Raw genomic sequence first — 45371 nt, forward strand, 5'->3', positions numbered from 1 at the left:
GTGAGCGCGGAGAGGACGATCACGGCCGTGAGGATCCGCACGCGGACGGTGAGGTGCGCAGCGGTGAGCGGCGCAGGCGCGGGAGCGCTCCCGCGCGCGCTGCGTGGCTCGTCCGGACGCATGGCGGACAGTATGGACCGGGGCACCGACGGCGCGCAGTACCGGATCAGCAGCGTCACGACCACGAGGGACGGCCCGCGGGCGTGCGCCCTCCGACCGTCAGCGGCGCGTCACCCGTGCCGTCCGGGTCGACGTCGGTGGGTGCGGCCGGGCTGCGCGAGCCCGGCCGCGACGGTCACTCGGCCTCGGCCAGCAGACGCTGGATGCGCGACACGCCCTCGACGAGGTCGGCGTCGGCGAGCGCGTACGACAGGCGCAGGAACCCGCTGGGGCCGAACGCCTCGCCCGGCACGACCGCGACCTCGACCTCGTCGAGGATGAGGCTCGCGAGCTCGGCCGACGTGCGCGGCGTGACGCCCCGGATCGTCCGGCCCAGCAGACCCTCGACGGACGGGTACGCGTAGAACGCCCCCTGCGGCGCGGGCACCTCGACGCCGTCGATCGCCCCGAGCATCTCGACGATGGTGCGGCGGCGGCGGTCGAACGCGGAGCGCATCTCCTCGACCGCGGCCAGGTCGCCCGTGAGCGCGGTGATCGCGGCCCGCTGCGACACGTTCGCGACGTTCGACGTGAGGTGCGACTGCAGGTTCGTCGCAGCGGCGATGACGTCGCGCGGGCCGATCATCCAGCCGACGCGCCAGCCGGTCATCGCGTACGTCTTCGCGACGCCGTTGAGCACGACGCACGTGTCCGCGAGCTCCGGCACGACGCGCACGATCGGCGTGAACACGGCGTGGTCGTAGGTGAGGTGCTCGTAGATCTCGTCGGTGACGACCCAGATGCCGTGCTCGAGCGCCCAGCGCCCGATCTCGGCGGTCTGCTCGGGGGAGTACACGGCGCCCGTCGGGTTGGACGGCGAGCAGAACAGCAGGATCTTGGTGCGCGGCGTGCGGGCGGCCTCGAGCTGCTCGACCGTGACGAGGTAGCCCTGGTCGACGCCCGCGAACACCTCGACGGGCACGCCGCCGGCGAGGCGGATCGCCTCGGGGTAGGTGGTCCAGTAGGGCGCGGGGAGGAGCACCTCGTCGCCCGGGTCGAGCAGCGCCGCGAACGTCTGGAAGACGGCCTGCTTGCCGCCGTTGGTGACGAGCACGTCGGCCGGGCTCACCTCGTACCCGGAGTCGCGCAGCGTCTTCGCGGCGATCGCCTCACGGAGCGTGGGGAGCCCAGCGGCGGGCGTGTACCGGTGGTTCGCCGGGTCCTGCGCTGCGGCGACGGCGGCGTCGACGATGTACGCGGGGGTCGGGAAGTCCGGCTCGCCGGCGCCGAACCCGACGACGGGCCGGCCGGCGGCCTTGAGCGCCTTGGCCTTGGCGTCGACCGCGAGGGTCGCGGACTCGGCGATGGCGGCGACCCGGGCGGACACGCGGGCGCGGGGGGTGGTCTTCTCGCTCACGGGCCCCATAGTGGCAGAGGTCACGCGACGGCGGCCCGGCCTTTCGACCCGTGGCGGGCGCCGGGGCCAGGGTGGCGCGGCGTGCTGCGCGAGCCCTCCGCGGACGTGGTTCGACCCATGCGGTCGCGTCGCGTACAGTGGACCCCCGGCGGTTGACCTTCGCCATGATGAGCCGCGCCCTCGCATCTCCGGACGTGAGGGTACGGAGCGTCATGGAGCGGGTGCGGCCGCCGTAGGGCAGTGGCGCAATTGGTAGCGCAGCGGTCTCCAAAACCGCAGGTTGCAGGTTCGAGTCCTGTCTGCCCTGCGCACACGTCCCGGCTCCCGGCCGGGCGTGAGCAGGATCGCCGGACGGTCCGGCGCGTCGCGTCAGCCGTCCCACCGCCGGGCCGCACGGTCCCGGTGGCCACCACGAGACACAGGGGCCAGACGTGAGCGAAACCGCACCGGCCGCGGCGTCCGACGCCGGGGGCCCGGCGACCGCCCGCGAGCCCAAGTCCGTCAAGGGCGAGAAGAAGCGCGGGCTGTTCGCCCGCATCGCGCTCTTCTGGCGCCAGGTGGTCGCCGAGCTCAAGAAGGTCGTCCGGCCGACGCGCTCCGACCTCATCACGTACACGACGGTCGTCCTCGTGTTCGTGGCGGTCGTGATGGCGTTCGTGACGGTGGTCGACCTCGGGATCGGCCGTCTGACGTTCTGGGTGTTCGGGGGCTGAGCCCTCGCGGCCGCACCGGCCGGCCCACGGTGGCGAGGAGTCTCGCCACCCGCACGCACCCCATGCGGGAGAAAGCAGGTTCGCACGTGTCGCAGGAGTCGCAGGAGCCCACCGGCGCCGAGACGGAGCTCGAGGACGCCCTGGCGTCGGTCGAGGCGGTCGAGGGCGCCGCGGGCGACGAGCTCGCTCCGGCCGACGACGCGTCGACCGACGAGGTCGCCGAGGTCGAGGACGAGGGCGCCGAGGTCGAGGAGTCGGCCGAGGACGCCGAGCCCGACCCCGACGAGGACCCCGTCGCCGCCTTCAAGTCGCAGCTGCGCAGCCAGCCCGGCGACTGGTACGTCATCCACTCGTACGCGGGCTACGAGAACCGCGTGAAGGCGAACCTCGAGAACCGCACGCAGAGCCTCAACATGGAGGACTTCATCTACCAGGTGGAGGTCCCCATGGAGGAGGTCGTCGAGATCAAGAACGCGCAGCGCAAGGTCGTCAAGCGCGTCCGGATCCCCGGCTACGTCCTCGTCCGCATGGAGATGACCGACGAGTCGTGGGGCGCCGTGCGGCACACCCCGGGCGTCACCTCGTTCGTGGGCCACACCCACCAGCCGGTGCCGCTGACGCTCGACGAGGTCTTCTCGATGCTCGCGCCGTCGCTCACCCCCAAGGCCCCCGCCACGGCGGCCGCGGCCACCAAGAGCACCTCGCAGATCCAGGTCGACTTCACGGTCGGCGAGTCGGTCACCGTCACGGACGGCCCGTTCGACACGCTGCCGGCGACGATCTCCGAGATCAACGCCGAGAACCAGAAGCTCAAGGTGCTCGTCTCGATCTTCGGCCGGGAGACCCCGGTCGAGCTGTCGTTCAGCCAGGTCGCCAAGATCTGACGCTGACGCTGCCGCCCCGCACCGTGGGGCGGCACTGCAACCGGGTCATCGCCCACGGCGTCGGCCCACGAACCAGAGAGGGACGGCTTCATGCCCCCCAAGAAGAAGGTCACCGGCCTCATCAAGCTCCAGATCAACGCCGGTGCGGCGACGCCCGCCCCGCCGATCGGCCCCGCGCTCGGTCAGCACGGCGTGAACATCATGGAGTTCTGCAAGGCCTACAACGCGGCGACCGAGTCGCAGCGCGGCAACGTCATCCCCGTCGAGATCACGGTGTACGAGGACCGCTCGTTCACCTTCATCACGAAGACGCCGCCGGCCGCCGAGCTCATCAAGAAGGCCGCCGGGGTCGCCAAGGGCTCCCCGACGCCGCACACCGTGAAGGTCGCGACCCTCACGTCGGCCCAGGTCCGCGAGATCGCGAGCACCAAGCTCGAGGACCTCAACGCGAACGACCTCGAGGCCGCCGAGAAGATCATCGCCGGCACGGCCCGCTCGATGGGCATCAAGGTCGAGGGCTGACGTCCTCACCCCGCCGGTCGGCGTCCGCGCCGACCGGCACCACGCGCCACGAGACCTCGTGACGTGACGAAGTTCAGTGGCAGGGCCCTGTGCGGCCCGACGGACCACGACTGCTGAGAAGAGAGAAGCAGATGGCGAAGCACAGCAAGGCGTACCGCAACGCCGCCGAGAAGATCGAGGCCGGCAAGGTCTACAGCCCGCTCGAGGCCGTCCGCCTCGCGCAGGGCACGTCGACCACCAAGTACGACGCGACCGTCGAGGTCGTCTTCCGCCTCGGTGTGGACCCCCGCAAGGCGGACCAGATGGTCCGTGGCACGGTCAACCTCCCGCACGGCACGGGCAAGACGGCGCGCGTCCTGGTCTTCGCGACCGGTGAGCGTGCCGAGCAGGCCCGCGCGGCCGGCGCCGACGAGGTCGGTGGCGACGAGCTGATCGAGAAGGTGGCCGCCGGCTACACCGACTTCGACTCGGCCGTGGCGACCCCGGACCTCATGGGCAAGGTCGGTCGTCTGGGCAAGGTCCTGGGCCCGCGCGGTCTCATGCCGAACCCGAAGACCGGCACCGTGACGATGGACGTGGCCAAGGCCGTGTCCGACATCAAGGGCGGCAAGATCGAGTTCCGCGTGGACCGTCACGCGAACCTGCACTTCATCATCGGCAAGACGTCGTTCTCCGACGTCAACCTGGTGGAGAACTACGCGGCGGCGCTCGAGGAGATCCTGCGTCTCAAGCCGTCCGCCTCGAAGGGTCGCTACATCACGAAGGCGACCATCTCGACGACGAACGGCCCCGGGATCCTGCTCGACCAGAACAAGACCCGGAACCTGACGGTCGAGGACGACGCCGCCTGAGGCTCGTCCCCCGCGCACGAACGGCGAAGGCCCGGTCCCCCCTGCGGATCGGGCCTTCGCCGTTCTCGTCCCCACCGGTCCTGCCCGGCTCTCCCCGTGCGGGTCACCGTCACCGCTGCTCGTCGGACCGTCCTGCGCCGGGTGGACGCGGACGCTCCCCCCGGCGGTGCCGGGCCCCTGCGGCCCGGACGCCCGAGCCCCGACGCGCGGGGCGGGCGTCCCGACGGGCGCGGCTCGCGACCGCGTACGGATCAGGAGCGGCGCGCGGGCACCGACGTCGTGCGGGTGCGTCCGACCAGCTCGAGCGGTCGGGACCACAGTCCTGACAGCCACGCGCGCTCGTCCTCGCTCGGGTCACGGTCGAGCGTGAGCTGGGCCGTCCACTCGACCGCGGAGGCGAGCGTGCGGGCGACGGCCGTCGCGCGGTTCGGCAGCGCGTCGCCGCCGAGCTCGCGGTACTGGCCGGCGAACGTGGCGACGGGGTCGAGCTGCCACGCGGGGTCGAGCGCCGGACCGAGCGCGAGCGCGAGCCAGTCGAGCGCGGTCGCGACGTCCCACCGCGGGTCCCCGCAGCCGCTGCGGCCCGCGCGCGCGGGTGCCAGCGGACCGTCGGGCGTGTCCCGACCGGCACCGAGCAGCACCGCACGCACAGACCCGCGGGTCCGCGTCACGACGACCTCGTCGCCGGTCGGGTCGCCGTGCACCCACTGCACCGGCAACCACGCGCGTCGGGTCTCCTCGACGGCGCGGCGGATCCCCGGGTGCGCGCGGACCGCCCAGACGGGGCCCGTGTCGCCGGGCAGGTCGTCCAGCCAGTCGGGCAGCGGCTCGGTCAGCACCCAGGGGAGCTCGGCGACGGGCGTCGTCGGTGTCAACGGCGTGCGGTGCAGGCGGACCAGCGCCGCCGCCCACGCGGCGAGCAGCTCGCGCAGGTCGACCCGCAGCGACGGCAGGGGTCCGTGCGCGTGCATCTGCTCGGTCAGGTCCTCGAGCTCGCGGACGAGCGATCGGGCGCCGGTGCCGGGCGCGTCGACGGGGAAGGGCGCGATCGCGTGCCGCCCTGTGGTGCCGTGCGGGCTCTCGTCGGGCTCGGGACCGAGTCCCACGACCTCGGGAGACCGCCCAGCGGCGGCGTGCCGGCCCGCGGACGGCCGCAGCGCGATGACGCGTGCCGTCGGCTGACGGTCGACTCCTTCTGCCAGGACGCTCATGTCGGGCGGTCTCCTCGTGGTCTCGGTCGGGTCGTCAGCGGGTGCGGCCGCGGACGATCGCGGTGACGTAGCCCGCCCAGAACGCCTCGCGCTGACGGCGTGCGGCCTCCGCTCGGACGCGGGCGAGCGCCAGCGCGGCGCGCTGCGGGCCGTAGATGCGGGCGTAGGCCTGCGCGAGCGCCTCGGTGAACGGTTCCGTGAACGGCTCCGTGAACGGCTCCGTGAACGGCTCCGTGAAGGGCTCGGTGAACGGTTCGGTGAAGGGCTCGGTGAACGGGTTCGCTCCGAGGGCCTCGGTGAACGGCTCCGTGAAGGGCTCGGTGAACGGCTCCGTGAAGGGCTCGGTGAACGGCTCCGTGAAGGGCTCGGTGAACGGGTTCGCGCCGAGGGCCTCGGTGAACGGCTCCGTGAAGGGCTCGGTGAACGGCTCCGTGAACGGGTTGGCTGCGAGCGCCTCGGTGAAGGGCTCCGTGAACGGCTCGGTGAACGGGTTCGCGGTGAGCGCCTCGGTGAACGGCTCCGTGAAGGGCTCCGTGAACGGCTCGGTGAAGGGCTCGGTGAACGGCTCGGTGAACGGCTCCGTGAACGGCTGGGCGGCCGCACCGAGCCGGTGCTCCCGCACCTCGCCCGCGCTGGTCGACGCCCGCCCGGCCGCGCCGGACGCGTGGCCCGCCGACGCCCCCGCCGACGCGTCGGACGCGGGGCCGCCGAGCGCCCCGGGAGCCGTCCCGTTCGACGCGGGGCGGGTGCCGTCCGGCGACTGCGGACCGACGGCCCGGCGCCGCCGCGGGCGCCGGTAGGCGGCGGACACGGGCGGGAACAGGCCACCCGCTGCGCGCTGCTGCGCGGCGCGCAGCTGGGCGGCCCGACGCGCGAGCGCCGCCTGGCGGGCGCGCGCGGCGCGGACGGACGCGGGCGTCGCGACGTCGACGCCGAGCGTCGAGAGGACCGCGGCGATGGGGTTGGCGACGGAGAACGACCCGTCGCCCTCACCGGCCCACAGCAGCCCGACGACCTTGCCGTCCTCGTCGACGACGACGGACCCGGAGTCGCCGCCCGCGGAGAACGACGGCTGTCCCTCGTCGGGCTCGACGCGGATCTGGTCCCGCAGGGTGCGCCAGCCGATGCCGGGGCCGAAGTCGACGGACGTCGTGAAGTCGGTGGACACGACACGCCCGGTCCGCAGACCGGTCGTGCGGCCGTGCTTGCGGACGACGGAGCCGTCGACGGCGGGGGCGGAGCCGGTGACCGCGCCGATGCCGACGACGCCCGGCACCCACGCCGCACCGGGCGCGATGGCGACGACGGCGGCGTCGATGCGGTCGGTGAGGGTGCCGCGGACGAGCAGGCCGAACTGGTCCCCGCGCGCGGCGCCGTCCGCGAGCGCGGGCTGCACCCAGCGGCTCCCGACGTCCTCGAGCCCGTCGCCGGCGGCGACGTGCCAGTTCGTGAGGGCGAGCGCGCGGCCGGTGTGCCGCTCGACGACGACGACGCCGAGCGTGCCGTTGACGGACCGCAGCTCGGCGGAGGTCGCGCCCTGGATGGTCACGGGGTCGACGGGGCCGATGCTGATGCCGCCGGCGAGCGGTCGCACGCGTCCGCGCATGAGGGTCGTCACGTCGTCGACGGCCGGGGCCTCGTGGTGCAGGACGACGCGGTGCTCGACGACGTCGGTGGGGACGCCGTCGATGGCGGCGGGGATCCGCTGGTCGTCGTCGAGGTCGGCGGCGTCGAGCTTGCGGGTGACGTGGACGACGATGGCCTGCCGTCCGGTGGGCCGGCCGTCGGACCACTTCTCGCCGATGTCGACGCCGACCACGCCCGGGCGGGCGATGAGCGAGTCCTCGTGGGTGCGCTTCGTCGGGCGGATCTGCTCCCGGCTGAGGGGCTCGGGCGCGCTGTCCTGCTCGGTCATGTCGTGCGTCTCCTCGGTTCGAAGTCCACGGTCCCGGCCCGCTCCGGCGCCGTCGCCGCGGGGGCGGACCGGACGGCGTGAGCTCGGGCGGGTGCTGGCGAGGAGCGCCCGCGGCCTGCCCAGATACACGTCCGGGGAAGAAATCTTGGTGCACGTGTATCTGGTGGCGGGAGCCCCGCTCCTGAGGGTCGACCCCGGCACGGGGGGACGGGCGCTCGCAGGCGCGCGGGACGGGAGCGCACCCGGTCCGCGGCGGAGCCGGTCAGCTGTCCGTGTCGTCCTTGTCGGGGTTGTCCGGGCCGCCCTACTGTGTCAGGGGCGCGGCCGCCCGACGAGGCCAGCCTGTGAGGGGTCCATGATGAGTGACGACCTGGTGGAGCCGGTGGACGCCGCGCTCCGCGAGGGAGAAGGGCTGGCCGACCAGGCCGCCCGGGCCGTGGTCGCGTACCGCGACGGCGACAGGGCGCCGCTGGCGGCGCTCGTGCACGTGATGACGCCCCTGCTGTGGCACACGGTCCGCGCTCAGGGCGTGGACGCGGAGCAGGCGCAGGACATCGTGCAGAACGTCTGGCTGACCCTCGTGCGTGACATCGAGTCGATCCGCGACCCGCGGGCGACGCTGCAGTGGATGCTCGTCACCGCGAAGCGGGCGGCGTGGCGTGCGGTGCGGCGAACCCGCGAGGACCTGGTGCGGCACGAGCAGGACGAGCACGTGACCGACTGGCTCTCGGCCCCGGCCGAGGACCGGCCGGACACCGTCGCGGTGCGCTCCGAGCGGGACCGGGTGCTCTGGGAGCACGTCGGCACGCTGCCGGACCGTTGCCGCCGGCTCCTGGGGCTGGTCGCGCTGGTCGACCGGCCCGACTACACGGTGGTGTCCCGGGCGCTCGGGATGCCGGTCGGGAGCATCGGCCCGACCCGCGGCCGCTGTCTCGCGAAGCTCCGCCTCGCCCTCTCCAACGACCCCGCCTGGAGCATGTCATGAGCACCGACGAGAGCACCCTCGCCCTGGTCGCCGCGGGTTCGCTGGACGTGGCCGACGTGGAGATCCTGCAGCAGCTCGCGTCGCTGGTCGGCGCGTCCGACCCGGTCCCGGCGGGCCTGGTCGACCGGATCGGCATGGCCCTGACGATCGAGGCGCTGCACGCCGAGCTCGCGGAGCTGCACCTGGTCGGCGAGCCGGCGCTCGCGGTCCGTGCGGACGAGACGAGCATCGAGGCCGGCACGATCACGTTCACGACGGACGTGCTCACGGTGATGATCTCCGTGCACCCGGAGGCGGACCGCGTGCGGGTCGACGGCTGGGCCGCACCGGCGAGCGAGCTCTCGGTGGAGCTGCACCAGTCCGGTGACGTGACGACGGTGACGTCCGACGCGGACGGCCGCTTCTCGTTCTCCGACGTCGAGCGGGGCCCCGCGCGGCTCGTCCTGCGGCGACCGGAGGAGCCGCAGGTGCCCATCGTGACCCCGCAGATCGAGCTCTAAGGCACCGATGTCGGACCCGGGCGGCCCGGCGGCCGCCGGGCCGCCCACCGTCGACGTCCTCGCCGAGGCGCTGGTGCGCGCCGAGACCGAGAACGCCGAGGGTCGTCCGACGCGTGCCCGCCGACGCCTGCGCCCGCTGCTGCACGACCTGGAGGCCCTGCCGGGGTCGCCGGACGTCGTGCGGCTGCGGGCGCGCGCGCTCGTCGAGCTCGCGAAGGCGGACTTCGAGACGCGCGGCGCCCCGGGTCCGGCGCTCGACGAGCTCGACGCGATGCTCGTCGAGCACGAGCGGGACCCGGCGCGTGGCTGGGCGGGCCTGGTGCCGGCGGTCGCGGGGCTGCGCGGGCTGCTCGCGCTGCGGGCGGGCCGTCAGCACGAGGCGCTGCACTGGCTCGACGAGGCGGTCGCGTCGATCGACGACGCGGACCCGATCGACGCGTGCCGCGTGCTGCTCAACCGCGGGGTCCTGCACTCGGACATGCACCACGTGTCGTTGTCGCGGGCGGACTACGCGGAGTGCGCGCGGCGCTCGCGGCGCGCGGGCTTCGAGCTGCTGACGTTCAAGGCGGAGCACAACCTCGGCTACCTGGACTTCGTCGCCGGGAACCTGCCGGACGCGCTCGCGCGCATGGAGGCGGCGGCGCGGATCCTGCCGGGGCCGCCCCGGCCGACGGCGCTCCTGGACCGCGCGCGCGTGCTCCTCGAGGCGGGGCTGGTCGGCGTGGCGGACCAGGCGCTCGCGGAGGCGGCGGCGTCGTTCGAGCAGCACCACCGGGTGCGCGACGTCGCGGAGTGCGAGCTGGGCCGCGCGGAGTGCGCGCTGCTGCGGGGTGACGTCGCGGCGGCCCGGAGGTTCGCGGCGTCGGCGGAGCGACGGTTCCGTCGCCGGCGCGAGGACGCGTGGGTCGTGCGGGCGGCGCTGCTGGGGCTGCAGGTCGACGCGGTCGCGTACGCGCAGGCGCCGGCGGACGCGGCGACGCGGGCGCTGTGGGCGGGCCTGTCGCGCAGGGCGGGCCGGCTGGAGGCGACGTGCCGGGCGTCGGGCCGCACGGCGTGGGAGGTCGGTGCGGCGTACGTGCGGATCGAGGCGGACCTGGCGCGCGGCGCGCTCGACGACCCGGAGGCGCTGCTCGAGCAGCTCGGCACGGTGCGGGGGAGCGACCCGATCTCGGTCCGGCTGCACGGCCGCTGGATCCGCGCGAAGCTCGCGCAGGCGGCGGGGGACCGGGCGAGGGCGGCGCGCTTCGTGCACGCGGGGCAGCGAGACCTGGCCCTGCACCGGTCCCGGTTCGGGTCGCTGGACCTGCGGACGGCGGGCGCGGTGCACGGGCGGGCCCTCGCGTCGCTCGACGTCGAGCTCGCGCTGTCGACGGGCCGCGCGACGGCGCTGCTGGACGCGGCGGAGCGGATCCGCGCGGTGATCGGCGGGACGCCGCGGGTCAACCCGCCGAGCGACCCGGAGTCGGCCGCGCTCCTGTCGCAGCTCCGACGGCTCATCGACGACAGCCGCGGCGTCATCGGCCGCGCGAGCGCGGACCCGCAGCGGGCGCGCGCGTTCCGGGAGGCGCAGCGCCTCAAGCACGAGATCCTCGCGCGCTCGTGGCACGAGCGGGGCGAGGCGGGTGACGAGCGTCCGGGGCGTGCGTCGGAGGTGCGGCGCCTGCTCGCCGGGCGGCCGGGCAGCACGCTCGTGGACATCGGCGTGCACCGGGGTGAGCTGCTCGCGGTCGCGGTCACCGCGCACCGCACCGAGCTGCACCGCCTCGGGCCGGCCGCGGAGCTGTCCGAGCTGGTGCGCCGCGTGCACGCGGACCTCGAGGTCACCGCGAACCCGCTGGTCCCGGTCGAGCTGCGCGAGGTCGCGCAGCGCGCGCTGCGGCACGGGCTCGCGGCGATGGAGGCTCGGCTGGCGCCGCTGCTGGGCGCCCCCGACGAGCTCGTCGTGGTCGCGACCGGCTGGCTCGCGGCGCTGCCGTGGTCGATGCTCGCGGCGCGCGCCGGCCTGCCGACCGTCGTCGCCCCGTCGGTGCACCACTGGGTCCGGTACACGGGGACGGTCGGCGCGATGCCGGGTCGTGTGACCGCCGCGGCGGGTCCGGGCCTGCGGCACGCCGACGACGAGGTGCGCGAGGTCGCGGCCCTCTGGCCCGACGGCGAGGCGGTGGTCGGCGCCGACGCGACGGTCGCGCGCATGATCGCGCTGCTCGGGTCGCCGGGCGTCGTGCACCTGGCCGCGCACGGCCGGCACGAGCCCGACAACCCGCTGTTCTCGTCGGTCCGCCTCGCCGACGGTCCGCTCTTCGCGCACGAGCTCGACGCGGGTGCGCAGACACCGGACCTCGTGGTGCTGTCGAGCTGCGAGGTCGGCCGCGCGTCGGTGCGGGCGGGCGGTGAGGCGCTCGGCATGGCGAGCGTCCTGCTGCGTCGCGGGGTCGGCTGCGTGGTGGCGGCGATCGCCCCGCTGCCGGACGAGACGGCGATGCGCGTGATGACGCGGACGCACGTGCTGCTGCGCGAGGGGGCTCCCGTGGCGCGCGCGGTCGCGACCGCGGTTGCGGAGGACGCCGACCGCACGGGGACCGTCGCGCCGCTCATGTGCTTCGGTGCACCGGTCTGACCCCGCGTGACGGTGCGACCGGACCCGGCGTCCTGACCGACCCGGCGTCCTGACCGACTCGGCGTCCTGACCGACCCGGCGCCCTGACCGACCCGGCGCCCTGACCGACCGGGCGACCGTGCGGCGCACGCGATTTGGGTGGCGCGGGGGACGTGTCGTAGTCTTATCGGGCCCAAGACCGCCGGTCGTCGGCGTCACGTTCCGTGACCTCGACCGAAGTCCCGCAGCAGCGGAGGCCAGCGCAGGTGAGAGTTCCCCGACGGACCGGCCCCGCCGCGTCCTGACGTCGAGCCCCGCGCCTGCGCGGGGCTCTTTCGTTTGTCGGGGTGCAGACCGGTGGCACCACCATCGGAAGGATTGCCATGGCGAGGCCGGACAAGGCAGCCGCTGTCGCAGAGCTCACGGACCGGTTCCGTGAGTCCAACGCGGCCGTGCTGACCGAGTACCGCGGGCTCACCGTCGCGCAGCTCAAGCGGCTGCGCAAGGCGCTCGGCGGTAACGCAACCTACGCCGTGGTGAAGAACACGCTGACCGCGATCGCGGCCAAGGAAGCCGGCCTGACGGGCCTCGACGACGCGCTCAAGGGCCCGTCGGCGATCGCCTTCGTCACCGGCGACCCGGTCGAGGCCGCGAAGGGTCTGCGTGACTTCGCCAAGGCGAACCCCGCGCTGGTCATCAAGGGCGGTGTCCTCGACGGACGCGCCCTGACCGCCGCGGAGGTCACCAAGCTCGCGGACCTCGAGTCCCGCGAGGTGCTCCTGGCCAAGGCGGCCGGTGCGATGAAGGCCAAGCTCTACCAGGCTGCCTACGTCTTCACCGCGAACACCGCCCAGGCCGCCCGTGTCATCGATGCCCTGCGCCAGAAGCAGGAGTCGGAAGGCGCAGCCGCCTGACCCTCGCGGTCACGCGTCGCGCACACCCCCACATCTGCTTCGGCAGCCGGCACGGCTGACCGGGCACCCGACGAAAGGAACGCCATCATGGCGAAGCTCAGCACCGACGAGCTCATCGAGCAGTTCAAGGGCCTCACGCTGATCGAGCTCTCCGAGTTCGTGAAGGCCTTCGAGGAGGTCTTCGAGGTCACCGCCGCCGCCCCCGTCGCCGTCGCCGCGGCCCCCGCCGCCGGTGGCGCGGGCGCCGAGGCCGAGGCCGAGGAGGAGAAGGACTCGTTCGACGTCGTCCTCGAGGCGGCCGGCGACAAGAAGATCCAGGTCATCAAGGAGGTGCGCGCCCTCACGTCCCTCGGTCTCAAGGAGGCCAAGGACCTGGTGGACGAGGCCCCCAAGGCCGTCCTGGAGGGTGTCAACAAGGAGGCCGCCGAGAAGGCGAAGGCGCAGCTCGAGGGCGCCGGCGCCACGGTCACCCTCAAGTGATCTGACTCCGGCCCGGTCCTGCGACCGGCAGCCGGAGGCGCACTGCACGACGAAGGCCGCACCCCGTCGAGGGGTGCGGCCTTCGTCGTCCCCCGGCGCGGTACGACGGGGAGGCCGGGGGAGCGGCCTCAGGGGTGGCCGGCGTGCCCGCCGAGACCGGGCAGGTCGGGGAGCCCGTGCGAGCCGTGCGGCTGCGCGTGCGCGCCCGCGTCGGTGGCGGCGAGCGCCGGGACCGTGACGACCGCGACGAGCCCCGCGCCGACGACGAGCGCGGCGAGCTGCACGAGCGCGCCCACGGGCGCCCGCCTGCGCGCACCTCCGTCGCGCGCGAGACGCAGCCCGCCCGCGACGAGCAGCGCCGCGCCGACCTGCAGCCCCGCGACCGCGGCGTCGGCGTGCCCGAGCGGCTCGCCCGTCGTCGGCTGGACCACGAGCCAGCCCGCACCGCCGACGAGCAGCACCGCCAGCGCGGCACGCGGCAGCGGCACGGGCCCGCGCAGGGCCGCGCACGCCCAGACGAGCTGCGCGAGGCCGAGCACGACGGCCGCGACCGCGACGACGGGTGCGTGGCCCATGTGCTCGGCGCCCAGCGCGACGAGGACCAGCCCGGCGCCGAGCGTCGCGTCGGCGGCCCCGACGCGCAGCACGACCGCGGCGGGGGACTCGACCGCCACCCGGTCCGGGGCGTGCGCGCCCGCGACGCGCCCCAGCCCCCCGGCAGCGGGCCGGGCGGCGAGGGCGGCGGACGCGGTCGTCATGCGGTCGCCCGCGCCGAGGCGGTGCGGTCGGCGCCGAGACCGACGCCGAGCAGCAGGACCGCGCTCGCGAAGTGCAGCACGTTGTCGGCGCCATTGAGGGCGAGGATGTTCGCGCCGCTGCCGACGAGGAACAGGCCGAGGACGCCGACGAGCAGGTAGACGGCGCCGACGCCGGTGTTGGCGGCGCGGGACGCGGCGACCGAGGAGCGTGCCGCGAAGAACAGCACGGCGCCGATGAGCAGGTGGACGATGTTGTGCAGCGGGTTGACCTCGAAGAGGATCAGCGGCTCGCCCTCGGTCGACGCGAAGCCGACGCCCGACGTCACGAAGAAGCCGGCGACGCCGACGAGCAGGTAGACGGCTCCGAAGACCGTCCCGACGATGCGGTTGGGGGACTGCGACATGGCTGCCTCGTTCCCGGGGCGCGTGGCCCCGCCCGGGCGGTCCCGCGGGACCGCGTGCGATGTGGTGCGAGGGGGGTTCGCAGCCGACGGCGCGCCGGATGGGTCGAGGGATGCCGGGGGCGGGTCGGGTACAGGGCGGGTGGTCGTACGCCCGCTCTCACCTGCTCCGCTTTCGCGGTCAGGGTGACGTGTGCCACCATGTGCCGCGACGACAGCGTGGTCGTCGACGCGGGCGAGTCGCCCGCGTGAGCGAGAAGCCGGGACGGCGTCGACGACGACGCGGAACCCGGCCGACGCCGGGTGGACTTTCCCATGCCGGTTGAGTATGCTAGCGCTTTGCGCTGGCCTGTGCCCGCGATCCCGTATAACCCGAGCAGTGGACGTCGTACGTGCGCGACGGTTCCGCAGCTCGCACGGCCGGGGGATCGCGCCCCGCCTGACCTGCGCAGCGTGCACACGATCCGCAGGGAAGGACCCCTCTTGGCTGCCTCGCGCACCCCTTCTGCACCGACCGCTGACGCCATCGCGAACCGCACCGCATCCCGTCGTATCTCCTTCGCCAAGATCCACGAGCCGCTCGAGGTCCCCGACCTGCTCGGCCTGCAGACCGAGAGCTTCGACTGGCTGCTGGGCAACGAGCGCTGGCAGGCCCGCGTGGCCGCCGCGCTGGAGAACGGTCGTCAGGACGTCCCCGAGACCGCCGGTCTCGAGGAGATCTTCGAGGAGATCTCGCCGATCGAGGACTTCGGCGGCTCCATGTCCCTCTCGTTCCGCGAGCACCGCTTCGAGCCGCCGAAGTACACGGCCGAGGAGTGCAAGGAGAAGGACTTCACGTACGCCGCGCCGCTGTTCGTCACCGCGGAGTTCGTCAACTACACGACCGGTGAGATCAAGAGCCAGACGGTCTTCATGGGCGACTTCCCGCTCATGACCGAGCGCGGCACGTTCATCATCAACGGCACCGAGCGCGTCGTCGTCTCGCAGCTCGTCCGCTCGCCGGGCGTCTACTTCGAGCGCCAGGCGGACAAGACGTCCGACAAGGACATCCTCACCGCCAAGGTCATCCCGAGCCGTGGTGCGTGGCTCGAGTTCGAGATCGACAAGCGCGACAACGTCGGCGTCCGCGTCGACCGCAAGCGCAAGCAGAACGCGACCGTCCTGCTCAAGGCGCTCGGCATGTCCGAGGCGGAGATCCGCGAGGAGTTCGCGGCGTACCCGGCCGTCATCGAGACGCTCGAGAAGGACCACGTCCAGACGCAGGACGAGGCGCTGCTCGACCTCTACCGCAAGATCCGCCCGGGCGAGCCGCCGACCGTCGAGGCCGGCCGCGCGCTCATCGAGAACTTCTACTTCAACCCGAAGCGCTACGACCTCGCGAAGGTCGGCCGCTACAAGCTGAACAAGAAGCTCGGCCAGGACGCGCCCCTCGCGGACTCCGTCCTGTCGCTCGCGGACGTCGTCGCGACGATCAAGTACCTCGCGTCGCTGCACATCGACCTGCAGACGCTGCCCGGCACGCGTGCCGGCGAGGCGATCGACGTGCGCGTCGAGACCGACGACATCGACCACTTCGGCAACCGTCGCATCCGTGCGGTCGGCGAGCTCATCCAGAACCAGGTCCGCACGGGCCTGTCCCGGATGGAGCGCGTCGTGCGCGAGCGCATGACGACGCAGGACGTCGAGGCGATCACGCCGCAGACGCTGATCAACATCCGCCCCGTCGTGGCCTCCATCAAGGAGTTCTTCGGGACGAGCCAGCTGTCGCAGTTCATGGACCAGAACAACCCGCTCGCGGGCCTGACGCACAAGCGTCGTCTGTCGGCCCTCGGCCCGGGTGGTCTGTCGCGCGACCGCGCCGGCATGGAGGTCCGTGACGTCCACCCGTCGCACTACGGCCGCATGTGCCCGATCGAGACCCCTGAGGGTCCGAACATCGGTCTGATCGGCTCGCTCGCGTCGTTCGGGCGGATCAACCCGTTCGGCTTCGTCGAGACGCCGTACCGCAAGGTCGTCGACGGCCGCGTCACGGACGAGGTGCACTACCTCACCGCCGACGACGAGGACCGCCACGTCATCGCGCAGGCCAACGCGCCGCTCGAGGCCGACGGCACGTTCGAGGAGGACCGCGTCCTCGTCCGCGTCAAGGGTGGCGAGATCGAGTACGTCACCGGCGAGAACATCGACTACATGGACGTCTCCCCGCGCCAGATGGTGTCGGTCGCGACGGCCCTGATCCCGTTCCTCGAGCACGACGACGCGAACCGCGCCCTCATGGGTGCGAACATGCAGCGCCAGGCCGTGCCGCTGGTCCGCTCCGAGGCGCCGCTCGTCGGCACCGGCATGGAGCGTCGTGCGGCGGTCGACGCGGGCGACGTCATCGTCGCGACGAAGCCGGGTGTCGTCACCGAGGTGTCGGCCGACCTCATCGTCGTCGCCAACGACGACGCGACCACGTCGACGTACCGCGTGGCGAAGTTCCGCCGCTCGAACCAGGGCACGTCCTACAACCAGCGCGTGCTGGTCGAGCAGGGCGCGCGCGTCGAGGTCAACTCGGTGCTCGCCGACGGCCCGGCGACGGACGAGGGCGAGCTCGCGCTCGGCCGTAACCTGCTCGTCGCGTTCATGTCGTGGGAGGGCCACAACTACGAGGACGCGATCATCCTGTCGCAGCGCCTCGTGCAGGACGACGTCCTGTCCTCGATCCACATCGAGGAGCACGAGGTCGACGCCCGCGACACGAAGCTCGGCCCCGAGGAGATCACGCGGGACATCCCGAACGTCTCCGAGGAGGTCCTTGCGGACCTGGACGAGCGCGGCATCATCCGCATCGGTGCCGAGGTCGCGGCCGGCGACATCCTCGTCGGCAAGGTCACCCCGAAGGGTGAGACCGAGCTGACCCCCGAGGAGCGCCTGCTCCGCGCGATCTTCGGCGAGAAGGCGCGCGAGGTCCGCGACACGTCGCTCAAGGTGCCCCACGGCGAGTCCGGCACGGTCATCGAGGTGCGCACGTTCAGCCGTGAGGACGGCGACGAGCTGCCCGCCGGCGTGAACGAGCTGGTCCGCGTGTACATCGCGCAGCGCCGCAAGATCACGGACGGCGACAAGCTCGCCGGCCGTCACGGCAACAAGGGCGTCATCTCGAAGATCCTCCCCGTCGAGGACATGCCGTTCCTCGCGGACGGCACGCCGGTCGACGTCGTGCTCAACCCGCTGGGTGTGCCCGGTCGTATGAACGTCGGGCAGGTCCTCGAGACGCACCTCGGGTGGGTCGCGAAGCAGGGCTGGGACATCGAGCTGGCCGAGGGCGACGTGCAGTGGAAGGAGGGCGTGCCCGCGGTCGCGGCCTCGTCCCCGGCCGGCAACCCGGTCGCCACGCCGGTCTTCGACGGTGTGCCGGAGGAGACCCTCACCGGTCTGCTCGGCTCGACGCTGCCCAACCGTGACGGCGACCGGATGGTCCAGCCCGACGGCAAGGCCCGGCTCTTCGACGGCCGCTCCGGCGAGCCGTTCCCGGACCCGGTCGCGGTCGGCTACATGTACATCCTCAAGCTGCACCACCTGGTCGACGACAAGATCCACGCGCGCTCGACCGGCCCGTACTCGATGATCACGCAGCAGCCGCTGGGTGGTAAGGCGCAGTTCGGTGGTCAGCGGTTCGGCGAGATGGAGGTGTGGGCCCTCGAGGCGTACGGCGCCGCCTACACGCTGCAGGAGCTCCTCACCATCAAGTCCGACGACGTGCCCGGCCGCGTCAAGGTGTACGAGGCGATCGTCAAGGGCGAGAACATCCCCGACTCGGGCATCCCGGAGTCCTTCAAGGTCCTCCTCAAGGAGATGCAGTCGCTCTGCCTGAACGTCGAGGTGCTGTCGTCCGACGGCGTCTCGATCGACATGAAGGAGAACGACGACGAGGTCTACCGCGCCGCGGAGGAGCTCGGCATCGACCTGTCGCGTCGCCCCAACGCCAGCAGCATCGAAGAGATCTGACGACGAGCCTGTCGCGGGCGGCCCCGCCGCCCGCGACAGCGCCCGCACCCCATGCACCATTTCCGTCCGCCGGGCCTCACACGGACCCGGCAAGCGAAGGAAGTAGGACCCCTTGCTCGACGTCAACGTCTTCGACGAGCTGCGCATCGGCCTGGCCACGGCCGACGACATCCGTGCGTGGTCGCACGGTGAGGTGAAGAAGCCCGAGACCATCAACTACCGGACCCTGAAGCCGGAGAAGGATGGCCTGTTCTGCGAGAAGATCTTCGGTCCCACCCGGGACTGGGAGTGCTACTGCGGCAAGTACAAGCGCGTCCGCTTCAAGGGCATCATCTGCGAGCGCTGCGGTGTCGAGGTCACGCGCTCCAAGGTGCGCCGTGAGCGCATGGGTCACATCGAGCTCGCCGCCCCGGTGACGCACATCTGGTTCTTCAAGGGTGTGCCGTCGCGTCTGGGCTACCTGCTCGACCTGGCGCCCAAGGACCTCGAGAAGGTCATCTACTTCGCGGCCTACATGATCACGTGGGTCGACGAGGAGGGCCGGCACGAGGACCTCCCGAACCTCCAGAACGAGATCGACCTGGAGAAGAAGGAGATCGCGGACCGCCGCGACAACGACATCAACGCCCGCGCGCTCAAGCTCGAGACCGACCTGGCCGAGCTCGAGGCCGAGGGCGGCAAGGCCGACGCGCGCCGCAAGGTCCGCGACTCGGCCGAGCGTGAGATGGCCCAGATCCGCAAGCGTGCGGACGCGGACCTCGAGCGTCTCGAGAACGTGTGGGACCGCTTCAAGAACCTCAAGGTCGCGGACCTCGAGGGCGACGAGCTGCTCTACCGCCAGCTGCAGGACCGCTACGGCAACTACTTCGAGGGCTCGATGGGCGCCGCGGCGATCCAGAAGCGTCTCGAGGCGTTCGACCTCGAGGCGGAGTCCGACAACCTGCGCGAGATCATCAAGACGGGCAAGGGCCAGCGCAAGACGCGTGCCCTCAAGCGTCTGAAGGTCGTCAACGCGTTCCTCACGACGAACAACTCGCCGACGGGCATGGTCCTCGACGCGGTCCCGGTCATCCCGCCGGACCTGCGCCCGATGGTCCAGCTCGACGGCGGCCGCTTCGCCACGTCGGACCTGAACGACCTGTACCGCCGCGTCATCAACCGGAACAACCGCCTCAAGCGGCTCCTGGACCTGGGCGCGCCGGAGATCATCGTCAACAACGAGAAGCGGATGCTCCAGGAGGCCGTGGACTCGCTGTTCGACAACGGCCGTCGCGGTCGCCCGGTCACGGGCCCCGGCAACCGTCCGCTGAAGTCGATCTCCGACATGCTCAAGGGCAAGCAGGGCCGGTTCCGCCAGAACCTGCTCGGCAAGCGCGTCGACTACTCGGGCCGTTCGGTCATCGTCGTCGGCCCGCAGCTCAAGCTGCACCAGTGCGGCCTGCCCAAGCAGATGGCGCTCGAGCTCTTCAAGCCGTTCGTCATGAAGCGGCTCGTGGACCTCAACCACGCGCAGAACATCAAGTCGGCCAAGCGCATGGTCGAGCGCGCCCGCCCGGTCGTGTGGGACGTGCTCGAGGAGGTCATCACCGAGCACCCGGTGCTGCTGAACCGTGCGCCCACGCTGCACCGTCTGGGCATCCAGGCGTTCGAGCCGCAGCTCGTCGAGGGCAAGGCGATCCACCTGCACCCGCTCGTCTGCGCTGCGTTCAACGCGGACTTCGACGGTGACCAGATGGCCGTCCACCTGCCCCTGAGCGCGGAGGCGCAGGCCGAGGCCCGCATCCTCATGCTCTCGAGCAACAACATCCTGAAGCCGTCGGACGGCCGTCCGGTGACCATGCCCTCGCAGGACATGATCATCGGCCTGTACCACCTGACGTCGGACCGGCTCGAGGGTGCGGAGGGCGCCGGCCGCGCGTTCAGCTCGGTCTCCGAGGCGATCATGGCGTTCGACCAGGGGACGCTCGACCTCAACGCGGTCGTGAAGATCCGGTTCGACGACCTGGTGCTGTCCGAGGACGACGCCCCCGAGGGCTGGTCCGAGGGCGACACGCTGCTGTTCGAGACGACGCTCGGCCGTGCGCTCTTCAACGAGCTGCTGCCGGTCGACTACCCGTACGAGAACGGCGTGGTCGACAAGAAGCGCCTCTCGGCGATCGTCAACGACCTCGCCGAGCGCTACCCGAAGGTCGCCGTCGCGGCGTCCCTCGACGCGCTCAAGGAGGCCGGCTTCCGCTGGGCGACGCGCTCCGGCGTGACGATCTCGATCTCCGACGTCGCGACCCCGGCCGCGAAGAAGGACATCCTCGAGGAGCACGAGGCGCGGGCCGCCAAGGTCCAGGGCCAGTACGACAAGGGTCTGATCACGGACGACGAGCGCCGTCAGGAGCTCATCGAGATCTGGACCCAGGCCACGGACAAGGTCGCCAAGGCGATGCAGGAGAACTTCCCTGCCCGCAACACGGTGTACCGCATGGTCGGCTCGGGTGCGCGTGGCAACTGGATGCAGGTCCGCCAGATCGCGGGCATGCGTGGTCTGGTCGCCAACCCGAAGGGCGAGATCATCCCGCGCCCGATCAAGGCGAACTACCGCGAGGGCCTGTCCGTCCTCGAGTACTTCATCGCGACGCACGGTGCCCGCAAGGGTCTGGCGGACACCGCTCTGCGGACCGCCGACTCGGGCTACCTGACGCGTCGTCTGGTGGACGTCTCGCAGGACGTCATCGTCCGCGAGGAGGACTGCGGCACCGAGCGTGGCCTGACGATGCCGATCGGCGTCCCGGGAACGGACGGGCTGCGTCGTCACGACAAGGTCGAGACGAGCGTCTACTCGCGCACGCTGGCGACGGACATCGAGGTCGACGGCGAGCTCATCGGCCACGCCGGTGACGACGTCGGCGACGTCCTCCTGGACCGCCTGCTCGAGTCGGGCGTCGACACGCTCAAGGTGCGCTCCGTGCTCACCTGCGAGTCGCGCGTCGGCACGTGCGCGAAGTGCTACGGCCGTTCGCTCGCGACGGGCAAGCTCGTCGACATCGGCGAGGCCGTCGGCATCATCGCGGCGCAGTCGATCGGTGAGCCCGGCACCCAGCTGACGATGCGGACGTTCCACACCGGTGGTGTGGCCTCGGCCGACGACATCACGCAGGGTCTGCCGCGTGTCCAGGAGCTCTTCGAGGCCCGCACCCCCAAGGGTGAGGCGCCCATCGCGGAGTTCTCGGGCCGCATCGCGATCGAGGAGGGTGACCGCTCGCGGCGCATCGTCCTCACGCCCGACGACGGCTCGGAGGAGATCGCCTACCCGATCACGAAGCGCTCGCGCCTGCTGGTGAACGACGGCGACCACGTCGCGGTCGGCACCCAGCTGGTCCAGGGCGCCGTCGACCCCAAGAAGGTGCTGCGCATCCTCGGCCCGCGTGCCACGCAGAAGCACCTGGTCGACGAGGTGCAGGAGGTCTACCGCTCCCAGGGCGTGGACATCCACGACAAGCACATCGAGGTCATCGTGCGGCAGATGCTGCGGCGCGTGACGGTCCTCGACTCCGGCACGACGGACCTGCTGCCCGGCGAGCTCGCCGAGCGCGGCCGGTTCGAGGACGCGAACCGCAAGGCCGTGTCCGAGGGTGGTCAGCCGGCGTCGGGTCGTCCCGAGCTCATGGGCATCACGAAGGCGTCGCTCGCGACGGACTCGTGGCTGTCGGCGGCCTCCTTCCAGGAGACGACGCGCGTCCTCACCGAGGCTGCGATGTCGGGTCGTTCCGACCCGCTCCTGGGCCTCAAGGAGAACGTCATCCTCGGCAAGCTCATCCCCGCCGGCACGGGCCTGCCCCGCTACCGGAACATCACGGTGGAGCCGACCGAGGAGGCGAAGGCCGAGCTGTACCCGACCTTCGGCTACGACGAGATCGACTTCCCCGCCCTGGGCCTCGGCTCGGGCGAGGCGATCCCGCTCGAGGACATCGACTTCGGCGACTTCCGCTGAGGTCCCAGCCTCTCCGACCCGAGGGGGTCCGCCGTCCGCGGCGGGCCCCCTCGGGCGTCCTCGGCCGCCGGCCGCGTCGTGCGGCGGGGGCGGGGGATCGCTCGGGATGAGCGCGCGCCGGTCCGCGGGTACCGTGGGCGGGTGAGCGCCGTCTCTTTGACGCTCCCGTGGGGGCCCAGGTAACGTAGGACACCGTGCCCGCGCCGTCGGGCCCTCATGCGTGCACTCGGACGTGCCCTCGCTGACGCGGGGGAGCGGGTCGGGAGCACCGGGTGGTTCCCCCTCCACCGCGTCACCTCCGTCACGGAACACCGGACGGGGAGCGCCGCGGAAGGCCGGGGCGACACGCCCGGGCGCGGGGGTCGGTGCGGGACTCGAGACCAGGGACGTAGTCGCGCGACGGGCGACGACCCCCGCACTTGCCGGCCGTCCAGGGTGACGGGTCCGGTCGACCAGAGCTCATCCAACAGACGGAGACGTAGTGCCTACGATCCAGCAGCTGGTCCGCAAGGGCCGGCAGGCGAAGACGAACAAGTCGAAGACGCCCGCCCTCAAGGGCTCCCCCCAGCGACGCGGTGTGTGCACCCGCGTCTACACCACGACCCCGAAGAAGCCGAACTCGGCCCTCCGCAAGGTGGCCCGCGTCCGTCTCTCGAGCCAGGTCGAGGTCACCGCGTACATCCCCGGTGTCGGCCACAACCTGCAGGAGCACTCGATCGTGCTCGTCCGCGGCGGCCGTGTGAAGGACCTCCCGGGTGTCCGGTACAAGATCGTCCGTGGTGCCCTCGACACGCAGGGCGTCAAGAACCGCAAGCAGGCGCGTAGCCGCTACGGCGCGAAGAAGGTGGGCTGATGCCTCGTAAGGGTCCGGCCCCGAAGCGGCCGCTGATCTCCGACCCGGTCTACGGGTCGCCGGTCGTCACGCAGCTGATCAACAAGGTCCTCCTCGACGGCAAGAAGTCCGTCGCGGAGTCGATCGTCTACGGCGCGCTCGAGGGCGTGCGCGAGAAGACGCAGGGCGACCCGGTCGTCGTGCTCAAGCGCGCGCTCGACAACGTGCGCCCCTCGCTCGAGGTCCGCTCGCGCCGCGTCGGCGGTGCCACGTACCAGGTCCCGGTCGAGGTGCGCCCCGTGCGCCAGACGACCCTGGCCCTGCGCTGGCTCACCGACTACTCGCGCGCCCGCCGCGAGAAGACGATGACCGAGCGCCTCATGAACGAGATCCTCGACGCCTCGAACGGCCTCGGTGCCGCGGTCAAGCGCCGCGAGGACATGCACAAGATGGCCGAGTCGAACAAGGCCTTCGCGCACTACCGCTGGTAATCCCAGCCGGTCGCCGCGCCCCGTCCGTGCTGCTCAGCATGCGCGGGCGGGGCGGCGGCACCACCACAAGCCAACCGACAAGGGGCAACTCACGTGGCACTGGACGTGCTCACGGACCTGACGAAGGTCCGCAACATCGGCATCATGGCGCACATCGATGCCGGCAAGACCACCACCACCGAGCGGATCCTGTTCTACACCGGGGTCAACTACAAGATCGGTGAGACGCACGACGGTGCGTCGACGATGGACTGGATGGAGCAGGAGCAGGAGCGCGGCATCACGATCACGTCCGCCGCGACGACCTGCTACTGGAAGAACAACCAGATCAACATCATCGACACGCCCGGCCACGTGGACTTCACGGTCGAGGTCGAGCGCTCGCTGCGCGTCCTCGACGGCGCGGTCGCCGTGTTCGACGGCAAGGAGGGCGTCGAGCCCCAGTCGGAGACGGTCTGGCGCCAGGCGGACAAGTACGACGTCCCCCGCATCTGCTTCGTCAACAAGATGGACAAGCTCGGCGCGGACTTCTACTTCACGGTGAAGACGATCGTCGACCGCCTCAAGGCGAAGCCGCTCGTCATCCAGCTGCCCATCGGCTCCGAGAACGACTTCATCGGTGTCGTGGACCTCGTCGAGATGCGCGCCCTGGTGTGGCGCGGCGAGACGGCCCTCGGCGAGAAGTACGAGATCGAGGAGATCCCGGCCGACCTGCAGGAGAAGGCGGAGGAGTACCGCGCCGCGCTCCTCGAGTCCGTCGCCGAGACCGACGACGAGCTGCTCGAGAAGTTCCTCGGTGGCGAGGAGCTCACGGTCGCCGAGATCAAGGCCGGCATCCGCAAGCTCACCGTCGCCTCGGAGGCCTACCCGGTCCTCTGCGGCTCGGCGTTCAAGAACAAGGGCGTCCAGCCCATGCTCGACGCCGTCATCGACTACCTTCCGACGCCGCTCGACGTGCCGGCCGTCCAGGGCCACGACGCCAAGGACGCCGAGATCGTCATCGAGCGTCACCCGGACGCGACGGAGCCGTTCTCGGCCCTCGCGTTCAAGGTCGCCGCGCACCCGTTCTTCGGCAAGCTGACCTACGTCCGCGTGTACTCGGGCAAGGTCTCGCAGGGCGCCCAGGTGCTCAACTCGACCAAGGGCAAGAAGGAGCGCATCGGGAAGCTCTTCCAGATGCACTCCAACAAGGAGAACCCGGTCGAGGACGCGACCGCGGGCCACATCTACGCCTTCATCGGCCTCAAGGACGTCACCACCGGTGACACCCTGACGGACCCGTCGGCGCCCGTGGTCCTCGAGTCGATGACCTTCCCGGAGCCCGTCATCGACGTGGCGATCGAGCCGAAGACGAAGGGTGACCAGGAGAAGCTCTCCACGGCCATCCAGAAGCTCGCCGAGGAGGACCCGACCTTCCGGGTCAAGCTCGACGAGGAGACCGGCCAGACCGTCATCGGCGGTATGGGCGAGCTCCACCTCGACATCCTCGTCGACCGCATGCGTCGCGAGTTCAAGGTCGAGGCGAACGTCGGCAAGCCGCAGGTCGCGTACCGCGAGACGATCCGTCGCTCGGTCGAGAAGATCGACTACACGCACAAGAAGCAGACCGGTGGCTCGGGCCAGTACGCGAAGGTCCAGATGACCTTCGAGCCGCTGGACCCCGCCGAGGGCGAGCTGTACGAGTTCGAGAACAAGGTCACCGGTGGCCGCATCCCGCGCGAGTACATCCCGTCGGTCGACGCGGGCATCCAGAGCGCGATGCAGCTCGGCGTCCTCGCGGGCTTCCCGCTCGTGGGCGTCAAGGCGATCCTGCTCGACGGCGCGTCGCACGACGTCGACTCCTCGGAGATGGCGTTCAAGATCGCCGGCTCGATGATCCTCAAGGAAGCGGTCCGCAAGGCCGACCCGGTCCTCCTGGAGCCGGTCATGGCCGTCGAGGTCCGCACCCCCGAGGACTACATGGGTGACGTCATCGGCGACATCAACTCGCGCCGCGGCATGATCCAGTCCATGGAGGACGCGACGGGCGTGAAGGTGATCCGCGCCCAGGTTCCTCTCTCCGAGATGTTCGGGTACGTCGGTGACCTGCGGTCGAAGACCCAGGGTCGCGCGGTGTACTCGATGCAGTTCGACAGCTACGCCGAGGTTCCTCGGAACGTTGCCGACGAGATCATCAAGAAGACCCGGGGCGAGTAGTCCCACAGGTCGAACCCTGTAGTTCCATCACACAAACCGACCCGTAGGACCGCACGCCTCGCGTCTACCCTCCCGGTAGCCGCAGACGGGCACTCTCTACCAAGTCCTGAGGAGGACACCCAGTGGGCAAGGCGAAGTTCGAGCGGACCAAGCCGCACGTCAACATCGGGACCATCGGTCACGTCGACCACGGCAAGACGACGCTGACCGCCGCGATCTCGAAGGTGCTGCACGACAAGTACCCGGACCTGAACCCCTTCACGCCGTTCGACGAGATCGACAAGGCGCCGGAGGAGAAGCAGCGCGGTATCACGATCAACATCGCGCACGTCGAGTACCAGACGGAGAAGCGCCACTACGCGCACGTCGACGCGCCGGGTCACGCCGACTACATCAAGAACATGATCACGGGTGCGGCGCAGATGGACGGCGCCATCCTCGTGGTCGCCGCGACGGACGGCCCGATGGCCCAGACGCGTGAGCACGTCCTGCTCGCCCGTCAGGTCGGCGTGCCCTACCTGCTCGTGGCCCTGAACAAGTCCGACGTCGTCGACGACGAGGAGATCCTCGAGCTCGTCGAGGTCGAGGTGCGCGAGCTCCTCTCCTCGCAGGGCTTCGCGGGCGACGACGTGCCGGTCGTGCGCGTCTCCGGCCTCAAGGCCCTCGAGGGCGACCCGGTCTGGGTCAAGTCCGTCGAGGACCTGCTGGACGCCGTCGACGAGAACGTCCCGGACCCGGTCCGTGACATCGACAAGCCGTTCCTCATGCCGATCGAGGACGTCTTCACGATCACCGGTCGTGGCACCGTCGTCACCGGCCGTGTCGAGCGCGGTCAGCTCAAGGTGAACGAGGAGGTGGAGATCGTCGGTATCAAGGAGAAGGCGATCAAGACCACGGTCACCGGCGTCGAGATGTTCCGCAAGCTGCTCGACTACGCCGAGGCCGGCGAGAACGTCGGTCTGCTCCTGCGCGGCACGAAGCGCGAGGAGGTCGAGCGCGGCCAGGTCGTCGTGAAGCCGGGTTCGATCACCCCGCACACCGAGTTCGAGGGCCAGGTCTACATCCTGGCCAAGGACGAGGGTGGCCGTCACAACCCGTTCTACGGCAACTACCGTCCGCAGTTCTACTTCCGGACGACGGACGTCACCGGTGTCATCACGCTGCCCGAGGGCACCGAGATGGTCATGCCCGGTGACAACACCGAGATCCACGTGAACCTCATCCAGCCCATCGCCATGGAGGAGGGCCTCGGCTTCGCCATCCGCGAGGGTGGCCGCACCGTCGGCTCGGGCCGGGTCACGAAGATCCTCAAGTGATCACCGCCCTTCGGGGCTAGATCGCTGAACGCAGGGCCCGGGAGCTTCGGCTCCCGGGCCCTGCGTCGTCCCACCGGCCGGCGCGCGGGCAGGTGGCCGACCGTTCCGTCGAAGCCGCGCCGATCCCGGCGCGCGGGCCGGGCGGTGGCTCGGTACGGTCGCCGCCATGCGTTCGGACAGCGACCGACCCCAGCCGGACCGGCAGCAGCCGCTCGACGACCGTGCGCGCTCGCACGGTGCGGTGGACGCGTCCGACGGTCGTCCTGCGGGCAGCCGCTCGGCCGTCCCGCTCCGCACGTGGCTGCTGGTCGGCGCCGTGCTCGTCGTCGGGGCGCTCGTCCTGGTGGTGACGCAGGGCCCGCTCGGCTTCGGCCCGTGGCCGTGGGGAGGGCCCGGTGGCGGCCCGGACGCCGACCGCAGCGTCGCGCGGGCGCGAGGCGGCGCGGAGTCCGCGCGACTCGTCGTGACGGGCGACGTGTCGACGCTCACCGTGCGGGCGGACGCGCCGCGCTCCGACCTCGTCGTCGTGGAGCCGGCGGGGGCGGACCGGCCCGCGACGGTCGACGGCCCGGACGACGCCCCCGTGGTGACCCTGGGCGGTGGGGCGGTCGTGGTCCGGGTCGCCGCCGACGTCCGCTGGGAGGTCGAGGTGCGCAGCGGCGCGTCGCGCGTCACGGCGGACCTCGCGGCCACGGACGTCGACGGGGTGGTGCTGGCGGCTGGCGCCGACGTCGTCGAGCTGACCCTTCCCGCTCCCGACGGCCGGGTCGTCGTGGACCAGCGCGCGGGCGCGGGGAGCCTGGTCGTGCACGTGCCGCAGGACGTCGGCGTGCGCGCGCTCGTCACGTCGGGTGCCGGCTCGGCGACGGTCGACGGCCAGACGACGGACGGCCTCGGCGCGGGCGCCGAGGTCAGCACCGTCGGGTTCGACCCGGGCGCGCCGCACTACGAGGTGCGCGTCGGCGGAGGTGTGGGCTCGCTGACGGTCGAACGGCGCTGACCCGGCGCGGACGCCTGCCGACCCGGCGTGGACGACCGCTGACCCGGCGTGGACGACCGCTGACCCGGCGCGGACGACCGCGTCGGCCGGGCGGGTGGTGTGCGTCCGGGCACCGCCCGTGCGCGTCCCCGTCGACCTAGGCTCGCGCGCATGACCCTCCCGCCCGCGGTGCGCCGGCTCACCGACGTCGCGACGGACGCGGCGCGCGCCGTCGTGGCGGACCGGGTCGCGCCGTCGCTCCCCGTCGGTCACCCGTGGCGGTCGTGGTCGGGCCTCGACGCGGGCGGACCGCGACCGTGGCCGTCCGCGATGACGTCGCCGGCGTGCCTCGTGTCGGTCGCCGCCGCCGTCGGGCCGGCCCTCGACGTCTTCGCCGGCGTCGCCGCGGCGGCCGGGCTGCGGGTCGAGCGGACCGCCGGAGCGGGCGGCGTCCCGGTGTGCACGGTGCGTGGGCCGCGTGCGTCGGTGGGTGGCGTCCTCGGGGAGGTCGCGCTGGCCGCCGTGGTCGCGGCCGAGCTGCCCGTGCCGTTCGTGGCGACGGCGGTGCACGTGCGGGGACACGCGGTCGACGGGTCCACGTGCGTCCTGCGCGTCGAGGTCGAGGACCACGACGCGGAGCGGGACGGCTTCCGCCGGCGGCTCGTCGACGTGCTCGAGCGCTTCGTCGAGGCGTCGGCGGCCCACGGCGTGCGGGTCGAGGTGTCGCCGTGGGAGGACCGGCGTCCGCCGACGGTCGTGCACGTCGGCCGGCGCCCCCGGGGACCGGTCCCGCGCTGACGTCGAGCGCCGGGAGCCCGGCGTGCCGCGTGGTCGCGGTGCGGTTGTGGGGGAGCGCACAGGACAGCGGGATTGGAGTATCGGGCGTCCGTCTGGCAGACTAGTCAAGTTGCCCGCTGGGGGTGGTGTGCCTACGTGCGCCCGACCGGCTGGGCAGGAAGACGTGGAGAGCGTCCGGACCCCGGGGTCACCCGGCGGTGGACGCTCGACTACAACCACCGACCTTCGTGCCGGGAACGGTACGCAGCGCAGAGGCCTGTCGCCTGAAGCGACACGCCCGAGTGCGGGGGTCGGACGGACCGGTTCGAAGAGAGAGAAGTAGACGACGCCATGGCGGGACAGAAGATCCGCATCCGGCTCAAGTCCTACGACCACGAGGTCATCGACAGCTCGGCGCGCAAGATCGTCGACACGGTGACTCGCGCTGGTGCGTCGGTCGTGGGTCCGGTGCCGCTGCCGACGGAGAAGAACGTCTTCTGCGTCATCCGGTCGCCCCACAAGTACAAGGACAGCCGCGAGCACTTCGAGATGCGCACGCACAAGCGGCTCATCGACATCATCGACCCCACGCCGAAGGCCGTCGACTCGCTCATGCGTCTCGACCTGCCTGCGGACGTGAACATCGAGATCAAGCTCTGACGCTGGGAAGGAACTGATCTTCATGGTTACCCAGCAGAACGCGCGCCCCGTCACGGCGCTGCTCGGCACCAAGCTCGGCATGACGCAGCTCTGGGACGACAACGGTCGTCTCGTGCCCGTCACCGTGGTTGCGGTCGGCACCAACGTCGTGACGCAGGTCCGCTCCGCTGAGACCGACGGTTACGCCGCTGTGCAGCTCGCCTTCGGCGAGGTCAAGCCGACCAAGGTCACCAAGCCGCTCAAGGGCCACTTCGAGAAGGCCGGCGTGACGCCGCGCCGGCACGTGGCCGAGATCCGCACGTCGGACGCCGCCGAGTTCACGCTCGGCCAGGAGCTCACCGCCGCCCTCTTCGAGGCCGGCCAGCTCGTCGACGTCGTCGGGACGACCAAGGGCAAGGGCACCGCCGGTGTCATGAAGCGCCACGGCTTCGCCGGCGTGAGCGCGTCCCACGGTTCGCACCGCAACCACCGCAAGCCCGGCTCGATCGGTGGCGCGTCGACGCCGTCGCGCGTGTTCAAGGGCCTGCGCATGGCCGGTCGGATGGGCAACGCCCGTCAGACCACCCAGAACCTGACCGTGCACGCGGTCGACGCCGAGCGGGGCCTCCTGCTCGTCAAGGGTGCCGTCCCCGGCCCCAAGGGTGGCGTCGTCGTCGTGCGTTCCGCTGTGAAGGGTGCGTGACCTCCATGAGCGACACGCTGACGGTCGACGTCCTCGACCCGCAGGGCAAGAAGGCCGGCACGGCCGACCTGCCCGCGGACGTCTTCGACGTGCAGACCAACGTCCCGCTGATCCACCAGGTCGTCGTCGCGCAGCTCGCGGCGGCTCGCCAGGGCACGCACGACACCAAGTCGCGCGGCGAGGTCCGTGGTGGCGGCAAGAAGCCGTACAAGCAGAAGGGCACCGGTCGCGCCCGCCAGGGTTCGACGCGTGCTCCGCAGTTCGCCGGTGGTGGCGTCGTCCACGGCCCCACGCCGCGTGACTACAGCCAGCGCACCCCGAAGAAGATGAAGGCCGCGGCGCTCCGCGGTGCTCTCTCGGACCGCGCCCGCGCCGGCCGCGTGCACGTCGTCTCGGGCTTCGCCCCGGGCACGGCGCCGTCGACGAAGTCCGCTCTCGCCGTCCTCGACAACCTGTCGGGCCGCAAGAACGTGCTGGTCGTCGTCGAGCGTCAGGACGAGATCACGTGGAAGTCGCTGCGGAACGTCGAGCGGGTGCACCTGCTGGTCGCGGACCAGCTCAACACCTACGACGTGCTGATCTCTGACGACGTCGTGTTCACGCAGGGCGCTCTCGACGCGTTCCTGGCCGGCCCCGCCAAGGGTGCCAAGGCCGTGGCGAGCGAGTCCGAGGCCGCCGAGGAGGAGACCAAGTGACCACCGTCGGCAAGGACCCCCGCGACATCCTGATCGCGCCGGTCGTGTCCGAGAAGAGCTACGGCCTTCTGGACGAGGGGAAGTACACCTTCCTCGTCGACCCGCGCGCCAACAAGACCGAGATCAAGATCGCCGTCGAGCAGGTGTTCGGCGTGAAGGTCGACTCGGTCAACACCGCGAACCGTCAGGGCAAGGCCCGTCGGACCCGGTTCGGCATCGGCCGCCGCAAGGACACGAAGCGTGCGATCGTCACCCTCCGCGAGGGCACGATCGACATCTTCGGCGGACCGGTCGGCTGAGCGGCCCGGAAGGATCTGAGGACTCATGGGAATCCGTAAGTACAAGCCGACGACGCCGGGCCGCCGTGGCTCGTCGGTCGCCGACTTCGTCGAGATCACGCGCTCCACGCCGGAGAAGTCGCTGGTCCGCCCGCTGCACAAGACGGGTGGCCGCAACTCCACCGGTCGTGTGACCACGCGCCACCAGGGTGGCGGTCACAAGCGTGCGTACCGCGTCATCGACTTCCGTCGTCACGACAAGGACGGCGTGCCGGCCAAGGTCGCTCACATCGAGTACGACCCCAACCGCACCGCCCGCATCGCACTCCTGCACTACGCGGACGGCGAGAAGCGCTACATCATCGCGCCGAACAAGCTGTCGCAGGGTGACGTCATCGAGAACGGCCCTGGCGCCGACATCAAGCCCGGCAACAACCTGCCGCTGCGCAACATCCCGACCGGTACGGTCATCCACGCCATCGAGCTGCGGCCCGGCGGCGGTGCGAAGATCGCGCGCTCGGCCGGTGCGTCCGTGCAGCTCGTCGCGAAGGACGGCCCGTACGCGCAGCTGCGCATGCCGTCCGGCGAGATCCGCAACGTCGACCTGCGCTGCCGCGCCACGGTCGGCGAGGTCGGCAACGCCGAGCAGTCGAACATCAACTGGGGCAAGGCCGGCCGCATGCGGTGGAAGGGCAAGCGCCCCACCGTCCGTGGTGTCGCCATGAACCCGATCGACCACCCGCACGGTGGTGGTGAGGGCAAGACCTCCGGTGGTCGCCACCCGGTGAGCCCCTGGGGCCAGCCCGAGGGTCGTACCCGCCGTCCGAACAAGCCGAGCGACAAGCTCATCGTGCGCCGTCGGCGCACCGGCAAGAAGCGCTGATAGGAGCCCGAGATGCCTCGCAGCCTCAAGAAGGGCCCGTTCGTCGACGGCCACCTCCAGAAGAAGGTCGACGCTCAGAACGAGGCCGGAAGCAAGAACGTCATCAAGACGTGGTCCCGCCGTTCGGTCATCACCCCGGACTTCCTGGGTCACACGTTCGCGGTGCACGACGGGCGCAAGCACGCGCCGGTCTTCGTCACGGAGTCGATGGTCGGGCACAAGCTCGGCGAGTTCGCCCCGACGCGCACGTTCCGCGGCCACGAGAAGGACGACCGGAAGGGCCGTCGCCGCTGACCTCGGTCAGCTGGTGACGCCCTGACGGCAGAGACAAGAAGGCAGGACAGCAATGGAAGCCAAGGCGAAGGCGCGGTTCGTCCGCGTCACGCCCCAGAAGGCCCGGCGCGTCGTGGACCTCATCCGTGGCAAGCAGGCCGGCGAGGCCGTGGCGGTGCTGAAGTTCGCGCCGCAGGCGGCCGCGGAGCCCGTCCTCAAGACGGTGCAGTCGGCGATCGCGAACGCGGTCGAGGGGGCGAAGCGCAACAGCGAGCGGCTCGACGAGGCGAACCTCTACGTCTCCGAGGTGTTCGTCGACGAGGGCCCGACGCTCAAGCGGTTCCGTCCGCGGGCGCAGGGTCGTGCCAGCCAGATCCTCAAGCGCACGAGCCACATCACCGTGGTCGTCGCTGAGCGCGAGACGAAGGGACGGACCCGATAGTGGGACAGAAGGTCAACCCGCTCGGGTACCGCCTGGGCATCACGACGGACCACCGGTCGCGCTGGTTCGCCGACTCGACGAAGCCGGGTCAGCGCTACCGCGACTACGTCCGCGAGGACGTGCAGATCCGCAAGCTCATGAGCACGGGTCTCGAGCGCGCCGGCATCGCGAAGGTCGAGATCGAGCGCACGCGTGACCGCGTCCGCGTCGACATCCACACCGCCCGCCCGGGCATCGTCATCGGGCGTCGTGGCGCGGAGGCCGACCGCATCCGCGGCGAGCTCGAGAAGCTCACGGGCAAGCAGGTCCAGCTCAACATCCTCGAGGTCAAGAACGCCGAGATCGAGGCCCAGCTGGTCGCCCAGGGCATCGCCGAGCAGCTCGCGAGCCGTGTCTCGTTCCGCCGCGCGATGCGCAAGGGCATCCAGTCGGCGCAGCGCGCCGGCGCCAAGGGGATCCGCGTGCAGGTCTCCGGCCGCCTCGGCGGCGCGGAGATGAGCCGCACGGAGTTCTACCGCGAGGGTCGTGTGCCGCTGCACACGCTCCGCGCGAACATCGACTACGGCTTCTTCGAGGCCCGCACGACCTTCGGCCGCATCGGCGTGAAGGTCTGGGTCTACAAGGGCGACGTCACCGAGAAGGAGTTCGCCCGCGAGCAGGCGACCCAGGCCCCGCGCCCGGCCCGTGGCCCGCGCGGTGACCGTGGCGAGCGTGGCGACCGCGGCCCCCGTGGCGGCGGCCGTCGCGAGCAGCGCACCTCGGACGCCCCTGTCGAGGCCCCCGCGACCGAGGCCGCTCCCGCGGCGGAGACCTCGGCTGAGACCGGAACGGAGGCCTGAGCCGTGCTCATCCCGCGCCGACTCAAGCACCGCAAGCAGCACCACCCCGGCCGCTCCGGCGCGTCGACCGGTGGCACCAAGATCTCGTTCGGCGAGTACGGCATCCAGGCTCTCGAGCCCGCCTACGTCACGAACCGGCAGATCGAGGCTGCGCGTATCGCCATGACCCGCCACATCAAGCGTGGTGGGAAGGTCTGGATCAACATCTACCCGGACCGTCCCCTCACGAAGAAGCCCGCCGAGACCCGCATGGGTTCCGGCAAGGGCTCGCCCGAGTGGTGGATCGCCAACGTCAAGCCCGGCCGAGTGATGTTCGAGCTCGCCGGCGTCCCGGAGCCGCTGGCTCGTGAGGCCATGCGCCGCGCCCAGCACAAGCTCCCGATGAAGACCCGTTTCGTGGTTCGCGAGGGTGGTAACTGATGGCTATCGGAACCAAGGACCTGGCTCCCACGGAGCTGGACGCCTTCGACGACGAGAAGCTGGTCGCCGAGCTGAAGAAGGCCAAGGAGGAGCTCTTCAACCTCCGCTTCCAGTCCGCGACCGGTCAGCTCGAGAGCCACGGCCGTCTGAAGGCCGTCCGCCGCGACATCGCCCGGATCTACACGATCCTGCGCGAGCGCGAGCTCGGCATCCGTACCGCTCCGACCGCGAGCGAGTGAGGGCAGCATGAACGAGAAGAGCACCACCGCCACGGCGGAGCACCGCGCGTACCGCAAGACGCGCCGCGGCTACGTCGTGAGCGACAAGATGGACAAGACCGTCGTGGTCGAGGTCGAGGACCGGGTCAAGCACCCGCTCTACGGCAAGGTCATCCGGCGGACCAGCAAGGTCAAGGCGCACGACGAGCAGGGCTCGGCGGGCATCGGTGACCTCGTCCTGATCATGGAGACCCGCCCGCTGTCCGCGACCAAGCGGTGGCGTCTGGTGGAGATCCTCGAGAAGGCCAAGTAAGACCCGCACCACCCAAGTTGCCCACGGGCGGCGGGGGTGAGCCCGTCAGGGAGCACCCCCGCCGCGACGTGTGCATCACGGCAACTACGTCAGGCCAGGCTCGGCGGCCAGATCGACCGAGAACCCGCCGGACGACAGGAGTAGGTAATGATCCAGCAGGAGTCGCGACTGCGTGTCGCCGACAACACGGGTGCCAAGGAGATCCTCTGCATCCGCGTTCTCGGTGGTTCCGGCCGTCGCTACGCAGGCATCGGTGACGTCATCGTCGCCACCGTCAAGGACGCCATCCCCGGCGGCAACGTCAAGAAGGGCGACGTCGTCAAGGCGGTCATCGTGCGCACCCGCAAGGAGCGCCGCCGTCCGGACGGCTCGTACATCAAGTTCGACGAGAACGCCGCCGTGATCCTCAAGAACGACGGGGAGCCCCGTGGGACGCGCATCTTCGGCCCCGTGGGCCGCGAGCTGCGCGACAAGAAGTTCATGAAGATCATCTCGCTGGCGCCGGAGGTGCTCTGACCATGGCGAAGATCAAGAAGGGCGACCTCGTCCTCGTCATCTCGGGGCGCGACAAGGGCAAGCAGGGCCGCGTGCTCGAGGTGCTCACCGAGACGCAGCGCGTCGTCGTCGAGGGCGTGCAGCGCGTGCAGAAGCACGTCAAGGCCGGCCAGACGCAGCGTGGCACCCGCACGGGTGGCATCGAGACCGTCGAGGCCCCCATCCACATCAGCAACGTGATGCTCGTCGACCCGGAGACCAAGAAGGGCACCCGGGTGGGCTACCGCACCGAGCAGGTCGAGCGTGACGGCCGCACGCGGAACGTCCGTGTCCGCGTCGCCAAGCGTTCCGGTAAGGACATCTGATGACCGAGATCACCGCTCCGGCCCAGCCGCGTCTGAAGACCCGCTACGCCGAGGAGATCAAGCCGGCGCTCAACACGCAGTTCGCGTACGAGAACATCAACCAGGTCCCGCGCCTGGTGAAGGTCGTCGTGAACATGGGTGTCGGCGACGCCGCCAAGGACTCCAAGCTCATCGAGGGCGCGATCCGCGACCTGACCCAGATCACGGGCCAGAAGCCGCAGGTCACCAAGGCCCGCAAGTCCATCGCGCAGTTCAAGCTGCGCGAGGGCATGCCGATCGGCGCGCACGTCACGCTGCGCGGCGACCGTGCCTGGGAGTTCCTGGACCGCCTGCTCTCGACGGCGCTTCCCCGTATCCGTGACTTCCGCGGCCTGTCGGCGACGCAGTTCGACGGCAACGGCAACTACACCTTCGGTCTCACGGAGCAGTCGATGTTCCACGAGATCGACCAGGACCGGATCGACCGTGTCCGCGGCATGGACATCACGATCGTCACGACGGCGAACAACGACGACGAGGGTCGCGCCTTCCTCAAGCTCCTCGGCTTCCCGTTCAAGGAGAACTGACCATGGCGAAGACCGCTCTGATCAACAAGGCTGCCGCCAAGCCGAAGTTCGCGGTGCGTGCGTACACGCGCTGCCAGCGCTGCGGCCGTCCGCACTCGGTGTACCGCAAGTTCGGCCTGTGCCGGATCTGCGTGCGGGAGATGGCCCACCGCGGCGAGCTCCCCGGCGTCACCAAGAGCAGCTGGTAAGACCCCCAGTAGGAACGATCGTCGGTAGGTCCCGGGCCCGCGTCGAGCGGGTCCGGGATACCCCGGCGAGAAAGGGCTGAAGCCCGATGACCATGACCGACCCCATCGCAGACTTCCTCACGCGTCTGCGCAACGCGAACTCGGCGCACCACGACACGGTGTCGATCCCGTTCTCGAAGCTCAAGTCGCACGTCGCGGAGATCCTGCAGGCCGAGGGCTACATCCAGGGCTGGACCGTCGAGGACGCCCCCGTGGGCAAGAACCTCGTCGTGACCCTGAAGTACGGCCCCAACCGCGAGCGTGCGCTCGCCGGCCTGAAGCGTGTGTCCAAGCCGGGCCTGCGCGTGTACGCCAAGTCGACCAACCTGCCCAAGGTGCTCGGCGGCCTGGGCGTGGCGATCCTCTCCACGTCCTCGGGTCTCCTCACCGACAAGCAGGCCGCCAAGAAGGGCGTGGGTGGGGAAGTCCTCGCCTACGTCTGGTAATCGAGACCCGGAAGGAGAACGCCAATGTCTCGTATCGGCAGGATCCCCGTTTCGGTCCCGACCGGCGTGGACGTCAACATCGACGGTGCCGTCGTCACGGTGAAGGGCCCCAAGGGCACCCTCTCGCACACGGTCGCCGCACCCCTCGAGGTCGCGCGTGACGAGGCCGGTGCCCTCGTGGTCACCCGCCCGAACGACGAGCGCCTCTCGCGCTCGCTGCACGGCCTGACCCGCACGCTCCTCGCGAACCTGGTCACGGGTGTCACCGAGGGCTACGTCAAGAAGCTCGAGATCGTCGGCACCGGTTACCGCGTGACCGCGAAGGGCTCGGACCTCGAGTTCGCGCTCGGCTTCAGCCACCCGGTCGTCGTCACGCCGCCGGAGGGCATCACCTTCGTCGTCGAGGCCCCGACCCGCTTCTCGGTGCAGGGCATCGACAAGCAGCAGGTCGGCGAGGTCGCCGCGAACATCCGCAAGATCCGCAAGCCCGAGCCGTACAAGGGCAAGGGCGTGCGGTACGCGGGCGAGAACGTGCGCCGCAAGGTCGGAAAGGCTGGGAAGTAAGCCATGGCGATCAGCATCAAGGGCAAGGGCAAGACGATCGCCCGCCAGCGCCGGCACCTGCGCCTGCGCAAGAAGGTCGTGGGCTCGGCTGCTCGGCCGCGCCTCGTCGTCACCCGCTCCGCCCGTCACATCACGGCCCAGGTCGTGGACGACGGCATCGGCCAGACCATCGCGTCGGCGTCGACCCTCGAGGTCGACCTGCGCGGGGCCGAGGGCGACAAGTCCGCCAAGGCCCGCAAGGTCGGCGAGCTCGTCGCCGAGCGCGCGAAGGCCAAGGGCATCGACGCGGTCGTCTTCGACCGCGGCGGCAACAAGTACCACGGCCGGGTGGCCGCGGTCGCCGACGGTGCCCGCGAGGGTGGTCTGAAGCTGTGACGACGTACACCGGGAAGAAGAGGACTCACTGATGGCTGCTCCTGCACGCAGCAACACCGGTGCCCAGGGCGGCACCGGCGGCGACCGCCGCGACGGCGGCCGTCGTGACGGTGGACGTCGTCAGGACGCCGCCGAGAAGAGCCAGTTCGTCGAGCGCGTCGTGACGATCAACCGCGTCGCCAAGGTCGTCAAGGGTGGCCGCCGCTTCAGCTTCACCGCGCTCGTCGTGGTGGGCGACGGTGACGGCACCGTCGGCGTCGGCTACGGCAAGGCCAAGGAGGTGCCCGCGGCGATCGCCAAGGGTGTCGAGGAGGCGAAGAAGAACTTCTTCCGCGTCCCCCGCATCCAGGGCACCATCCCGCACCCCATCACGGGTGAGGCCGCCGCCGGTGTCGTGTTCCTGCGTCCGGCGTCGCCGGGTACCGGTGTGATCGCCGGTGGTCCGGTGCGCGCCGTCCTGGAGTGCGCCGGCATCCACGACGTCCTGAGCAAGTCGCTCGGCTCGTCGAACGCGATCAACATCGTCCACGCGACGGTCGCGGCCCTCCGTGGCCTCGAGCAGCCGGAGGCCGTGGCCGCGCGCCGTGGCCTGCCGGTCGAGCACGTCGTCCCGGCCGCCCTCCTGCGGGCCCAGGCCGAGGGTCGTGCGACCGCTGCCGAGAAGGTGGGTGCGTGATGGCTCGTCTCAAGGTGACCCAGAAGAAGTCGGGCATCGGTGGCAAGCAGAACCAGCGCGACACGCTGCGCACCCTGGGCCTCAAGCGGATCGGCGACGTCGTCGTCAAGGAGGACCGCCCTGAGATCCGCGGCATGGTCCAGACCGTGCGGCACCTCGTCGCGGTCGAAGAGGTGGAGTGAGCATGGCTGACGAGAAGAAGGAGACCGAGGAGGTGACGGCCCCCAAGGCCGCCGCCAAGAAGGCTCCCGCCAAGAAGGCCGCCGACGCGGCTGCCGAGGCTCCGAAGAAGACGACGAAGGCGAAGGCCGACAAGGCCGAGACCGCCTCCGCCGCCGCGGAGAAGCCGGCTGCCGAGAAGAAGGCCCCGGCCAAGAAGGCCGCCGCTCCGGCGAAGGCCGAGAAGGCCGCGCCGACGGAGGCCGCCCGCAAGGCGGCCGAGGCAGCCGCCCAGCCCGGCGCCGGTGGCACCCTCAAGGTGCACCACCTGCGTCCGGCGCCGGGCGCCAAGACCGCCAAGACCCGTGTGGGTCGTGGTGAGGCGTCCAAGGGCAAGACGGCCGGTCGTGGTACCAAGGGCACCAAGGCCCGGTACCAGGTCCCTGCCGCCTTCGAGGGCGGGCAGATGCCGATGCACATGCGTCTGCCGAAGCTCCGTGGCTTCAAGAACCCGTTCCGCGTCGAGTACCAGGTCGTCAACCTGGACAAGCTCTCGGCGCTCTACCCGGACGGTGGCGACGTGACGGTCGCCGACCTGGTCGCGAAGGGTGCGGTCCGCAAGGGCCAGCCCGTCAAGGTGCTCGGCACCGGCGAGCTCACGGTCAAGGTCTCCGTGGCCGTGGACGCCTACTCGGCGTCCGCCAAGGAGAAGATCGTGGCTGCCGGCGGTTCCGTCGCGCAGGACTGATCGCCGGACGAGGCCGGTGGGATCTCACTTCCCACCGGCCTCGTTCCGTTTGTCGTCGGGCATCCGTTAGGGTGCCTCGTTGCCCCGCGTCGTGGCGGGGTTCGCGGTCCGGGACAGCCGGGTCGCACGAGACGCCGCCGATCGGCGGCCCAGGAGGACCAGGTGCTCAGCGCATTCGTCCGGGCGTTCAGGACGCCCGACCTGCGGCGCAAGCTGCTCTTCACGATCGGGATCATGGTCGTCTTCCGGATCGGCTCGTTCCTGCCGACCCCGGGCGTCAGCTATCCCAACGTGCAGGTCTGCATCGACCAGACGCAGGGCGCGAACGACCTGATCGGGATCGTGAACCTGTTCAGCGGGGGAGCGCTCCTGCAGCTCTCCGTCTTCGCGCTGGGGATCATGCCGTACATCACGGCGAGCATCATCATCCAGCTGCTGCGCGTGGTGATCCCCAAGTTCGAGGAGCTGCACCGCGAGGGCCAGTCCGGCACCGCGAAGCTCACGCAGTACACCCGGTACCTCACGATCGCCCTGGCGGTCCTCCAGTCGACGACGATCATCACGATCGCGCGCAGCGGCCAGCTGTTCCAGGGCTGCACCGTCGACGTCATCCCGAACGACAGCTGGGTGACGCTGCTCATCATGGTCATCACGATGACCGCGGGCACCGGCCTCATCATGTGGCTCGGCGAGCTCATCACCGAGCGCGGCGTCGGCAACGGCATGTCGCTCCTCATCTTCACGTCGATCGCCGCGAGCTTCCCCGGCGCGATGTGGTCGATCGCCGGTGGCGCCGGCGGTGGCGCGAAGTTCGTCGCGGTCCTCGCCGTCGTGGTGCTCGTCATCGCGCTCGTCGTCTTCGTCGAGCAGTCGCAGCGCCGCATCCCGGTGCAGTACGCCAAGCGCATGGTCGGCCGTCGCATGTACGGCGGGTCGAGCACCTACATCCCGATCAAGATCAACATGGCCGGTGTCATCCCGGTGATCTTCGCGTCGTCGCTGCTCGCCGTCCCGGGCCTCATCGCCCAGTTCGGCGACCCGACCGCGGGCTGGGTGCAGTGGGTGTCGCGCTACATCGCGGACCCGGCGTCGCCGTGGCACATCGCGATCTACGTGCTCCTCATCATCTTCTTCTGCTACTTCTACACGGCGATCACGTTCAACCCGGACGAGGTCGCGGACAACATGAAGAAGTACGGCGGCTTCATCCCCGGGATCCGCGCAGGCCGTCCCACGGCCGAGTACCTCGACTACGTCATCACGCGGATCACGGCGCCGGGCTCGATCTACCTCGCCCTCGTCGCGCTGATCCCGACCATCGTCTTCATCGCCCTCGACGTCAGCACGAACATCCCGTTCGGCGGCTCGTCGATCCTCATCGTCGTCGGCGTGGGCCTGGAGACCGTCAAGCAGATCGAGTCGCAGCTCCAGCAGCGGCACTACGAAGGGTTCCTGCGGTGAGCGCTCGTCTCGTCCTCCTCGGCCCGCCCGGAGCGGGCAAGGGCACCCAGGCGGCCCGCCTCGCCGAGCGGCTCGGCGTCCCCGCGATCTCGACCGGCGACATCTTCCGCGCCAACATCAAGGGCGGCACCGAGCTCGGCCAGAAGGTCCAGGCGATCACCGCGTCCGGCGCGCTCGTCCCGGACGAGCTGACGAACGACCTCGTGCGCGACCGGCTCGCGCAGGACGACGTCGCCGAGGGCTTCCTGCTCGACGGGTACCCCCGCAACGTCGCCCAGGTCGCGGCGCTCGACGAGATCCTCGGTGACCGCGCGGTGGACCTCGCGGTCGAGATCACCGCGGACCCCGACGTCGTCGTCGGCCGTCTCCTGAAGCGCGCCGAGATCGAGGGCCGCGAGGACGACACCGAGGACGTCATCCGCCACCGGCTCGACGTGTACGCCGAGCAGACCGCCCCGATCGCCGCCGTCTACGCCGACCGCGGCCTGCTCGTGCAGGTCGACGGGATCGGCGAGGTCGACGAGGTCACCGAGCGGCTCGTGGCCGCGATCGGCTCGCTCGCCCGCTGACGCGGGCCTCGTCGGTGGTGCCCGTGTTCGGCCGTGAGCGCATCGAGTACAAGACCCCCGACCAGGTGCGCGTCATGCGACGTGCCGGCCTGGTCGTCGCGGACGCCCTCGCGGCGGTCCGGAATCACGTCGCCCCCGGCGTGACGACGGCCGAGCTCGACGCCGTCGCCGCCGCGATCATCGCCGACGCCGGCGCGACCCCGTCCTTCCTCGGGTACCACGGGTACCCCGCGACGCTCTGCGTGTCCGTCAACGACGAGGTCGTGCACGGCATCCCGGGCGCCCGCGTGCTCGAGCCCGGCGACGTCGTGTCCGTCGACTGCGGCGCCGTCGTCGACGGCTGGCACGGCGACTCGGCCATCACCGTCGTGCTCGACGGCGGGGAGCAGGCCGACGCCGACCTCGCCGAGACGACGCGGAAGGCCATGTGGGCCGGGATCGCCGCGCTCGCGTCGGCCGAGCGGCTCGGCGCGGTCGGCGAGGCCGTCGAGGACGTCGTGGACGCGGCCCTCGAGGCCGGTCTGAACGACGGGCGTCGGTACGGGGTCGTCGAGGAGTACGTCGGTCACGGCATCGGGACCGCGATGCACCAGCCGCCCGACGTCCTCAACTACCGGGCGCGCGACCGTGGCCCGCGCGTGAAGCCGGGCCTGTGCGTCGCGATCGAGCCGATGGTCGTGCGCGGGCAGCGCTTCACGCAGGTGCTCGACGACGACTGGACCGTCGTGACCGTCGACGGGTCGCGCGCGTCGCACTGGGAGCACAGCGTCGCTGTCCTCGACGACGGGATCTGGGTGCTCACCGCGCACGACGGGGGAGCGGCCGAGCTCGGCGCGCTCGGCGTCGAGGTCGCCCCGCTCGCGTGACCAGCCCGCCGGAGCGACGTGCGCCGGCGAGCCTGTGGCCACGTCGCTGCGCCGACCCCGTCGGCGCGACGGTCGCGTCGCCGCGCCAACCTCGTCGGCGCGACGGTCGCGGTCGCCGCGCTGAGCTCGGTGGCGCGAAGGTCACTCCGCTCCCTCGTCGGCGCGCCCCTCACCGTCCCCGCGCCGACGCCGTCGACTCTGCCCAGCCCTCAAGGCATGCGCGTCCCCCGCGTGCGGGAAGCGCTACCACACGATCGGGTGAACACGCGTCCAGTTTCCCGTCCGAATGCGCCCGACCTGGGCAAACAGCCCCACGGCGTCCGGTTTGTCGGATAGTGTGCCGCGCGGCGGGATCGTCCTCCCGCCAGGACCGCTCCCGCACCTCGTCGCACGCCCGCGGCGGGGTGCTCGCGTGCGGTCCGTCGGACACGCAGGCGTGTGCCCCCTCGTCATGCCTGCCGCACACGATGGGTTGGTCCCTATGCAGCGCAGCAGTCGTCCGTCCCTCCGGTCCCACGCGCGGCGGGCCGCCGTCGTCGGGACGTCCGTCCTCGCGGTGGGCCTGCTCGCTGCGTCACCGGCGGCGGCGACCGGTGGTTCGGGCCACGGGGGCCACGGCGGCTCGCACCGCGGTGACTCGTGGAGCAAGCCGAAGCCGAAGCCCAGCTCGACCACGCCGACGACGCCGACGCCGATGCAGTCGGCGCAGCCGAAGCCGACGCGCGGCGGCCAGACCACCACGGCCGCGTACGTCTACCTGAAGAAGGACGCCAAGGCGCCGGCCTCGTGGGAGAACTCGACGCAGCAGTACCTGGTCGCGACGTGGGACGGCGCCCAGTGGCGGAACATCACGTGGGACCAGATCAAGGACGCGGTGCCGTTCGAGGTCTGCGGTCCGGGCTGGGGCGTGCAGGAGGACGCCGCCTACGGCGGTCCCCAGGTCTTCACGGACTCCGACGCGCCGCACTACCCGGACGGCGTCCTGAAGTGGGTCAACCAGGGCGGGCCGCTGTTCGCCGCGGACCACTGGGACCTCGAGGAGCAGGTGGGCGCCGTGCCGGCCTGCGCGCCGACCTACCCGGTGCCGACGCAGAGCGCGACGCCCACGCCGACCGTCAGCCCGACCCCGTCGGCGACGCCGAGCGTGACGCCCGAGGCGCCCACGCCGACGCCGGTCCCGACGGACGTCGTGGACGACGACGTCACGCCCACGCCCAGCGTGACGCCCACGCCGGTCGCGACGCCCGCGGTGACCCCGTCGCCCACGTCGGAGGTTCTCGCGGCCCCGTCGTCGACGCCGGCGCCCACCGTGCGCTCCGAGGTGCTCGCAGCGGGTGCGCTCGCCACGACCGGCTCCACGGCGCTGCCGCTCGCGGTCGGCGCCGGAGTGCTGGTCGCCGCCGGCGGCGTGCTGCTGGCGCTGCGCCACCGTCGCCGTCCGAGCGGTTCGGACGCCTGACCGAGCACGACCCGGGCCGCTGACGGCCCGTGACGAGACCGCCGGACCTGGCGACGTCCCCGTGGCAGGAGGGGGCGCAGGTCCGGCGGTTTCGTCCTGTGAGGCGGATGCCGTAACATAGTCCGTTGGGTGTGTGCGCCCAGTTGGCTGACAGTCGTCCCGCGATCGTGGGGCTCCTGACAGCCGTCGCGCCACGGTCGACCCGTCGTCCTCGACACGGGCCGGCCTCGGTGCGGTCCGGGCCTTCGCACTCTCCACGAACGCCGGTCCCGCTCCCGCACGCGCGGGGGCCACGGCCGACGTGGGCTGATCAAGACCAGGACCGACAGTTAGCGGAGGACATGGCGAAGAAGGACGGTGTCATCGAGATCGAGGGCAGCGTCGTGGAGGCTCTGCCGAACGCGATGTTCCGCGTGGAGCTCACGAACGGCCACAAGGTGCTCGCCCACATCTCGGGCAAGATGCGTCAGCACTACATCCGGATCCTCCCTGAGGACCGGGTGGTCGTCGAGCTGAGCCCGTACGACCTGTCCCGCGGTCGGATCGTCTACCGCTACAAGTAACCACCACTCGAACACGCCGTCACGCCCCGGGGGAGCCCGTGGGTCAGCGGCGGCGGAGGAATCAACGCGATGAAGGTCAAGCCCAGCGTCAAGAAGATCTGCGACAAGTGCAAGGTGATCCGCCGGCACGGTCGCGTCCAGGTGATCTGCGAGAACCTGCGCCACAAGCAGCGCCAGGGCTGACGCCCTGACGGTGCGCCGCGGGTCCGTCCCGCGGAGCACGTCGAGCAGCACCACCGGTCCCGCACGGGACCATCGGCCCCGGGCAGGGGCCGGCAAGCGCACCGCCACTCCGGACAGTGCCGGGCAGCAGCCCGGTCCGGACCGGCGAACCCTCGGTCGGAGGCCGGGGCCCGCAGCACGCGGGGAGGCGGTGCGGAAGACCTCCGACGCAGTTCAGGAGCCACCAGGCACATGGCACGTCTCATCGGCGTCGACCTCCCCCGCGAGAAGCGGCTGGAGATCGCGCTCACCTACATCTACGGGGTCGGTCGCACGCGCGCCCAGCAGACCCTCGCCGCCACGGGCATCAGCCCCGACGTCCGCGTGAAGGACCTCGGGGACACCGAGCTCGTCGCGCTGCGTGACTACCTCGAGGGCAACTTCAAGCTCGAGGGTGACCTCCGCCGTGAGGTCGCCGCGGACATCCGCCGCAAGGTCGAGATCGGCTGCTACGAGGGCCTCCGCCACCGCCGTGGCCTTCCCGTGCGCGGTCAGCGCACGAAGACCAACGCGCGCACCCGCAAGGGCCCGAAGCGCACCGTCGCCGGCAAGAAGAAGGCCGGGCGCAAGTAACCCGCACGTCCCGCGAGGACCGCGCCCACGGCGAGAGGTCCCGGGACGTCGGCACACGCAGCCTGACGACCACGAGAGAAGAAGCAGATGCCTCCCAAGACCCGCAGTTCCGTGCGCAAGCCGCGCCGCAAGGAGAAGAAGAACGTCTCCCACGGCCAGGCGCACATCAAGAGCACGTTCAACAACACGATCGTCTCCATCACGGACCCGTCCGGCGCCGTGATCGCGTGGGCGTCCTCCGGCCAGGTCGGCTTCAAGGGCTCGCGCAAGTCGACGCCCTTCGCCGCGCAGCTCGCCGCCGAGGCCGCCGCGCGTCGTGCCCAGGAGCACGGCATGCGCAAGGTCGACGTCTTCGTCAAGGGCCCGGGCTCGGGCCGTGAGACCGCGATCCGCTCGCTCCAGGCGACGGGCCTCGAGGTCGGCTCGATCCAGGACGTGACGCCCCAGGCGCACAACGGCTGCCGCCCGCCGAAGCGCCGCCGCGTCTGACCCTCGGCTCGGCCGTGGGGGGGGGGGGGGGGGGGG

The 45371-nt window shown here is 71.2% G+C and carries 52 protein-coding genes and 1 tRNA gene (1 of these 53 cut by a window edge); 47 read left to right on the top strand and 6 right to left on the bottom strand.

Annotation, left to right across the window (positions count from 1 at the left end):
- Positions 1 to 122 carry the 5' portion of a sensor histidine kinase gene (locus tag KOV94_RS03420; protein ID WP_218051216.1) on the bottom strand. The gene continues 1408 nt to the left of window position 1, outside the view, so the window shows 122 of its 1530 coding nt (coding positions 1–122); the start codon lies at positions 120 to 122; the stop codon falls past the left edge of the window.
- Positions 123 to 295: 173 nt separating this feature from the next.
- Positions 296 to 1525 carry a pyridoxal phosphate-dependent aminotransferase gene (locus KOV94_RS03425; RefSeq protein WP_218051258.1) on the bottom strand — a complete coding sequence of 410 codons (1230 nt, stop codon included), beginning with the start codon at positions 1523 to 1525 and terminating at the stop codon, positions 296 to 298.
- Between the two features lie 225 nt (positions 1526 to 1750).
- Between KOV94_RS03425 and KOV94_RS03430 the strand changes: the two genes are divergently transcribed.
- The 5 genes from KOV94_RS03430 to rplA all read left to right on the top strand — a co-directional run bounded on the left by KOV94_RS03430 (position 1751) and on the right by rplA (position 4486).
- A tRNA-Trp gene (locus tag KOV94_RS03430) sits at positions 1751 to 1823 on the top strand.
- Positions 1824 to 1947: 124 nt separating this feature from the next.
- Positions 1948 to 2229 carry a preprotein translocase subunit SecE gene (gene secE / locus KOV94_RS03435; RefSeq protein ID WP_124344592.1) on the top strand — a complete coding sequence of 94 codons (282 nt, stop codon included), beginning with the start codon at positions 1948 to 1950 and terminating at the stop codon, positions 2227 to 2229.
- A gap of 86 nt (positions 2230 to 2315) precedes the next feature.
- Entirely contained in the window at positions 2316 to 3113 is a 798-nt protein-coding gene (gene nusG / locus KOV94_RS03440; RefSeq protein WP_124344591.1) for a transcription termination/antitermination protein NusG, read from the top strand.
- A 90-nt stretch (positions 3114 to 3203) separates the two neighbouring features.
- The gene (gene rplK, locus KOV94_RS03445) at positions 3204 to 3635 is read left to right on the top strand and encodes a 50S ribosomal protein L11 (protein ID WP_124344590.1); all 432 of its coding nucleotides are present in this window, start codon (positions 3204 to 3206) and stop codon (positions 3633 to 3635) included.
- Positions 3636 to 3766: 131 nt separating this feature from the next.
- Positions 3767 to 4486 carry a 50S ribosomal protein L1 gene (gene rplA, locus KOV94_RS03450; protein WP_124344589.1) on the top strand — a complete coding sequence of 240 codons (720 nt, stop codon included), beginning with the start codon at positions 3767 to 3769 and terminating at the stop codon, positions 4484 to 4486.
- 251 nt (positions 4487 to 4737) lie between these two features.
- Here the strand turns inward: rplA and KOV94_RS03455 are convergent, their stop codons facing one another.
- Both KOV94_RS03455 and KOV94_RS03460 read right to left on the bottom strand, forming a co-directional pair.
- Positions 4738 to 5697, bottom strand: a complete 960-nt coding sequence (locus tag KOV94_RS03455; RefSeq protein WP_218051217.1) for a phosphotransferase — start codon at positions 5695 to 5697, stop codon at positions 4738 to 4740.
- A gap of 34 nt (positions 5698 to 5731) precedes the next feature.
- Positions 5732 to 7612 carry a peptidase S32 gene (locus KOV94_RS03460; RefSeq protein WP_218051218.1) on the bottom strand — a complete coding sequence of 627 codons (1881 nt, stop codon included), beginning with the start codon at positions 7610 to 7612 and terminating at the stop codon, positions 5732 to 5734.
- A 358-nt stretch (positions 7613 to 7970) separates the two neighbouring features.
- Here KOV94_RS03460 and KOV94_RS03465 point away from each other — a divergent pair, with 358 nt between their 5' ends.
- The 5 genes from KOV94_RS03465 to rplL all read left to right on the top strand — a co-directional run bounded on the left by KOV94_RS03465 (position 7971) and on the right by rplL (position 13087).
- A complete protein-coding gene (locus KOV94_RS03465; RefSeq protein ID WP_225915920.1) occupies positions 7971 to 8597 on the top strand; it encodes an RNA polymerase sigma factor in 627 nt (208 codons plus the stop codon).
- The gene (locus KOV94_RS03470; protein WP_124342751.1) at positions 8594 to 9097 is read left to right on the top strand and encodes a carboxypeptidase regulatory-like domain-containing protein; all 504 of its coding nucleotides are present in this window, start codon (positions 8594 to 8596) and stop codon (positions 9095 to 9097) included. Before KOV94_RS03465 ends, KOV94_RS03470 begins: the two co-directional genes overlap by 4 nt.
- Positions 9098 to 9104: 7 nt before the next feature.
- Positions 9105 to 11714, top strand: a complete 2610-nt coding sequence (locus tag KOV94_RS03475; protein WP_124342752.1) for a CHAT domain-containing protein — start codon at positions 9105 to 9107, stop codon at positions 11712 to 11714.
- A 362-nt stretch (positions 11715 to 12076) separates the two neighbouring features.
- A complete protein-coding gene (rplJ, locus tag KOV94_RS03480) occupies positions 12077 to 12607 on the top strand; it encodes a 50S ribosomal protein L10 (RefSeq protein WP_124342753.1) in 531 nt (176 codons plus the stop codon).
- An 87-nt stretch (positions 12608 to 12694) separates the two neighbouring features.
- Complete coding sequence (gene rplL / locus KOV94_RS03485; protein ID WP_124342754.1) at positions 12695 to 13087, top strand: 50S ribosomal protein L7/L12; 393 nt, start codon at positions 12695 to 12697, stop codon at positions 13085 to 13087.
- A 128-nt stretch (positions 13088 to 13215) separates the two neighbouring features.
- On the opposite strand, the gene KOV94_RS03490 is transcribed toward rplL, so the two are convergent.
- Positions 13216 to 13845, bottom strand: coding sequence for a hypothetical protein (locus tag KOV94_RS03490; RefSeq protein ID WP_218051219.1), 630 nt, complete (start codon positions 13843 to 13845; stop codon positions 13216 to 13218).
- Positions 13842 to 14249 carry a DUF4383 domain-containing protein gene (locus KOV94_RS03495; RefSeq protein ID WP_162352745.1) on the bottom strand — a complete coding sequence of 136 codons (408 nt, stop codon included), beginning with the start codon at positions 14247 to 14249 and terminating at the stop codon, positions 13842 to 13844. Before KOV94_RS03495 ends, KOV94_RS03490 begins: the two co-directional genes overlap by 4 nt.
- Before the next feature lie 480 nt (positions 14250 to 14729).
- On the opposite strand from KOV94_RS03495, the gene rpoB reads away from it, so the two are divergent.
- From rpoB to rpsK, 37 genes are all read left to right on the top strand, one after another.
- Entirely contained in the window at positions 14730 to 18236 is a 3507-nt protein-coding gene (gene rpoB, locus KOV94_RS03500; RefSeq protein ID WP_124344658.1) for a DNA-directed RNA polymerase subunit beta, read from the top strand.
- A 112-nt stretch (positions 18237 to 18348) separates the two neighbouring features.
- On the top strand, positions 18349 to 22218 hold the full coding sequence (locus KOV94_RS03505) for a DNA-directed RNA polymerase subunit beta' (RefSeq protein WP_124343744.1): 3870 nt from the start codon (positions 18349 to 18351) through the stop codon (positions 22216 to 22218).
- Positions 22219 to 22699: 481 nt separating this feature from the next.
- Entirely contained in the window at positions 22700 to 23071 is a 372-nt protein-coding gene (rpsL, locus tag KOV94_RS03510; RefSeq protein WP_013770160.1) for a 30S ribosomal protein S12, read from the top strand.
- Positions 23071 to 23541, top strand: coding sequence for a 30S ribosomal protein S7 (rpsG, locus tag KOV94_RS03515; RefSeq protein ID WP_013770161.1), 471 nt, complete (start codon positions 23071 to 23073; stop codon positions 23539 to 23541). The genes rpsL and rpsG overlap by 1 nt, the downstream gene beginning before the upstream one ends.
- 93 nt (positions 23542 to 23634) lie before the next feature.
- Positions 23635 to 25737, top strand: coding sequence for an elongation factor G (gene fusA, locus KOV94_RS03520; protein ID WP_162352744.1), 2103 nt, complete (start codon positions 23635 to 23637; stop codon positions 25735 to 25737).
- A 122-nt stretch (positions 25738 to 25859) separates the two neighbouring features.
- Positions 25860 to 27053, top strand: coding sequence for an elongation factor Tu (tuf, locus tag KOV94_RS03525; RefSeq protein ID WP_013770163.1), 1194 nt, complete (start codon positions 25860 to 25862; stop codon positions 27051 to 27053).
- Positions 27054 to 27219: 166 nt separating this feature from the next.
- The gene (locus KOV94_RS03530) at positions 27220 to 28053 is read left to right on the top strand and encodes a cell wall-active antibiotics response protein (RefSeq protein WP_218051220.1); all 834 of its coding nucleotides are present in this window, start codon (positions 27220 to 27222) and stop codon (positions 28051 to 28053) included.
- A gap of 150 nt (positions 28054 to 28203) precedes the next feature.
- Positions 28204 to 28830 (top strand): hypothetical protein, encoded by a 627-nt coding sequence (locus KOV94_RS03535; RefSeq protein WP_218051221.1) that lies wholly within the window; start codon positions 28204 to 28206, stop codon positions 28828 to 28830.
- Positions 28831 to 29160: 330 nt separating this feature from the next.
- Positions 29161 to 29469: a 30S ribosomal protein S10 gene (gene rpsJ, locus KOV94_RS03540; protein WP_013117879.1), complete on the top strand. Its 309-nt coding sequence runs from the start codon at positions 29161 to 29163 to the stop codon at positions 29467 to 29469.
- 22 nt (positions 29470 to 29491) lie between these two features.
- Positions 29492 to 30151: a 50S ribosomal protein L3 gene (gene rplC / locus KOV94_RS03545; protein ID WP_124342367.1), complete on the top strand. Its 660-nt coding sequence runs from the start codon at positions 29492 to 29494 to the stop codon at positions 30149 to 30151.
- A 5-nt stretch (positions 30152 to 30156) separates the two neighbouring features.
- Positions 30157 to 30846 carry a 50S ribosomal protein L4 gene (rplD, locus tag KOV94_RS03550; RefSeq protein ID WP_124342368.1) on the top strand — a complete coding sequence of 230 codons (690 nt, stop codon included), beginning with the start codon at positions 30157 to 30159 and terminating at the stop codon, positions 30844 to 30846.
- The gene (gene rplW / locus KOV94_RS03555; protein WP_124342369.1) at positions 30843 to 31145 is read left to right on the top strand and encodes a 50S ribosomal protein L23; all 303 of its coding nucleotides are present in this window, start codon (positions 30843 to 30845) and stop codon (positions 31143 to 31145) included. Before rplD ends, rplW begins: the two co-directional genes overlap by 4 nt.
- Positions 31146 to 31170: 25 nt before the next feature.
- A complete protein-coding gene (gene rplB / locus KOV94_RS03560; RefSeq protein ID WP_013770168.1) occupies positions 31171 to 32007 on the top strand; it encodes a 50S ribosomal protein L2 in 837 nt (278 codons plus the stop codon).
- A gap of 12 nt (positions 32008 to 32019) precedes the next feature.
- Complete coding sequence (gene rpsS, locus KOV94_RS03565; protein ID WP_124342371.1) at positions 32020 to 32301, top strand: 30S ribosomal protein S19; 282 nt, start codon at positions 32020 to 32022, stop codon at positions 32299 to 32301.
- 52 nt (positions 32302 to 32353) lie between these two features.
- Positions 32354 to 32722, top strand: a complete 369-nt coding sequence (rplV, locus tag KOV94_RS03570) for a 50S ribosomal protein L22 (RefSeq protein WP_124342372.1) — start codon at positions 32354 to 32356, stop codon at positions 32720 to 32722.
- Positions 32722 to 33561 (top strand): 30S ribosomal protein S3, encoded by an 840-nt coding sequence (gene rpsC, locus KOV94_RS03575; RefSeq protein WP_168676978.1) that lies wholly within the window; start codon positions 32722 to 32724, stop codon positions 33559 to 33561. Before rplV ends, rpsC begins: the two co-directional genes overlap by 1 nt.
- 3 nt (positions 33562 to 33564) lie before the next feature.
- Complete coding sequence (rplP, locus tag KOV94_RS03580; RefSeq protein WP_124342374.1) at positions 33565 to 33981, top strand: 50S ribosomal protein L16; 417 nt, start codon at positions 33565 to 33567, stop codon at positions 33979 to 33981.
- Positions 33981 to 34220, top strand: coding sequence for a 50S ribosomal protein L29 (rpmC, locus tag KOV94_RS03585; RefSeq protein ID WP_013882864.1), 240 nt, complete (start codon positions 33981 to 33983; stop codon positions 34218 to 34220). The genes rplP and rpmC overlap by 1 nt, the downstream gene beginning before the upstream one ends.
- Positions 34221 to 34227: 7 nt before the next feature.
- On the top strand, positions 34228 to 34512 hold the full coding sequence (gene rpsQ, locus KOV94_RS03590; RefSeq protein ID WP_013770174.1) for a 30S ribosomal protein S17: 285 nt from the start codon (positions 34228 to 34230) through the stop codon (positions 34510 to 34512).
- A 147-nt stretch (positions 34513 to 34659) separates the two neighbouring features.
- Positions 34660 to 35028 carry a 50S ribosomal protein L14 gene (rplN, locus tag KOV94_RS03595; protein ID WP_034625870.1) on the top strand — a complete coding sequence of 123 codons (369 nt, stop codon included), beginning with the start codon at positions 34660 to 34662 and terminating at the stop codon, positions 35026 to 35028.
- A 2-nt stretch (positions 35029 to 35030) separates the two neighbouring features.
- Complete coding sequence (rplX, locus tag KOV94_RS03600; RefSeq protein WP_124342375.1) at positions 35031 to 35372, top strand: 50S ribosomal protein L24; 342 nt, start codon at positions 35031 to 35033, stop codon at positions 35370 to 35372.
- Positions 35372 to 35938 carry a 50S ribosomal protein L5 gene (rplE, locus tag KOV94_RS03605; protein WP_124342376.1) on the top strand — a complete coding sequence of 189 codons (567 nt, stop codon included), beginning with the start codon at positions 35372 to 35374 and terminating at the stop codon, positions 35936 to 35938. The genes rplX and rplE overlap by 1 nt, the downstream gene beginning before the upstream one ends.
- Positions 35939 to 35940: 2 nt before the next feature.
- Positions 35941 to 36126 (top strand): type Z 30S ribosomal protein S14, encoded by a 186-nt coding sequence (locus tag KOV94_RS03610; RefSeq protein ID WP_013770178.1) that lies wholly within the window; start codon positions 35941 to 35943, stop codon positions 36124 to 36126.
- Positions 36127 to 36212: 86 nt separating this feature from the next.
- Complete coding sequence (rpsH, locus tag KOV94_RS03615; RefSeq protein ID WP_013770179.1) at positions 36213 to 36611, top strand: 30S ribosomal protein S8; 399 nt, start codon at positions 36213 to 36215, stop codon at positions 36609 to 36611.
- Between the two features lie 24 nt (positions 36612 to 36635).
- Positions 36636 to 37175: a 50S ribosomal protein L6 gene (gene rplF / locus KOV94_RS03620; protein ID WP_124342377.1), complete on the top strand. Its 540-nt coding sequence runs from the start codon at positions 36636 to 36638 to the stop codon at positions 37173 to 37175.
- 3 nt (positions 37176 to 37178) lie between these two features.
- Positions 37179 to 37550 carry a 50S ribosomal protein L18 gene (gene rplR, locus KOV94_RS03625; RefSeq protein ID WP_124342378.1) on the top strand — a complete coding sequence of 124 codons (372 nt, stop codon included), beginning with the start codon at positions 37179 to 37181 and terminating at the stop codon, positions 37548 to 37550.
- A 31-nt stretch (positions 37551 to 37581) separates the two neighbouring features.
- Positions 37582 to 38226: a 30S ribosomal protein S5 gene (gene rpsE, locus KOV94_RS03630; RefSeq protein WP_124342379.1), complete on the top strand. Its 645-nt coding sequence runs from the start codon at positions 37582 to 37584 to the stop codon at positions 38224 to 38226.
- Positions 38226 to 38408 (top strand): 50S ribosomal protein L30, encoded by a 183-nt coding sequence (gene rpmD, locus KOV94_RS03635; RefSeq protein WP_124342380.1) that lies wholly within the window; start codon positions 38226 to 38228, stop codon positions 38406 to 38408. Before rpsE ends, rpmD begins: the two co-directional genes overlap by 1 nt.
- Positions 38409 to 38410: 2 nt before the next feature.
- Positions 38411 to 39133: a 50S ribosomal protein L15 gene (gene rplO / locus KOV94_RS03640; RefSeq protein WP_168676976.1), complete on the top strand. Its 723-nt coding sequence runs from the start codon at positions 38411 to 38413 to the stop codon at positions 39131 to 39133.
- Positions 39134 to 39295: 162 nt separating this feature from the next.
- Positions 39296 to 40594: a preprotein translocase subunit SecY gene (gene secY / locus KOV94_RS03645; RefSeq protein ID WP_124342382.1), complete on the top strand. Its 1299-nt coding sequence runs from the start codon at positions 39296 to 39298 to the stop codon at positions 40592 to 40594.
- Positions 40591 to 41163: an adenylate kinase gene (locus KOV94_RS03650; protein WP_124342383.1), complete on the top strand. Its 573-nt coding sequence runs from the start codon at positions 40591 to 40593 to the stop codon at positions 41161 to 41163. The genes secY and KOV94_RS03650 overlap by 4 nt, the downstream gene beginning before the upstream one ends.
- A 23-nt stretch (positions 41164 to 41186) precedes the next feature.
- Complete coding sequence (gene map, locus KOV94_RS03655; protein WP_218051222.1) at positions 41187 to 42029, top strand: type I methionyl aminopeptidase; 843 nt, start codon at positions 41187 to 41189, stop codon at positions 42027 to 42029.
- Positions 42030 to 42585: 556 nt separating this feature from the next.
- Positions 42586 to 43488 carry an LPXTG cell wall anchor domain-containing protein gene (locus KOV94_RS20935; RefSeq protein ID WP_218051223.1) on the top strand — a complete coding sequence of 301 codons (903 nt, stop codon included), beginning with the start codon at positions 42586 to 42588 and terminating at the stop codon, positions 43486 to 43488.
- Between the two features lie 341 nt (positions 43489 to 43829).
- A complete protein-coding gene (gene infA / locus KOV94_RS03665; protein WP_013770189.1) occupies positions 43830 to 44051 on the top strand; it encodes a translation initiation factor IF-1 in 222 nt (73 codons plus the stop codon).
- A gap of 69 nt (positions 44052 to 44120) precedes the next feature.
- Positions 44121 to 44234 (top strand): 50S ribosomal protein L36, encoded by a 114-nt coding sequence (rpmJ, locus tag KOV94_RS03670; protein WP_013117849.1) that lies wholly within the window; start codon positions 44121 to 44123, stop codon positions 44232 to 44234.
- A gap of 231 nt (positions 44235 to 44465) precedes the next feature.
- Entirely contained in the window at positions 44466 to 44846 is a 381-nt protein-coding gene (rpsM, locus tag KOV94_RS03675) for a 30S ribosomal protein S13 (RefSeq protein ID WP_013770190.1), read from the top strand.
- A gap of 87 nt (positions 44847 to 44933) precedes the next feature.
- Entirely contained in the window at positions 44934 to 45335 is a 402-nt protein-coding gene (gene rpsK, locus KOV94_RS03680) for a 30S ribosomal protein S11 (RefSeq protein WP_013770191.1), read from the top strand.
- The last annotated feature ends 36 nt before the right edge of the window (positions 45336 to 45371 follow it).

This window comes from Cellulomonas algicola (assembly GCF_019024305.1).
Classification (GTDB): Bacteria; Actinomycetota; Actinomycetes; order Actinomycetales; family Cellulomonadaceae; genus Cellulomonas; species Cellulomonas algicola.

What these genes read in the sequence shown, in the direction of transcription:
- KOV94_RS03425 (WP_218051258.1), bottom strand. Translation starts at nt 1,525, where the DNA reads ATGGGGCCCGTGAGCGAGAAGACCACCCCCCGCGCCCGCGTGTCCGCC.
- rplK (WP_124344590.1), top strand. Translation starts at nt 3,204, where the DNA reads ATGCCCCCCAAGAAGAAGGTCACCGGCCTCATCAAGCTCCAGATCAAC.
- rplA (WP_124344589.1), top strand. Translation starts at nt 3,767, where the DNA reads ATGGCGAAGCACAGCAAGGCGTACCGCAACGCCGCCGAGAAGATCGAG.
- KOV94_RS03455 (WP_218051217.1), bottom strand. Translation starts at nt 5,697, where the DNA reads ATGAGCGTCCTGGCAGAAGGAGTCGACCGTCAGCCGACGGCACGCGTC.
- KOV94_RS03460 (WP_218051218.1), bottom strand. Translation starts at nt 7,612, where the DNA reads ATGACCGAGCAGGACAGCGCGCCCGAGCCCCTCAGCCGGGAGCAGATC.
- KOV94_RS03465 (WP_225915920.1), top strand. Translation starts at nt 7,971, where the DNA reads ATGAGTGACGACCTGGTGGAGCCGGTGGACGCCGCGCTCCGCGAGGGA.
- KOV94_RS03470 (WP_124342751.1), top strand. Translation starts at nt 8,594, where the DNA reads ATGAGCACCGACGAGAGCACCCTCGCCCTGGTCGCCGCGGGTTCGCTG.
- KOV94_RS03475 (WP_124342752.1), top strand. Translation starts at nt 9,105, where the DNA reads ATGTCGGACCCGGGCGGCCCGGCGGCCGCCGGGCCGCCCACCGTCGAC.
- rplJ (WP_124342753.1), top strand. Translation starts at nt 12,077, where the DNA reads ATGGCGAGGCCGGACAAGGCAGCCGCTGTCGCAGAGCTCACGGACCGG.
- rplL (WP_124342754.1), top strand. Translation starts at nt 12,695, where the DNA reads ATGGCGAAGCTCAGCACCGACGAGCTCATCGAGCAGTTCAAGGGCCTC.
- KOV94_RS03490 (WP_218051219.1), bottom strand. Translation starts at nt 13,845, where the DNA reads ATGACGACCGCGTCCGCCGCCCTCGCCGCCCGGCCCGCTGCCGGGGGG.
- KOV94_RS03495 (WP_162352745.1), bottom strand. Translation starts at nt 14,249, where the DNA reads ATGTCGCAGTCCCCCAACCGCATCGTCGGGACGGTCTTCGGAGCCGTC.
- rpsG (WP_013770161.1), top strand. Translation starts at nt 23,071, where the DNA reads ATGCCTCGTAAGGGTCCGGCCCCGAAGCGGCCGCTGATCTCCGACCCG.
- KOV94_RS03530 (WP_218051220.1), top strand. Translation starts at nt 27,220, where the DNA reads ATGCGTTCGGACAGCGACCGACCCCAGCCGGACCGGCAGCAGCCGCTC.
- KOV94_RS03535 (WP_218051221.1), top strand. Translation starts at nt 28,204, where the DNA reads ATGACCCTCCCGCCCGCGGTGCGCCGGCTCACCGACGTCGCGACGGAC.
- rpsJ (WP_013117879.1), top strand. Translation starts at nt 29,161, where the DNA reads ATGGCGGGACAGAAGATCCGCATCCGGCTCAAGTCCTACGACCACGAG.
- rplC (WP_124342367.1), top strand. Translation starts at nt 29,492, where the DNA reads ATGGTTACCCAGCAGAACGCGCGCCCCGTCACGGCGCTGCTCGGCACC.
- rplD (WP_124342368.1), top strand. Translation starts at nt 30,157, where the DNA reads ATGAGCGACACGCTGACGGTCGACGTCCTCGACCCGCAGGGCAAGAAG.
- rplB (WP_013770168.1), top strand. Translation starts at nt 31,171, where the DNA reads ATGGGAATCCGTAAGTACAAGCCGACGACGCCGGGCCGCCGTGGCTCG.
- rpsS (WP_124342371.1), top strand. Translation starts at nt 32,020, where the DNA reads ATGCCTCGCAGCCTCAAGAAGGGCCCGTTCGTCGACGGCCACCTCCAG.
- rplV (WP_124342372.1), top strand. Translation starts at nt 32,354, where the DNA reads ATGGAAGCCAAGGCGAAGGCGCGGTTCGTCCGCGTCACGCCCCAGAAG.
- rpmC (WP_013882864.1), top strand. Translation starts at nt 33,981, where the DNA reads ATGGCTATCGGAACCAAGGACCTGGCTCCCACGGAGCTGGACGCCTTC.
- rpsQ (WP_013770174.1), top strand. Translation starts at nt 34,228, where the DNA reads ATGAACGAGAAGAGCACCACCGCCACGGCGGAGCACCGCGCGTACCGC.
- rplN (WP_034625870.1), top strand. Translation starts at nt 34,660, where the DNA reads ATGATCCAGCAGGAGTCGCGACTGCGTGTCGCCGACAACACGGGTGCC.
- rplX (WP_124342375.1), top strand. Translation starts at nt 35,031, where the DNA reads ATGGCGAAGATCAAGAAGGGCGACCTCGTCCTCGTCATCTCGGGGCGC.
- rplE (WP_124342376.1), top strand. Translation starts at nt 35,372, where the DNA reads ATGACCGAGATCACCGCTCCGGCCCAGCCGCGTCTGAAGACCCGCTAC.
- KOV94_RS03610 (WP_013770178.1), top strand. Translation starts at nt 35,941, where the DNA reads ATGGCGAAGACCGCTCTGATCAACAAGGCTGCCGCCAAGCCGAAGTTC.
- rpsH (WP_013770179.1), top strand. Translation starts at nt 36,213, where the DNA reads ATGACCATGACCGACCCCATCGCAGACTTCCTCACGCGTCTGCGCAAC.
- rplF (WP_124342377.1), top strand. Translation starts at nt 36,636, where the DNA reads ATGTCTCGTATCGGCAGGATCCCCGTTTCGGTCCCGACCGGCGTGGAC.
- rplR (WP_124342378.1), top strand. Translation starts at nt 37,179, where the DNA reads ATGGCGATCAGCATCAAGGGCAAGGGCAAGACGATCGCCCGCCAGCGC.
- rpsE (WP_124342379.1), top strand. Translation starts at nt 37,582, where the DNA reads ATGGCTGCTCCTGCACGCAGCAACACCGGTGCCCAGGGCGGCACCGGC.
- rpmD (WP_124342380.1), top strand. Translation starts at nt 38,226, where the DNA reads ATGGCTCGTCTCAAGGTGACCCAGAAGAAGTCGGGCATCGGTGGCAAG.
- rplO (WP_168676976.1), top strand. Translation starts at nt 38,411, where the DNA reads ATGGCTGACGAGAAGAAGGAGACCGAGGAGGTGACGGCCCCCAAGGCC.
- infA (WP_013770189.1), top strand. Translation starts at nt 43,830, where the DNA reads ATGGCGAAGAAGGACGGTGTCATCGAGATCGAGGGCAGCGTCGTGGAG.
- rpmJ (WP_013117849.1), top strand. Translation starts at nt 44,121, where the DNA reads ATGAAGGTCAAGCCCAGCGTCAAGAAGATCTGCGACAAGTGCAAGGTG.
- rpsM (WP_013770190.1), top strand. Translation starts at nt 44,466, where the DNA reads ATGGCACGTCTCATCGGCGTCGACCTCCCCCGCGAGAAGCGGCTGGAG.
- rpsK (WP_013770191.1), top strand. Translation starts at nt 44,934, where the DNA reads ATGCCTCCCAAGACCCGCAGTTCCGTGCGCAAGCCGCGCCGCAAGGAG.